Consider the following 47,206-nt stretch of genomic DNA (forward strand, 5'->3'; position numbering starts at 1 on the left):
AGGCGACCTCATGGCCGCCTCATAGACTTGATTACAGATTCTGCGTTACGAACGAGAGCATCTGGTCAGCGGTGGAGATCACCTTGGAGTTCATCTCGTAAGCGCGCTGAGTGGTGATCATGTTGACCATCTCTTCAACAGTGCTGACGTTGGAGGTTTCCAGGGTGTTCTGCAGGGTGGTACCGAAACCGGCCAGACCCGGGGTGCCGACTTGCGGCGCGCCGGAAGCGGCGGTTTCCAGGAACAGATTGTTGCCCACGGCTTGTAGACCGGCCGGGTTGATGAAGTCGGCGGTTTGCAGATTGCCGATCACCTGAGACGCGGCGTTGCCAGCGACAGTGATGGACACCGTGCCGTCACGGCCGACGGTGAAGGTCTGGGCATCGTTCGGAATGACGATGGCCGGTTCCAGAGCGAAACCGCTGGCGTTGACGATCTGGCCGTTGGAATCGAGGTGGAAAGTACCGTCACGGGTGTAGGACGTGGTGCCGTCCGGCTGCAGAATCTGGAAGAAACCGCGACCGTCGATGGCCATGTCCAGCGGTTGCTCGGTAGTTTGCAGGCTACCGGCGGTGAAGTTTTTCTGGGTGCCGACGATGCGCACACCGGTACCCAGTTGCAGACCCGACGGCAGTTCGCTGTCCTGGGTCGACTGAGCGCCTGGCTGACGCTTGATCTGGTAGAGCAAGTCCTGGAACTCGGCGCGATCACGTTTGAAACCCGTGGTCGAGACGTTTGCCAGGTTGTTGGAAATGGTGGTCAGGTTGGTGTCCTGGGCGGACAGACCGGTTTTGGCAACCCATAGAGCCGGAAGCATTCGATTCTCCTCGTGCGCCTGTTTTTCGGCGCGACGTTCTGATAATTAGCTGATCTGCAAGACCCGAGCCATGGCCTGGTCGTCGTCTTTGGCGGTGTTCATCATCTTGACGTGCAACTCGAACTGCTTGGCCAAGGCCAGCACCGAGGTCATCTCTTCCACGGCATTGACGTTGCTCGACTCGAGGAAACCCGACACCAGCTTGACGTTGGCATCAGCCTGCGCCGGCTGGCCATCCTTGGTGTAGATCGAGCCGTCGAGGCCCTTGTTCATGTTCTTGATGTCCGGGTTGACCAGTTTGATCCGGTCGACTTCCGCCATGACGCGCGGGCCTTCGCCCATCGCACGAATACTGATGGTGCCGTCTTCACCGACCTCGATCTGCTGCTCGGGCGGCACGGCGATCGGACCGCCGTTGCCGATCACCGGCATGCCGTTGCCGGCACGCAGAACGCCGAGGGCATCAACGTTGAGGCTGCCGGTGCGCACGTAGCTTTCGCCACCGTTAGGGTTCTGCACGGCAATGAAACCGTTGCCGGTGACGGCGACGTCGAGGTCACGACCGGTCTGCACCAGCGAGCCCGGGGTGAAGTCGGTGGCGGGCCGTTCGCTCATGGCAAACGCACGCGCCGGAAAGCTGTCACCGAACACCGGCATCGAACGCGCCTGCTCCAGGTCGCGCTGAAAACCGTTGGTGGAGATGTTCGCCAGGTTGTTGGCATGCGCCTTTTGCGCCAGCGCATTCTGGCTGGCGCCGGTCATTGCCACATAAAGGTACTTGTCCACACTCTTTCCTCTGCATGCCGGACGTTTGCCGCCCACCGCTGTACTGCTGAGCCATAAGCAATTTGCAGACCAACTTTTTTCTGGCGCACAAAGGCCCGGTAAACAAAGGACTTGAGGGATGGCGAAGGGAAATTGGAAATGTATCGAAGTCGAAAAACCGGCGGTGTTATGCCGCTTGGCGGCAATCCCTCGAATGATCGTTCCCACGCTCCGCGTGGGAATACCTCAATGGACGCTCTGCGTCCGCTTTGGGACGCGGAGCGTCCCGGGCTGCATTCCCACGCAGAGCGTGGGAACGATCACGTGCTGCCCGACTCTTTGCCGACTTCATATTCACGCAGCTTGTTGGCAATGGTGGTGTGCGAAACCCCAAGCCGCTTACCCAGCTGCCGACTGCTCGGATGTTCGGAATACAACCGTTCCAGCACCGCTTTTTCGAATCGCCCGACAATCTCGTCCAGCCCCCCCTCCAGCGAAAAATCGCCAAGCGGCTGACGCACGCCGTAATCCGGCAGACGAATATGCTCGGCCTTCACCGTGCCGCCATCACACAGCGAAACCGCCTGGAACAACACGTTCTCCAGTTGCCGCACATTGCCCGGCCAATGGTAATGACTGAGCCGATCCATCGCCGCCGGCGCCAGTTTCGGCAGCGAACAGCCGATCTGCCGACTCGCCTGATCAAGGAAATGCTCGACCAGCGGCGTTAGTCCGTCGAGGCATTCACGCAGCGGCGGGATGTGCAGGGACAGCACGTTCAAGCGGTGGTACAAATCCTGGCGAAACTCGCCGCGTGCGCACAGTTCGGACAAGTCGACCTGCGTCGCACAGATGACCCGCACATCCAGATAAACCTCTTCATCACTGCCGACCCGGCGAAAGCAACCGTCCTGCAAAAAGCGCAGCAACTTCACTTGAAGACGCGGGCTCATCTCACCGACACCGTCAAGAAACAGCGTGCCGCCCGCCGTCAATTCCAGCAGCCCGAGCTTGCCTTCGGCGCGCGCACCTTCGAACGCGCCCGGGCCGTAACCGAACAACTCGGTCTCGGCCATCGACTCCGGCAAACCTGCGCAGTTGAGCGCCATCAGCGGCGACTGCCCGCGCGGACTGGCGAGGTGACAGGCGCGTGCGAGCAATTCCTTACCGGTGCCGGTTTCGCCCTCGATCAATAGCGGCGCATCCAGCGGAGCCATACGCCGCGCTTCACGCACCACAGCCGCCATCACTTTCGAACTCTGGAAGATGCTGTCGAAGCCCCGCAGCTCCTGCTTGCGCACGTTGTAGATGCGCTCGCCCACTCTGTCGGCGCGATGCAAGGTCAACACTGCGCCGGCCATGGCTTCACTGTCGTCGTGCTCCGATTGCAGCGGCGCAATATCGGCGAGAAAGATGTCGCCCTTGACCTTGACCCGCATGCCGTTGATTCGCGATTTGTTGGCGCGCACCAGTTCCGGCAAGTCGAAATCTTCGGCGTAGCGCGACAGCGGAATCCCCGGCACTTCATCGACACGCACGCCGAGCAACTGCGCCGCCGCACGGTTGGCCGCCACGATCGAGCCACCCATATCGATCGACAGCACTGGAAACTCCAGCGCGCCGAGCAAGGCGTTCAACTCCATGTGCCGTCGTTCGCTGGGCATCAGCCCTACCCGCTTGACGCCGAACACCCCGGCGATCGCCTCGAACTTCGGCCGCAGCGCCTGGAACTGGATGTTGATCAGGTTCGGGCAGTGCAGGTAGATCGCATTGCCGTGCTCGCCACCGACCTCGCCGCGCGCGACGTTGATGCCGTAGGCGACCAGCAGGTTGAGAATGTCGCGCAGGATGCCGATGCGGTTCTGGCAGTGGACTTTGATGCGCATATAAATCGCCTGAATAAACGATGAGAAACCTGTAGGAGTGAGCCTGCTCGCGATGGCTTTGGGTCAGTTGATATTGATGCTGACTGATACACCGCTATCGCGAGCAGGCTCACTCCTACAGGGGGACCGCGCCAGACTTTTCTGTGGCGGCACGCAGATAGTTGTCAAGATTATGTGACAGCCAACCGCCTTTTCAAACCCATGAATCACTGCATACGCGAGATATCCGCCAAACCGTAACGAAAACTTTACGAATTAAAAAGAAATTTCCTACGCGCAGGCCATTCAACCTGCTGCACATCAACCCGCTCTCAGGTAATTCTGAGTCCATCGCTGGACATAACAAGAACGAATTCCCCTAGCAGGAGAGCAGTATGAAGCAGACGCGATACGTGGCCCGCGAGCCCGATGCGCAAGGTTTTATCGACTACCCCGCCGAAGAACACGCGGTGTGGAACACGCTGATCACTCGCCAGTTGAAAGTGATTGAAGGGCGTGCCTGCCAGGAGTACCTGGACGGTATCGAAAAACTCGGTCTGCCCCACGACCGCATTCCGCAACTGGGCGAGATCAACAAAGTGCTCGGCGAGACCACCGGTTGGCAGGTTGCCCGCGTTCCGGCACTGATCCCCTTCCAGACCTTTTTCGAACTGCTGGCCAGCAAGCAATTTCCGGTGGCGACGTTCATTCGCACCCGCGAAGAGCTCGACTACCTGCAAGAGCCGGATATTTTCCACGAGATCTTTGGTCACTGCCCGCTGCTGACCAACCCGTGGTTCGCCGAATTCACCCACACCTACGGCAAGCTCGGCCTGCAAGCGACCAAAGAAGAACGCGTGTACCTGGCGCGCCTGTACTGGATGACCATCGAGTTCGGTCTGGTCGACACCCCGCAAGGCAAACGCATCTACGGTGGCGGCATCCTGTCTTCACCGAAAGAAACCGTTTACTCGCTGTCGGACGAACCCGAGCATCAGGCCTTCGATCCGCTCGAAGCTATGCGTACGCCGTATCGCATCGACATCCTGCAACCGCTGTACTTTGTCCTGCCGAACCTCAAGCGTCTGTTCGACGTGGCCCATGAAGACATCATGGCCATGGTTCGCCAAGGCATGCAGCTGGGTCTGCACGCACCGAAATTTCCGCCGAAACCGAAAGCCGCGTGAACCGCGACTTTTGCTGACAATTGAGCCTGTCAGTTGCCGTCACTTTGGTTTAGCGTGACGGCATTGACGGCTCAAACGCTTAATAAAAAAAACACACTCGATTTCAGGAATACGCCATGTCCACTTTGAACCAAGCCCACTGCGAAGCCTGCCGCGCCGATGCGCCACAAGTCAGCGACGAAGAACTGCCGATTCTGATCAAGCAGATCCCTGACTGGAACATCGAAGTACGCGACAGCATCATGCAACTGGAGAAGGTCTTCCTGTTCAAGAACTTCAAGCACGCGCTGGCGTTCACCAACGCAGTCGGCGAGATCTCCGAGGCCGAAGGTCACCACCCGGGCCTGCTGACCGAGTGGGGCAAAGTCACCGTGACCTGGTGGAGCCACTCGATCAAAGGCCTGCACCGCAACGACTTCATCATGGCCGCGCGCACTGACGAAGTGGCCAAGACTGCAGAAGGACGCAAGTAATGCATTTCGACGCCATCGGCCGGGTACCCGGCGACCCGATCCTCGGCTTGATGGAGGCGTATGCGCAGGACGGCAACCCGCGCAAATTCGACCTGGGCGTTGGCGTCTACAAGGACGCTCAAGGCCTGACGCCAATCCCGGAAGCGGTGAAACTCGCCGAAGCGCGCCTCGTCGAAAGCCAGGACACCAAGACTTACATCGGTGGCCACGGCAACCCGCTGTTCGGCAAAGTCATCAACGAGCTGGTGCTGGGTGCCGACTCGAAGCTGATCGCCGAACAACGTGCCGGCGCCACCCAGACCCCGGGCGGCACCGGTGCCCTGCGTCTGGCGGCTGACTTCATTGCTCAGTGCCTGCCGGGTAAAGGCGTATGGCTGAGCAACCCGACCTGGCCGATCCATGAAACGATTTTCGCTGCGGCCGGGGTCAAGGTCAGTCACTACCCGTACGTGGGTAGCGACAATCGCCTAGACGTCGAAGCCATGCTCGCCGTGCTCAATGAAGTGCCGAAAGGCGATGTGGTGCTGCTCCACGCGTGCTGCCACAACCCGACCGGTTTCGATTTGAATCATGACGACTGGCAGCGTGTACTGGACGTGGTGCGCAGCCGCAATCTGCTGCCGCTGATCGACTTTGCCTACCAGGGTTTTGGCGACGGTCTGGAGCAGGATGCTTGGTCGACTCGGTTATTCGCGGCAGAAGTGCCCGAGCTGCTGATCACCAGTTCCTGCTCGAAGAACTTCGGCCTGTACCGCGACCGCACCGGTGCGCTGATCGTCTGCGCGAAAACCGCCGACAAGCTCATCGACATCCGCAGCCAACTGGCCAACATCGCCCGTAACCTGTGGTCGACGCCGCCGGATCACGGCGCGGCAGTGGTCGCGACCATCCTCGCCGACCCGGAGCTGAAAGCGCGCTGGGCCGATGAAGTGGAAGCGATGCGCCTGCGGATTGCGCAACTGCGCAGCGGCTTGGTTGAAGCACTGGAACCGCATGGCCTGCGCGAGCGTTTTGCGCACATTGGCGTGCAGCGCGGCATGTTCTCTTACACCGGGCTGTCGCCGGAGCAAGTGAAACAATTGCGTGAGCACCACAGCGTGTACATGGTCAGCTCGGGCCGGGCTAACGTCGCCGGTATCGACGCCACCCGCCTCGCCCTGCTGGCCGAAGCCATCGCCAACGTCTGCAAGTAATCCCTCCCATGCTCGTTCCCACGCTCCGTGTGGGAATGCAGCCCGGGACGCTCCGCGTCCCAACAGCGGACGCAGAGCGTCCATTGAGGCATTCCCACGCAGAGCGTTGGAACGATCAACCCGCCGACTTTGCTCCCCTGCGGCCATCTGTCGCATTAATTTGAATTAAAAGTCTGATTGTCATTTTTCCTGCTGTATCCTGCGCAGGCTTTCAAGAAGCGCGGATCTACCAGATCTATCAACAGACTTAGCGAGGAGCGCAACCATGCACGAGATTCCTAATCTCCCCTTCCCAAGCCTGCACGTACCTGAGCAGACGACCACGCAACAAGCCGGCGCGGGGCAACCCGAGCCGAAAGAAGCCGTTGAGAGCCGCACGGCCGACAACGAAGAGTAAGACCCGTCGTACAGACCGTGTGGAAAGCGCTAACATGCGCTTTCCACACTGCCTGAAACCCGAGCCCGCCATGACCGACGAATTCTCTGAAAGCCAAGCTGCCGTACTGATCGGCGCCACCGAGAAAATGATCGAGATCTGGAACCGTCTCTCGCCCGAGAAACAAGCCGCCCTGCTCGCCCGTTTCGGCAGCGAAGAAAATGCCCTGGCGGCGCTGGTCACCACACAACTGGTTGCCCCGGCCAAATCCTGAAGCGTCCACCCGGCAAATAGTTTTACTTTTCCCGCCCCAGATCCGTCCGCGCCGGTATCATAAGCAGCCTATCTAATCTGCCGCTCCGTGGATCGTTACCCATGTCGTCCTCTATGCCAGAACCCCAGCGCCCCCTGGCGGTCACGCTGCAAGTTGTTTCCATTGTCCTCTTCACCTTTATCGGTTACCTGAACATCGGCATTCCGCTCGCGGTGTTGCCAGGTTACGTCCACAGCGATCTGGGCTTTGGCGCAGTGATCGCCGGTCTGGTGATCAGCGTGCAATATCTCGCCACCCTGCTCAGCCGTCCGTATGCCAGCAAGATCATCGACAACCAGGGCAGTAAACGCGCGGTGATGATTGGCCTCGCCGGGTGTGGTTTGAGCGGTGTGTTCATGCTGATTTCGGCGTGGACACCGAGCATGCCGATGTTCAGTTTGATCAGTCTGTTAATTGGCCGTCTGGTGCTGGGCAGCGCGGAAAGCCTTGTCGGCTCCGGCTCGATCGGCTGGGGCATTGGCCGGGTCGGCGCAGCAAACACCGCCAAGGTGATTTCCTGGAACGGCATCGCCAGTTACGGCGCACTGGCGGTTGGCGCCCCGTTCGGCGTGTGGCTGGTCGGCCAGTTGGGATTGTGGAGCATGGGCGTCAGCATCATCCTGCTGGCGATTCTTGGTCTGGCGCTGGCCTGGCCGAAAACCGCCGCGCCGATTGTCGCCGGCGAACGCCTGCCGTTCATGCATGTGCTCGGCAAAGTGTTTCCCCATGGCTGCGGTCTGGCGCTGGGTTCGATCGGCTTCGGCACCATCGCCACCTTCATCACTCTGTATTACGCCACCCAGCATTGGGACAACGCGGTGCTGTGCCTGAGCCTGTTCGGGGCCAGCTTCATCGGTGCGCGATTGCTGTTTGGCAACCTGATCAACCGCCTCGGCGGCTTTCGCGTGGCGATTGCCTGTCTGTCGGTGGAAACCCTCGGCCTGCTGCTGTTGTGGCTGGCGCCGGACGCACATTGGGCGTTGGCCGGTGCGGCGTTGAGCGGGTTTGGTTTCTCGCTGGTGTTCCCGGCGCTGGGCGTGGAAGCGGTGAACCTCGTGCCCGCCTCAAGCCGTGGCGCAGCCGTTGGCGCCTATTCGCTGTTCATCGACTTGTCGCTGGGGATCACCGGGCCATTGGCCGGGGCGATTGCGGCAGGATTCGGTTTTGCCTCGATCTTCCTGTTTGCTGCCCTCGCCTCGCTAAGCGGCTTGGCACTGAGCGTGTATCTGTACAAGCACACCGCCAAGTATCGCGAAGACTAGAAGTCCACTTTGCCGCGCCCGGCCTTGATGCTGCCGCGCTTGGTTTTCGATTCGAGCCGACGCTTCTTTGAGCCGAGGGTCGGCTTGGTCGGACGGCGTTTCTTTTCGACTTTGGTCGCGCTGAGGATCAGCTCGACCAGACGCTCCAGCGCATCGGCGCGATTGGCTTCCTGCGTGCGATATTGCTGCGCTTTGATGATCAACACACCGTCGCTGGTGATGCGGCTGTCACGCAGCGCCAGCAGCCGCTCCTTATAGAACTCGGGCAACGACGAGGCCGTTATGTCGAAGCGAAGGTGCATGGCACTGGAGACCTTGTTGACGTTCTGCCCACCGGCGCCCTGGGCGCGAATGGCCGTCAGTTCGATCTCGGCATCCGGCAGATGCACGTTGTTGGAAATCACCAGCATGGAAAAGCGTCCGTAATCAGAACGCGCAGGATACCGCGATTAGCCGCAAAGCGACCTGCGGCCTGCAGGCGCAACTTCCGGTGCACTTATGTCGAGCGTCATTTCGAGTTACCCTTGCGACCTGTAAAACTACCCGTTTAATGCAGGAAGCAGACTTATGAGCAACAAGGCAGTTATCGTTTTTAGTGGTGGCCAGGACTCTACGACCTGCCTGATCCATGCACTGACCCATTATGATGAAGTCCACTGCATCACGTTCGACTATGGTCAGCGTCATCACGCAGAAATTGAAGTGGCGCAGCAGCTGTCGAAAAAGCTCGGTGTGACCGTGCATAAAACGCTGGATGTGTCCTTGCTCAACGAGCTGGCCATCAGCAGCCTGACCCGCGATAACATTCCGGTGCCGACCGTGAACAGTTCCGGCGAGAGCCTGCCAAGCACCTTCGTTCCAGGGCGGAACATTCTGTTTCTGACCCTGGCTTCTATCTATGCCTATCAAGTCCAGGCCAAAACGGTCATTACCGGTGTCTGTGAAACCGACTTCTCGGGCTATCCCGATTGCCGGGACGAGTTCGTCAAGGCTTTGAATAAAGCCCTTGAATTGGGCATGGATTACAAGCTGCAACTGGATACGCCATTGATGTGGCTGAACAAGGCAGAAACCTGGGCCTTGGCTGATTACCACCATCAACTGGATCTGGTTCGCGAAGAAACACTGACTTGCTACAACGGCATCAAAGGCACTGGATGTTCCGATTGCGATGCCTGCAATCTTCGCGCAAAAGGCTTGAATGAGTTCCTGAACAATAAAGTGCAGGTCACTCAACGCTTGAAAGAGAAACTTGGCTTAAAGTAATACTGCAACAAGGAGCGCTCACTCAAGCATGCCGAGTGAGCGCCCTCCTCTCTTTATTGCGTCTGCGCACCCGTCAGGTACTTCTTGAACAATGATCTTGCGCCGTAGGCCGGCAAGATATTAAAGAAGGCAAAACCTACCTTGATTGCGATCTGAACGTAGATCATGCCCAGTATCGCGCTATTCTCCATCGTCCCGTAGAAAGCGATGTAGCAGAACAGAAAGCTGTCGATGATCACAGCAAACAATGTGCTTAAAAACACTCGCAAAAACAGAAACCTGGAATTTGTGAGTTCTTTGATTTTGCACAACAGGTACGAGTTTATGTTCTCGGAAACCAGAAACGATATAGAAGACGCTACCAGGACTGCGGACAACTGACTGATAACATCATTGTAAGCCCCATCGAGTTTCCAGCCCGGCAGTCCCGGAAGATGGGTAGTGATGGCCAGCAGAATGATAATCGCGGCATTACTGATGAATGCGAACAGGATCGCTTTTCGCGCGAGCCTCAGGCCAAACGTTTCGTTGAGCAAGTCGACGATCAGGAATGTCAGCGGATAGAGGAAGGTGCCCGGCGTTACGACAATATCGAAATACTCGAGGTAGATCGGTTTTGTCGCTGCAATACTGGTAAAAATGTAAAGCGTGAACAGCATCAGGTTCAGGATAATGTAGATCATCCAGGAACTCTCATGCCGGTCATTGATTTCGTAGGCAGTGAGTGCACCGCCCTGGGAGTAAAACTTCTTGTAGAGGTTTTTCACTTCGATTTTATTCAGATTATCCATAATCTCACTATTCAACACTTCACTTAGCTTTATTTTAATTATTTTGCCTGTCGCGATGACCATGATAACGGCCAGGCTTTTTCCATTTTCGAATCCCAGCAACTTGTACTTGCTGTTTTCCAGCTCAACACTGCAATCCATTAAATCGTTCCTCGATTACATCTCCGATCACGCATACACGATCCGTATCAAAGTTGCCTTCATGGCTTATAGATAACTTCGCTGTGATTTTGTCATACACCAGCTTTTCCCTGTCGCTGGTCGACGCTCCTTTCTGCACGATCAACAGATCGCCGGGTTCATTCATGCCGCTGATTTCATTTTCCAGCAAAACGCCAATCAGGTTAAAGGACGCGCCAAAATAGTAAGTCAGTGGATAAATCGTGGCCAACTCGCCAATTCTTTTGTCCAGACTTTGCAGCAGCATACTTTCCTTGATAACAGGCACCGCCGCCGGATTCATGTTCCCCTGTGGCGAAATACTGCTTTCGATGATTTCCTTTTCTTCAAAATCAATCGTCTCTATTTCTTCGTAAGACACCCCGAAGAAATCAGAGATCTTGCGCACAGTGGACTGCTGTACGTTGACCACCTTGCCTTCAAGGATGTTGTAGATGGTCGTTCGGGTCAAACCACTGGAGTTGCACAAGGACAGCTGCGTCTCCCCGCGACTCTTTATCAGGTATTTGATGTTGTTCTTCAGATTCTCCGATCTTTCTCTTCTGTGCATCACATGCTTATCATCCATTTTTAACTGCAATCAATGTCACGTCCCGAATGATCATTCCGGACATACACAAGTGAGGTAGGAAATTGCAGTTATATCCCTGTCAGTGCCGCGCAGGATCATAGCATTCTCCCTCCCTGGGTTCGGTATAAAAAGTCAGCTTTCACAGGCTGCTTCCGCCAACGTGCGGGGTCATTTCAGCCTCCTCACTGACTCGTCAGTTCCTGTCGACTTCCACCCAAGGCCTGAAAATCGTCCCCGGGCAATGGTTGTTTTACACCCGACGCGACCACAAAAAGAATCATTTTCTTTGAATAATGTTCATTTTTTTGATTAATTCTGTGGCGTTCCTCACTGAAAAATCTATGATGCGTCAATCCGGCGTCGCATTCTCAAGAGTGAAAGAACGAAAAACCGGGAGGCCTGTACAGGGTTTAGTTTTGCGCGCACAGCGGTCAAAACACGGATTCGCCTGTACAGATCTGGCAAGCAAGGACATGCGCAAATCACGCAAAACCAGGGAAGGAATCAAGCAATGGCAGTCATTACTGAACCGCTCAAGAACCAGGCTGACTTGCTGCGACGCGGCCTGGCAGATCTCCGCGCAGAAGACGCCGAACTGGCGGCAATTCTCGACGCTGAAGTCACGCGTCAACAGCACACGCTTTCACTGGTCTCCTCCTCCTGCGCAGTCCAGCCGCGAACCTTGGCGGCCTCCGCTTCCGTGCTGGTCAACGTGACCGCTGAAGGCATGTCCGGAAAGCGCCACAGCGCAGGGTGCGAGAACGTCGAGCGGGTCGAATCGCTGGCCATCCGCCGGGCGCGGCAACTGTTCGGCGCGCAATACGCCAACGTGCAGCCACACTCAGCGTCGAACGCTGTTTATCAGGTGCTCACGGCGTTGCTTGAGCCTGGCGATACCTTGCTGGGCATGGCGGTGGAACACGGCGGTCATCTCACGCATGGCAGCCTCGCCGCGTTTTCCGGCGCCTACTACAAGGCGATCCAGTACGGCACGACAGCAGACGGTCTGATCGATTACGACAAAGTGCGCCTGCTCGCACTCGCCCATCGCCCACGCGTCATCCTCTGCGGCGCCAGCGCCTATTCGCGCGAAGTGGACTTCAAGCGCTTTCGCGAAATTGCCGATGAAGCCGGGGCCATCCTGCTCGCCGACATTTCGCATATCGCCGGGCTGGTCGCCACCGGACGACACCCGAGTCCGATCGACGCCGCCCACGTCACCGTCACCTGCACGCACAAGCAACTCGCCGGGCCTCGTGGTGGGGTGATTCTCAGCGGTGCTGATGCGAACACCAAGATTCCTGGCTTGCGGACCACCTTCAGTCGCCTGCTTGATCAAGCCGTTTACCCGCGAATGCAGGGCGCGCCTGCTGCCAACATGATCGCTGCGAAGGCTGCCGCGCTGGGTTATGCAATGTCCGCAGCATTCGATGCCTGCATGGCGCAGATCCGCAGCACGGCGGATGAAATGGCCAAAGCGTTTCAGGCCAAGGATTATGAAGTGGTCGGCGGCTGCAGTGAAAACCACACGGTGCTGGTTCGCTTGCGGGGTGGCATCACGGGCGCTATCGCGGAGGCGGCGCTGGGGCACTGCGGGATCATCGTCAGCAAACATCGCGTACCCGACGATCCTCGTTCGGCATTTGTCACCAGCGGGCTGCGTATCGGCACGGGCGCGCTGGCGCAACGCCGGGTCGATGTCCACGGCAGCCGCCAGATCGTCGATTTGATCGTGCGGATTCTGAACACGGTGGCGCCGCTCGGCGAACAGGATTACACCCTGGAACCCCTACTCCTCGCGCAGTTTCGTTCAGAGGTCGAAACCCTGTGCAGGGACTATCCTTTCGCCGACTATCAATAGCGCTTCAACATTTGCATCCATAAAAAACCCGGCGCTCAGGCCGGGTTTTGTGTTTCTGCGTCAGCGTTTACTTGGCAGCACCTGCCGCGTGCACGGCCTGCTGCGCACCGCGCTTGTTCTTGATCACGTAGCAGACCCACATGAACACGACCCACAGCGGAATCGCATACACCGAGATCTGAATGCCCGGGATCAGCAGCATCACGCCGAGGATGAACGCGACGAACGCCAGGCAGATGTAGTTGCCGTACGGATACCACAGCGCCTTGAACAGCGGCGTCTGCTGGGTCTTGTTCATGTGCTGGCGGAACTTGAAGTGCGAGAAGCTGATCATCGCCCAGTTGATCACCAGCGTTGCAACCACCAGCGACATCAGCAGTTCCAGCGCGTGCTGCGGAATAAAGTAGTTGAGCAACACAGCGACCAGCGTCACCGCCGCCGAAGCCAGAATCGAACGCACCGGCACGCCGCGCTTGTCGATCTTCGCCAGACCTTTCGGCGCATCGCCCTGCTCGGCCATGCCCAGTAGCATGCGGCTGTTGCAGTAGGTGCCGCTGTTGTACACCGACAACGCTGCGGTCAACACCACAAAGTTGAGGATGTGCGCGGCGGTGTTGCTGCCGAGCATCGAGAACACTTGCACGAACGGGCTGCCGCTGTACGAATCGCCGGACGCGTTGAGGGTTTCCAGCAGGCTGTCCCATGGGGTCAGCGACAGCAGGATCACCAGTGCACCGATGTAGAAAATCAGGATCCGGTAGATCACCTGGTTGATCGCTTTCGGGATCACGGTTTTCGGCTTGTCGGCTTCAGCGGCGGTGAAACCGAGCATTTCCAGACCGCCGAAGGAGAACATGATGATCGCCATGGCCATCACCAGACCGCTCACCCCGTTCGGGAAGAACCCGCCGTGTGACCACAGGTTGGTTACCGACGCTTGCGGGCCGCCGTTGCCGCTGACCAGCAGGTAGCTGCCGAGCGCAATCATGCCGACGATCGCCACAACCTTGATGATCGCGAACCAGAACTCGGCTTCACCGAAGACTTTGACGTTGGCCAGGTTGATCGCGTTGATCAGCACGAAGAAGGCTGCCGCAGAGACCCAGGTCGGGATGTCCGGGGCCCAGTAGTGGATGTATTTGCCGACCGCAGTCAGCTCCGACATGCCCACCAGAATGTACAGAATCCAGCAGTTCCAGCCCGACAGGAAACCGGCAAAGCCGCCCCAGTACTTGTGCGCGAAATGGCTGAAGGAACCGGCCACCGGCTCTTCGACGATCATTTCGCCGAGCTGGCGCATGATCATGAAGGCGATGAAGCCGCAGATGGCGTAGCCGAGGATCATCGACGGGCCGGCGGATTTCAGTACCCCGGCCGAGCCGAGGAACAATCCGGTACCGATCGCGCCACCGAGGGCGATCAGTTGAATATGGCGATTTTTCAGGCCGCGTTTCAGCTCGCCTGATTGCGAGGGTTGTCCACTCATGAAAAAGGTCTCACGCAAGGTTTGATGATGTTCAGTAGACGTTGCTGCCAGGTTGCGATTTCAAGCAGCCCCGATCAAACCCCAGCGCAGGCACCAGGAGTTCAGCTTATTTACAACGGTCATGCGTCACCTGTTTGTTTTTATCTGTGACGAAATCGAACCCGAAACGCTTGTGGCGCCACGGAGTGAACAAGGCGGATAGCCTTGAGATTTTTGCGATTACGCAGAGGGTCACAGTTAAAACGCGGCGCATTGTACACCGCTAACCCCCTGCTGCCAGACCCCGCTGGATCAGCGTGATGGTTGCCGGGATTGCGTGTGTCCGCCTCGAGACACTCGAGCGGCTGCAAAAATTGAGTCAGGCCTTTGCAGGCCATCGGCGTGGACGAGGAAAAAACCGTCCCACGGAGAGAGGTGGAGATCAGTCGCGGCGTTCATTGCGCCTCCTTCTTGTTATGCACCTGCACGACAGGCATGGGGCGCATCTCACCCTGCAAACGGCGCTGAAACAAGCGTGCCAGAGCCTTGCCCGACCCGCGGCGGAGCAGGCTGCGGCAGCTTTTCCTTACAGCGGTCATGAAGGGTTGGTTTCACTAGGTTTGATCGGGTTTTCCGTAAACATTTCTTTACGATGCGTAACGTAGAATTTCCATTTCAGAAAATTCTGTCGGACGTCTGCAAATTGACGGTCGCTAGCTTGCTAATGAAAACCACGACTTAGTTTTTTGTTTTCAAATAAGAAAAACCCAGTAAAAAAACAGAATAAAAAGTCTATTTAAAAATTAAATGAATAATTTTTTGCATTACAAAAAACCCTGAACTAGGTTCTTCACGTCTTGCCGGCCACCTCGACCGGCCAGTCACAACCGTGAAAGTCATCTAGGAGATCGACCATGCAAGCACTGGAAAAAGACTTGGATACCGAACTGCAACTGGACGAATGGTTTGAAGCACCGACCCACGAGGCAGCAGTAGAAATGATGCAAGCCGACGCGGTAGTTCCGTTCGGCACGGCGATGTGGCCTCTGTAAGACATCCCCGGGCAGGCACGATCCGGCCGGTCGTGCCTGCCGCTTTCTTCACGGTCAGTCAGGGAGGACTCATGGATAAGCCCCGCGCGATCTCGCATTTCCTTTACTACCTCGAACACCACCCCGCCCTTGCCGGCCTCGACTCGGCGAAGGTATTGCTCGGCCACACAGCTGATTACCAAGCGCTGACCGGCGCGATCGCCGAACAGGCTGGCGATCATCCTCGTTTCCAGTTCAGCGCCCGACGTCTGGACCTGGAAAGCACTGCAGCGCTGACCTCGGCAATCACCGACAGCGATCTGTACATTTTCTTCTACGACTCTTCCACCCTGCCCAACCCGCGCCCCGACGGCCCGGAATTCGTCCGCGCGCTGCAAGGCGTGATGGCAGAAAACTGGAAGAAGTCGCTGCTGTTCAAGGATTACGGCGAGTATTTCTACGACACCTTCAGCGTCACCCCGCAACGCATCGCCGGGCTGAACAGTCACCTGATTCAGCGTATGTCCCAAGCGACCACGCTGAGTTTCAAGGACGACGACGGTTCATGGTTTGAAACGCCGCTGAGCAGCATCAAGAAGTGGACCGACATCAACGGCATCGGCAACTTCGACCTCGCCCCCGGCGAAATCGCCACACACAGTGAAGCCATCAACGGTCATGTGAAGTTCAAAGGCACGTTCCTCAGCACCATCCCGTTCGCGCGCAAGTACGGCGTGCTGGAGTCGCCGCTGGAGCTGTGGATCGAGAATTCGACGATCAGCCGCATCGCCACCGAGGTGCCGGGGCTGGAGCATGATTTCAACAAGTACCTGGATGCCAATCCGTCGAACCGGCGGATTGAGGAGTTGGGGATTGGCACCAATGAAGGCGTGAAGGATTTGTATGCGCGTAATGCCGGGTTTGAGGAACGGCATTGTGGGTTGCACCTTGGGTTGGGCGGTGGCGCCAAGGGTAGTCATCATCTGGATCTGATCTTTTCTGGCGGGGTGTTGGCGCTGGATGACAAGCCGGTGTTTGACGGGCGCTTTGTATTCTGACTTTAAGCTTTGTGTTGATGCCAGCGACGTCATCGCGAGCAGGCTCACTCCTACAGAGGAACGCATTTCAAATTGTAGGAGTGAGCCTGCTCGCGATAGCAATCTCTCAACCACTACAACTCTTTCGCCAGACGAAAAAAAACGCCAACCCTGAGGTTGGCGTTTCTGCTTTGGCTTGACGCTTGCCGCTAGAAGCTCACAGCTGCCTTATTCCGGTTTCTTGCGACCAAACCCCGGACGCTGACCGGAACCTGCCGGTGCGCCACGACGCTTGCCCGATGGCTTGTCGCCATCTACCAGCTTGATCCCCGGACGCTTCGGCGCAGGTTTGGCCGGACGCTTGTTGGTGGTGTCCGCTGGACGATCCGCCACTGGCGTACCACGACCGGCAGGAGCACCGCGCTCGCCACGTTCAGTACGACCGTTGGCCGGACGCGGAGTGCGCTCGCCGTCACGGGCGACTGGCTTGCGACCTGGACGCTCACCTTCGATCTGCGGCTCACGGCTTGGGCGTGGGCCGGTCGGCGCGCCAGCGGCTGGACGCAGCGTACGTACGCGCTCGGTCTTGGCCATCGGACGCGACGATTTACGCTGCATGCGCTCAAGCTTGTCTTTGCTCTTGGCGTTCAGTTGCGGCATCGCTACCGGCGTCAGGCCGACTTCAGCACTGAGGATGTCGACTTCGTACTGGCTCATTTCGCGCCAGCGGCCCATTGGCAGGTCGGAGTTGAGGAACACCGGGCCGAAACGCACGCGCTTCAGACGGCTGACCACCAGACCTTGGGATTCCCACAGACGACGAACCTCACGGTTACGGCCTTCCATCACCACGCAGTGGTACCAGTGGTTGAACCCTTCGCCGCCCGGTGCCTGTTTGATGTCGGTGAACTTGGCCGGGCCGTCTTCCAGCACCACGCCAGCCTTCAAACGCTCGATCATCTCGTCGTCGACTTCACCGCGTACACGCACGGCGTACTCACGGTCCATCTCGTAGGACGGGTGCATCAGGCGGTTGGCCAGCTCACCGTCGGTGGTGAACATCAGCAGACCGGTGGTGTTGATGTCGAGACGACCGATGTTGATCCAGCGCCCCTCTTTCGGACGCGGCAGCTTGTCGAACACGGTCGGACGGCCTTCCGGGTCGTCACGGGTGCAGATCTCGCCATCGGGCTTGTTGTACATGATCACGCGGCGCACCGATTCGGCCGCCTCTTCGCGCTTGATCACCTTGCCATCAATGGTGATCGCGTCGTGCATGTCGACGCGCAGACCGAGGGTGGCGTCTTTGCCATTGACCTTGATCCGGCCCTGGCTGATCCAGGATTCCACGTCACGGCGCGAGCCGACGCCGATACGGGCGAGGACTTTCTGCAGCTTTTCGCCTGCTGGGCCGATTTCCTGGTCGTCTTTCTGAATGATGTCGCTCATCTGGGCACCTCCCGGTGTGGTCTGTTCAGGCGGCGCCTGAAGCATTGAAATCTGGGTACTCAGCCGAAGGGATCGGCGAAGGGTCGCGAATCATACGCGGATGTGCGCCGTCGCGCATCAGAGACTAGCTGATCGATCGACAGTTATTTGTTTTTCCGCCGACCGGCGTTGCCGAGTTTGATCAGGCGCAGCGCGGCTTCGGCCAGTACGGTGCGCTTGTCGTCCTTGTCGAGTTTCTTCCAGGCTTTGATTTCGCGCTTGCTGCGGCCGCAGCCGAGGCAGATGTCGTCGCTGAACTTGCAGAGGCTGATGCACGGGTCTTTGGTGGAACTCATCGCAGTCTCCAGAAACACACAAATCCCTGTAGGAGTGAGCCTGCTCGCGATAGCGGTGTGTCAGTCGACATCTTCTTGGCAGCTACACCGCTATCGCGAGCAGGCTCACTCCTACAGGGGATCGCGGTGGTTTTGAGGGCGGCTCAGCCTTCGAATTCGCGGCGTTCGGCTTCGATGGCTTCGGCCAGGGCGCGGGCCTCGGCTTCTTCTTCGCTTAGCTCCGGTTCGGGTTCTGGCGCCGGTTGTTCGAGGGCGGCGACGGCGGCCAACAGCTTCTCGCGGGCTTCGGCGACGCCAAGAATGTCCTCTTCCGGTTCGGCTTCTGGCTCAGCTTCAAGTTCAACTTCAATGATTGGCTCGGCGATCTGCGGCGCAGGCTCAGTCTCGATTTCTGCTTCAGGCGTCGGCACCTCACCATCCACCGCATCCCGCAGCAAATCATCAAAGTCGGTCTTGATCCCCTCCTCCATGCTGTCCAGTTCCAGCAGCAAGGTATGGAAACTGGTCTCTTCCTTCTCTTCCTCCGGCTCGGCGCTGGCATCGGCCAGTTCCTGCAAGCCCTGCGGGACCGGCGCGTCGTCGAAATCGAGCACCGGGTCGGTTTCCATTTCGCGCAATTCAGCCAGCGGCGGCAGGTCTTCGAGGTTCTTCAGGTTGAAGTGATCGAGAAACATCTTGGTGGTGGCAAACATCGCCGGTTTGCCCGGCACGTCGCGGTAGCCAACGACGCGAATCCACTCACGCTCCAGCAAGGTTTTGACGATGTTGCTGTTCACCGCCACACCGCGCACGTCTTCAATCTCGCCCCGAGTAATCGGCTGGCGATAGGCGATCAGCGCGATGGTTTCCAGCAAGGCACGGGAATAACGCTGCGGTCGCTCTTCCCACAAGCGACCGACCCACGGCGAAAACTTCTCGCGGATCTGCAAGCGGTAGCCGGACGAAACTTCTTTGAGCTCGAACGCGCGGCCCTCGCAGGACTTGCCCAGCAGGGTCAGGGCTTTCTTGAAGACCGCAGGCTCGGGCCGCTCGCCTTCTTCGAACAGTTCAAACAGGCGCTCAAGGGATTGCGGCTTTCCCGAGGCCAACAGAAAGGCTTCAAGCAGGGGCGCCAGCTCGCGGGGTTCAGTCAGGTTCATGTTTCGACTCGTTATTCGGCTCGGGCTCGCACGTGGATCGCGGCGAACGGCTCATTCTGCACCAGCTCGACCAAGGATTCCTTGACCAGTTCAAGGATCGCCATAAAGGTCACCACCACACCCAGTCGCCCTTCTTCGGCGGTGAACAGCTCGACGAACGGCACAAAACCGCCGCCCTTGAGCCGTTCCAGCACGTCGCTCATGCGCTCGCGGGTGGACAGCGCCTCACGGCTGACCTGGTGGCTTTCAAACATATCGCCACGGCGCAGTACTTCGGCCATGCACATCAAAATCTCTTCCAGCGCGACATCCGGCAACAGCTTGCGCGCGCGGGCTTCCGGGGCGTCGAGCTTGGGCACGATCACGTCGCGGCCAACCCGGCTCAAGCCGTCGATGCCTTCGGCGGCAGCCTTGAAGCGCTCGTATTCCTGCAAGCGGCGGATCAGTTCGGCGCGCGGGTCGTCTTCTTCGTCTTCGACGGTTTCAGCGCGCGGCAGGAGCATGCGCGACTTGATCTCGGCGAGCATCGCGGCCATCACCAGATACTCGGCGGCCAGCTCCAGACGCACCGACTGCATCAACTCGACATAGCCCATGTACTGACGGGTGATTTCCGCCACCGGGATGTCGAGGATGTTGATGTTCTGTTTGCGGATCAGGTACAGCAGCAGGTCGAGCGGGCCTTCAAACGCTTCAAGAAAGACTTCCAGCGCATCCGGCGGGATGTACAGGTCGAGCGGCATTTCCATGACCGCCTGGCCATAGACCATGGCAAACGGCAGCTCTTGCTGAGCGCCGGCCTGGGGATCGACAACGGTTTCCACTGCGGACATTCAGGCCTCGACCATGAACGGCGTCGGATCGCCGCAACCGACGCGGACCACTTCCGGGTCGTCGCCGGTCAAGTCGATCACGGTGGAGGCCTTGATGCCGCCGAAGCCGCCGTCGACGATCAAGTCCACCTGATGTTCGAGCAACTGACGCATCTCGTAAGGATCGCTGAGCGGGTCTTCATCGCCGGGCATGATCAGGGTCACGCTCATCAGCGGCTCGCCAAGTTCGGCCAGCAGCGCCAGCGCGATCGGATGGCTCGGCACGCGCAGGCCGATGGTGCGCTTCTTCGGATGCAGCAAAAGACGCGGCACTTCGCGGGTGGCGTTGAGAATAAAAGTGTACGGCCCCGGCAGATGCGCCTTGAGAATACGGAAGGTGCCGGTGTCGATCTTGGCGTAATTGCCCAGTTGCGACAGGTCGCTGCAGATCAGGGCGAAGTTGTGCTTTTCATCAAGCTGACGCAGGCGACGCACGCGCTCGATCGCGGTTTTGTCACCGATCTGGCAACCGATCGCGTAGGAAGAGTCCGTGGGATAAATCACCACCCCGCCCTTGCGGATGATCTCGACCGCCTGTTTTATCAGGCGCGCTTGCGGGTTTTCCGGATGTATCTGGAAAAATTGACTCACATTCTCTACCTGTTCAGACGGCGGCAATATCTGTGTCATGTTTGAACCGACACCACAGGGGTGGAAGGTCCTCGGGAACCGGCCGGTACTGGCCGATCTCGGACCAGCCGCCAGGGCCATGGAAGTCACTGCCGGCGCTGACCAGCAGACCGAACTCACGGGCAAGGATTGCCAGGCTGCCGACCTGTTCCGCAGGCTGATGGCCATTGACCACCTCGATTGCATGCCCGCCTGCTTGAATATAGTCGGCAATCAGCTTTCGGCGCTTGCTACGGGTGAAATCGTAGTGCCACGGATGCGCCAGGCTGACCCAGGCATTGGCGGCGCGCAGCGTACCGACGGTGTCTTCCAGCGTCGGCCAGTGCAACTTGACGTCACCCAGCTTGCCGGCGCCGAGCCATTTGCGGAATGCCTCGGCGCGATCCTTTACAAACCCTTCACGCACCATCCAGTCGGCGAAATGCGGACGGGCCGGCGCATTGCCGCTGTCGCCCAGTTCCTGCTGGATTTTCCGCGCGCCGTCGAGGGCGCCGGGCATGCCTTTGAGGGCGAGCTTGCGGCTTATTTCTTCCGACCGCAGCCAGCGGCCATCGTGCAATTTGGCAATCGCCTCGACCAACGGTGCCGCATTGACGTCGAAACCGTAGCCCAACACATGAATGGTCGCGCCGCCCCAGGTACAGGACAGTTCGACGCCGTTGACCAGTTGCATGCCCAATTCGGTCGCGGCCGTGCGCGCTTCGGCGAGGCCCTCGAGGGTGTCGTGGTCGGTCAACGCCAGGACTCGCACGCCGTTCTCGAACGCACGCGCAACCAGAACCGCAGGCGCCAGGGCGCCATCGGAGGCCGTGCTATGGCAGTGCAAATCAACATTCACGGGGAGTTGTAACCTCAAATCAGCTGGCGCTATCGCGCGCCCATATGTTTGTTATTATGCCGCCACATCCAGCTTCTGGCTCTCACTGTGAAACAATTCATCGATTTCATCCCGCTTCTGCTGTTCTTCATCGTTTACAAACTTGATCCACGGGTCGTCGACATCGCTGGCCATGAAGTCACTGTAGGCGGTATTTACAGCGCCACGGCGATGCTGATCATCAGTTCCCTGGTGGTGTACGGCGCGTTGTTCATCAAACAGCGCAAGCTGGAAAAGAGCCAATGGCTGACCCTGATCGCCTGCCTGGTGTTCGGCAGCCTGACGCTGGCCTTCCACAGCGAGACCTTCCTGAAATGGAAAGCGCCGGTGGTCAACTGGCTGTTCGCCGTCGCCTTCATCGGCAGTCACTTCATCGGTGACCGTCTGCTGATCAAACGCATCATGGGCCACGCGCTGACCCTTCCGGATCCGGTCTGGACCCGCCTGAACATCGCCTGGATCGCCTTTTTCCTGTTCTGCGGCGCTGCCAACCTGTTCGTCGCCTTCACCTTCCAGAGTTACTGGGTGGATTTCAAGGTGTTCGGCAGCCTGGGCATGACCCTGGTATTCCTGGTCGCACAGGGCATTTACCTGTCGCGCCATCTGCACGATGCCGATACCACAACAACACCAAAAACCGAGGACTGACATGCTCTACGCCATCATTGCCACCGACGTCGCCAACTCGCTGGAAGCACGCCTGGCCGCGCGTCCTGCGCATCTGGAACGCCTGCAAGCGCTCAAGGGCGAAGGCCGCATCGTATTGGCCGGTCCGCACCCGGCCGTCGACAGCAATGATCCGGGCGCAGCGGGTTTCACCGGCAGCCTGATCGTCGCCGAATTCGATTCGCTGAGCGCTGCGCAAGCGTGGGCCGATGCCGATCCGTACATTGCCGCCGGCGTCTACGCCAATGTGCTCGTCAAGCCGTTCAAGCAAGTCCTGCCGTAACGCTATCCCCACGCGATGAACCTTCTCGGTTCATCGCGTTCTCAATCGCTCATTATTCTCGTTTGCCTGCCGACAACCTGCCCAATATCCATTTGGAAACAGGTGTCGCGATGCGCAAGGGTCCGTTGTGTCTGATGTTGGTCACGTTGTCGATCATGGCGCCCGCCCATGGTGAGGAAACCACCGAAGGCGGCAGCTCCACGCCATTGTCGTTAAGCGCCGGCAGCCAGATCACCGAGTTGCAGCAGCGCCTCAAGGCCAGCGAGCAGCAGCGGGAAGAACTGAGCAAACAACTGCAAAATGCCGACAACACCCGCGAAAGCGCCCAGCTTGCCCGGTTGCGCCAGGAGAACCAGCGTCTCAAGCTGCAACTCAAGGAAGCCCAGGCCAGCCCGCTGCCGCGTCTGTTGACCGATCAGCAGCAGTGGTTCGTCACGGGCGCCGGAGTAGCGCTATTGGCGCTGCTCTGCGGTATCTTTGCCAGTGGAGCAAGCCGAAAACGTCGGCAATGGCTAAATTGAGTGAGTCATGAGCGAGCTGTTACTGATTGATGATGACCAGGAGTTGTGCGAACTCCTGAGTAGCTGGCTGAGCCAGGAAGGCTTCCACGTACGTGCCTGCCATGATGGCCAGAGCGCCCGCAAGGCCTTGGCCGAAACGGCCCCGGCGGCAGTGGTGCTGGACGTGATGCTGCCCGATGGCAGTGGTCTGGAACTGCTCAAGCAACTGCGCAACGACCACGCCGACCTGCCGGTGCTGATGCTCTCGGCCCGTGGCGAGCCGCTGGATCGCATCCTCGGCCTGGAACTGGGTGCCGACGATTACCTGGCCAAACCGTGCGACCCACGGGAACTGACCGCTCGCCTGCGCGCCGTATTGCGTCGCAGCCATCCGGCGGCCGTCTCGACGCAGCTTGAACTGGGCGACCTCAGTTTCAGCCCGGTGCGCGGCGTGGTCAGCATCGACGAGAAAGAACTGACCCTCACCGTTTCCGAAAGCCGCCTGCTCGAAGCGCTGCTCAAACAGCCGGGCGAACCGCTGGACAAACAGGAACTGGCGCAGCTCGCCCTCGGTCGCAAGCTGACCCTGTACGACCGTAGCCTCGACATGCACGTCAGCAACCTGCGCAAAAAGATCGGCCCACACCCCGACGGCCGTCCACGGATCGTCGCCCTGCGTAGCCGCGGTTACTTCTACAGCCTCTGAACCTTCCACCTGTAGGAGTGTTTGTCAGGTCAGCGCTCGAGCGTCTTTACCGAAGCTTTACGCAGTGCTGACCGCCGCTGACCTTGATCTCCGTAATCTGAACTCATCCGGAACGTACCGGGAACGAGACAAGGAGATACACCATGCGCAAGACTCTTATCGCTCTGATGTTCGCTGCCGCTCTGCCAACCGTCGCCATGGCCATGCCGCAAGACGGCGGCCCGATGGGTGGCCCGCTTGACGGCCCACGCCACGGCGGTCAGATGCACGGCATGCACGGCAAAGGTCCGTACAGCCAACTCGACCTGTCCCGCGAACAGCGCGAGCAGATCCGCAAGATCATGGGCGAGCAGATGCACGAGCGTAAGCAAGTGGTCGACAAGTACCTGGAAAAACTCTCGCCGGCTGACCAGAAAGCCATGAAGGACGAGATGGCGGCCAACCACAAGAAAGCCGAGACCGATGTCCGCGCCGTGTTGAAACCGGATCAACAGAAGAAATTCGACGAGATCCAGAAGAAACAGGCCGAGCGTCGCGCCGAATGGGCCGAGTTCAAGGCGTGGAAGGCGCAAAAGGCGCAATAATGCAATAACCCCGGACCCGACGGCTAAACACCGTCGGGTCTTTTTCCACCGATCCAATGTAGGAGTGAGCCTGCTCGCGATAGCGGTGTGTCAGTCAACGGTTACTTGTCTGACTCACCGCTATCGCGAGCAGGCTCACTCCTACAGGATTTGTGTTTGATTGAGGATTTTCTGTGCGTTCATTGTTCTGGCGTATTCTCGCGAGCTTCTGGCTGGCCATCGCTCTGGTGGCCGGGTTGTCCATTCTGCTCGGGCATATGCTCAACCAGGACGCGTGGATCCTCAGCCGTCATCCGGGCCTCAACACCCTCGCCGGCGAATGGACACAAACTTACGAAGCCCAGGGCGAAGAAGCCGCCCAGGGCATTCTCGAACAGCGCAAACGCCAATATCACATCGACGTTCAGGTGCTCAACGAATCCGGCGACCCGGTGGTGCGTGGCACCTTCCCGCGCCGCGCCGCCGCATTTGAGGCACGGCAAAACAATGATGATCGTCGCCTGCCATGGCGGCGCCTGACCGACGAATTCACCAGCGAAAAAACCGGTGACACCTACCTGTTCATCTACCGCATCCCGCACCCGGAACTCGACTCCTGGCACCGCGAAAGTCTGCTTTGGCCACTGAGCGCTCTGGGCATCGCGCTGGTGGTGCTGACCCTGTTCAGTTTGCTGGTGACCTTCTCCATCACCCGCCCGCTCAGCCGTTTGCGCGGCGCGGTGCATGATCTGGGGCAGACCACCTATCAGCAAAACAGCCTGGCGAAACTGGCCAACCGTCGCGATGAGTTCGGCGTACTGGCCAATGACTTCAATCGCATGGGCGCGCGTTTGCAGAGTCTGATCGGCAGTCAGCGGCAGCTGTTGCGCGACGTTTCTCACGAATTGCGCTCACCGCTGGCACGGTTGCGCATTGCCTTGGCACTGGCAGAGCGGGCCAACCCCGAAGAACGCGAGAAACTCTGGCCACGGCTGACCCGTGAATGTGATCGGCTGGAAGCGCTAATCAGTGAAATTCTGGTGCTGGCACGGGTTGATGCCGACAACGCCAGTGCGGAAGACGTGGATTTGAATGCCCTGCTCGGCACGCTGCAGAAGGATGCGAAACTTGCATCGCCCGAGCAGATGGTGCGTCTTGATGCCGAACCGCAACTGAATCTGAAGGGCTGGCCGACCATGATCGAGCGCGCCATCGATAATCTGCTGCGCAATGCCCAGCGCTTCAATCCGGAGGGTCAGGCGATTGAAATGCAGGCTTCGCGTCAGGGTGAAAAAATCATCGTCAGCGTGCGTGATCATGGGCCGGGGGTGCAGGCCGAACATTTGAGTCAGTTGGGCGAGCCGTTTTATCGCGCGCCGGGGCAGACGGCGGCAGGGCATGGTCTGGGCCTGGCGATTGCGCGGCGAGCGGCGGAGCGGCATGGTGGGAGTTTGATGCTGGCCAATCATCCGCAGGGCGGGTTTATTGCGAGCCTGGAATTGCCGCTTGTACCTGGAGCTGTGGTGCAACTTTAAGAGCCTAAAAGCTACCCTCACCCCAGCCCTCTCCCGGAGGGAGAGGGGGCCGACCGAGGTGTCTTGCGTCATACATCGACCTGAAGAACCGAGTCGATTATGGACTGAAGATACTTGAACCGTCGTCGACTCTGGGCTCGAAATGCATCGGAACCGTTATCGACTCTGGATTCAGCCGAGCACTTTCAGGTCGGCGTACTTCTACAGCATCCCCCAATCAGTCCCCTCTCCCTCTGGGAGAGGGTTAGGGTGAGGGGCTTTTGATCTTCAGGCTTTACCAGGCCAGACACTAACGAACTCGCTCAGGTCGACCTTTTCAGCTACGCGAGGCTCCTTCTGCGGCGTGCCAAGGTAAAGAAACGCAATCACCTCTTCACCCTCCCCCAGCCCCAAACCTTTGGCCACGTGCTGCGAATAAGCCAGATCCCCCGTACGCCACACCGCACCAATCCCCTGCGCATACGCTGCCAGCAAAATCCCGTGCGCCGCACACCCCGCCGCCAGCAACTGCTCGGCCTTAGGATATTTAACGTGTTCCTGCAATTTGGCGATCACCACAACCACCAGCGGCGCCCGCAGCGGGCCGTTGCGGGCCTTGTCGATCATCGCTTCGGTGACTTCGCCTTCCTGCAGCTGTGCAGCCTCGGCCAGCAACTCGCCCATCTGCTCACGCGCCGCGCCTTCGACAGTCAGAAAGCGATACGGCTGCAAATGTCCGTGATCCGGCGCGCGCAACGCTGCGCCAAACAGGGCTTCGCGCTGCTCGGCAGTGGGGGCCGGTTCGACCAGTCGTGGAACGGAAACACGGTTGAGCAACGCGTCGAGAGCCTGCATCGGCCACCTCCTGAGAAAAATGTGCGGCTATTCTAGCTTCATCTGCCAACAGGATGCCGGTTTACATGCCCTGCCCCACGGGTAGAATGGCGCCCTTCCCACATCAGCCCGAGCGGACTTCATGGCGTTGCCGACCTTACGGATCATTGGTTTCATCATCGGCATCTTCCTGATCACCCTGGCCGTGGCCATGGTCGTGCCCATGGCCACGCTGGTGATTTTCGAGCGCACCAGCGACCTGCCGTCGTTCCTCTGGGCGAGCATGATCACCTTCGTCGCCGGCCTTGCGCTGGTGATTCCCGGTCGACCGGAACACATTCACCTGCGCCCACGTGACATGTATCTGCTGACGGTCAGCAGTTGGCTGGTGGTGTGCATTTTCGCTGCGCTGCCGTTTCTGCTGACTCAGCACATCAGCTACACCGACTCGTTCTTCGAAAGCATGTCGGGCATTACCGCCACCGGCTCGACCGTGCTCAATCATCTCGACGACATGTCCCCGGGCATCCTGATGTGGCGCTCGTTGCTGCACTGGATCGGCGGCATCGGCTTTATCGGCATGGCGGTAGCGATTCTGCCGCTGCTGCGCATCGGTGGCATGCGCCTGTTCCAGACCGAATCCTCAGACCGCTCGGAAAAGGTCATGCCGCGTTCGCACATGGTGGCGCGGCTGATCGTGGCGGCTTACGTCGGCATTACCATTCTTGGCAGCCTGGCGTTCTGGTGGGCCGGGATGAGCCCGTTCGACGCGATCAACCACGCGATGTCGGCGATTTCCACCGGTGGTTTCTCGACCTCCGACCAGTCGCTGGCCAAGTGGACGCAACCGGCGGTGCACTGGGTCGCGGTGGTCATCATGATTCTCGGCAGCCTGCCGTTCACCCTGTACGTGGCGACGTTGCGCGGCAACCGCAAGGCGCTGATCAAAGATCAGCAGGTGCAGGGTTTGCTCGGCATGTTGCTGGTGACCTGGCTGGTGCTCGGCACCTGGTACTGGTGGACGACCAACCTGCATTGGCTCGATGCGCTGCGCCACGTGGCACTGAACGTGACCTCGGTGGTCACCACCACTGGTTTTGCCCTCGGCGACTACAGCCTGTGGGGCAACTTCTCGCTGATGCTGTTTTTCTATCTGGGCTTCGTCGGAGGCTGTTCCGGGTCGACGGCGGGCGGGATCAAGATTTTCCGGTTCCAGGTCGCCTACATCCTGCTCAAGGCCAACCTTAATCAGTTGATTCACCCGCGCGCGGTGATCAAACAGAAGTACAACGGCCATCGCCTCGACGAAGAGATCGTCCGTTCGATTTTGACGTTTTCGTTCTTCTTCGCCATCACCATCTGCGTGATTGCCCTGCTCCTGTCGCTGCTCGGCGTCGACTGGATGACCGCACTGACCGGCGCCGCCAGCACCGTGTCCGGCGTCGGCCCGGGCCTTGGCGAAACCATTGGCCCGGCCGGCAACTTCGCCACCTTGCCGGACGCGGCCAAGTGGATCCTGTCGTTCGGCATGCTGCTCGGCCGACTGGAGATCATTACGGTGTTTGTGCTGTGTATTCCGGCCTTTTGGCGTCACTGACCGCGCTCGGCGCCTGCAACAACCGCGTCCGGTAATCGCCGGGCGTGGTGTCGAACCAGCGGCGGAACGCGCGAAAGAAGTTGCTCGGATCGGCGAAGCCCAACAGATAAGCGATTTCCAGCAAGGTCATGCGCGGTTGCGCCAGATACTGCTCGGCCAGTTCGCGGCGCGTGTCATCGAGCAACTGTTGAAAACTGGTGCCCTCCTCCTGCAAGCGCCGCTGCAAGGTACGCTGCGATAAATGTAGAGTCTGCGCCACGGTATCGCGCTTCGGTTCGCCTTGTGGCAGCAACCGGCACAGCACCTGTCGCGCCTTGTGGGTCACGCGACTTTCGGAAAACCGCGCCAGGTATTCCCCGGCAAACCGGTCATGCAACAGCGCCATCGCCTCGTTGGCCGTAGGCAACGGGGCTTCCATGTCGGCCCGCTCGAAAATCAGCGCATCGTAAGGTGCGTTGAACATCAGCGGTGCATGAAAGGCTTGTTTGTAGGGTTCCAGATCGTCGGGTTCGGCGCCCTGCACCAGCACTTTGACCGGATGCAGCGTGCGCCCGGTCAACCAGCCGCACAGGCCCAGCGCACAGGCCAGCGAGGCTTCGGCGCTTTGCCGGGTCGGCGGCAGATGGTCGCCGTGCACGGTCAGAATCAGCGCATAACCTTCTTCCAGCAAACGGAAGCTCAGGTCGGCACTTTCGGCGATAATCCGCTGATAACGCACCAGCCGCTGAAAGCCTTCGGCCAGGGTATTGCTCGACATCAGCGCATAACCGGCGACATGAAACGACGCCGGTCGCACCACTTTGCCCATGTTCAGGCCGATAGCCGGATTACCGGACAGTTCGACTGCCCGCTGCCACAGCCGGGTCATGGAATCTTGCGGGAAGCGCGCATCCGGATCATCCAGAGCCGTGTAATCGAGCCCCAGTTGCTTGAACAGAACCCGGCAATCCAGGCCGTCCATCTCCAATGCTTTGACAATCCCCATCGCCCAGCTTGCAGAAGTCGTTCGTTCGCTCATGGCGTTTTTCTTTTACATGAGGGGCCGCATGTTACGGCCTGATTTGCGAAGGATACTAAAGTGGCGCCGATTGTCACTGGCCCACGCCAATGATCACTCTAGACTCAAATAAGCTACCCGCAGCACAACTCGTCGCCAGAACAATAACCACAGAGAACGCGGTCGTGGAAAACATCAAGCATTTCAGCAGCTTCGCTGAGTTCTATCCGTATTACCTCAGCGAACACAACAACAGCACCTGCCGGCGCCTGCACTTCATCGGCACGACACTGGTGATTTTCATTCTGGCGATGACCATCGCCAAGGGCGCCTGGCTGCTGCTATTGGCGGTGCCGCTGGCCGGTTACAGCTTTGCCTGGGTCGGGCACTTCTTCTTTGAAAAGAACCGCCCGGCGACTTTCCAGCATCCGCTGTACAGCCTGCTCGGCGACTTCGTCATGTACCGCGACATGATCCTAGGTCGCGTGGCGTTCTGAATGAGGGTCAGCCAATGAATGCCAATGCCCGCTTCACCCATATGAAGGACGGTACGCAGGAAGACTGGGCGATCATCGCCGCTGACTTCAGTGCCTACGCCAAACAGTTGCCCTCGCGGATCATGACTCACCTGAAATTGCTCGAAGGCGATTTCGGCGGCTTTCCGGTGGATCGCCTGACCCACTCGCTGCAAACCGCCACCCGCGCCTTTCGTGACGGGCGCGACGAGGAATACGTGGTGTGCGCGTTGCTGCATGACATTGGTGACACCCTGGGTTCGTACAACCATCCGGACATTGCTGCGGCGATTCTCAAGCCGTTCGTCAGTGCCGAGAATCTGTGGATGGTCGAGAAGCACGGGGTGTTTCAGGGGTATTACTTCTTTCATCATCTGGGCATGGATCGGCATCTGCGCGAGCAGTTCGCCGACCATCCGCAGTATCAAGCGACCGCCGAGTTTTGTGCCAAATACGATGCGGCGGCGTTTGATCCTGACTATGACACGCTGCCGTTGAGCTTCTTTGAGCCGATGATGGAACGGTTGTTTGCGCAGCCGAAGAACTCGATTTACAAAGCGGCGATGGAGGAACACTCGCCAGCGTAATCATCCTCGGGAACCGCTGCGCGGTTCATCGCGAGCAGGCTCACTCCTACAGTTGAAATGCGTACCCCCTGTAGGAGTGAGCCTGCTCGCGATGAGGCCCTCTCAATCACCAGAGCGTTATGCGAGTTCGGCGACTTTGGCCGCTTTCAGCTCCGCCTCGCGCGCCTGCGCATCCGCCAGCCGATACAACTCGATCGTGCCGTCCCAATGCTCGATCAACGCCGTGCACGACTCCACCCAATCACCGCAATTGAGGTAATCCACTTCTCCCACCTTGCGGATCTCGGCATGGTGAATGTGCCCGCAGACCACGCCATGCAACTCGCGCTTCACACATTCATGGGCGATGGCTTCTTCAAAGTCACTGATGAAACTCACCGCGGTTTTCACCTTGTGTTTCAGGTACGCCGACAACGACCAATAGCCGTAGCCATACCGCGCCCGCCAGTGGTTGAGCCAGCGATTGAGGGTCAGGGTGAATTCATAGGCGGAGTCGCCAAGGAAGGCCAACCAGCGGTGATAGCGGGTGATGACATCGAACTGATCGCCGTGAATCACCAGCAGATGCCGACCGTCTGCGGTGACATGCACCGCCTCGTCGACCAGTTGGATATTGCCCAGAATCAACTTCGAATAACGCCGCAGGAATTCATCGTGGTTGCCGGTGACGTAAATCACCTCGGTGCCGCGCTTGCTCATGGTTAACAAACGACGGATCACGTTGGTGTGCGCTTGCGGCCAGTACATGCCGCCGCGCAGTTTCCAGCCGTCAATGATGTCGCCGACCAGATAAATCCTGTCGGCATGGTAGCCCTTGAGAAATTGCGACAAGTGCTCGGCCTGGCAATCGCGCGTGCCCAGGTGCACGTCGGAGATCCACAGGGTTCGCACCCGTTGTTTGCGACTGGGTCTGGCGAGCTCGGCGCTGGTCATGGGCAACCCTCTGCGATGTTTTCGCCACTCTGCGCTTGTCCGGTTAATCGACCATGACAAGCGTGAGTCAGTCGTGTGACAACGCATCCGGCGTGCGTCGGTGTAGACTGGCGATCACTTCGGAGACAACCTGCCATGCGACCGATCCTCACCCTGCGTCAGTACACCCACGATTTGATCGTGCATAGCCACGAGCACGCGCAATTGGTGTTCGGGTTGTCCGGTGCGCTGGATTTCGAGGTCGAGGGTTGCGGCAGTCAGGTGCGTCAGCAGAGTTTTGTGGTGATCCCTTCTGGCGCGCATCATGCCTGCGGCAGCCCCGACGGCAGCCGCTGTCTGGTGCTGGATATTCCTGACGGGCAATGGCTGGTCGACTCGCTGGGCGATCATGCCGACGCCAGCCGCCGCTTGCTTGATCAGCCCGCGCGCCTGTCGCTGGATTCCGGGCAGAGTCAGTTGGTCAGTTGGCTGGCGAACAGCCCGGTCAGCGATCCGTTGATCGCGCAACAAGGCGCGGTGTTGCTCCTGGCCAGTCTCAATCACGCGCTACCTGGCGAACTGGTCGCGCGTCGCCTGCCCTACGCCGCGCTGGATGCGCACATCGAGCAAAACGCCGCTTATCCGCTGCAAGTCGCCGATCTGGCGCGGGTTGCCGGGCTCTCAAGCGCGCGCCTGCATGTACGGTTCATGGCCGAATGCGGGCAGACGCCGATGGATTACATCCGCAGTCGGCGCCTGCATCTCGCGGTGCAACTGCTGCGCGACACAGCCCTGCCGATCGGCGAAGTTGCCAGTCGCGTCGGCTACAGCTCGCAGAGTGCCTTCTCGGCTGCCGTCCTACGTGAGTTCGGTGCATCACCCGGCCAGCTTCGGCGCGATTCCTACGACAAAAGACGATAGTCTGCCGACAGACTTGTAGGCCGAGACGCGGTTCAATGGACTAATTGATCGTTCCCGCGCTCCGCGTGGGAATGTAGCCCGTGACGCTCCGCGTCACTGGACGCAGAGCGTCCCTAGAGGCATTCCCACGCAGAGCATGGGGACGATCATCACAAGAAACCGTGTCTGGATTAAGGAATGCAATGACTCCGCGTACCGCCCTTGGCGCTCTGCATATAGGCGCTTTGATGTTTGGCCTGACCGGTGTGTTCGGCAAACTCGCTGCCGCGTCCCCCGCTGTGATCGTCTTCGGTCGCGCAGCTTTCGCCGTGCTCGCCCTGGCATTTTTCGCCCGTTTTGCCAGTCAGCACGGCTGGCAGAAACTTCAGGCCGTGGATTGGCGGCGCCTGGCCCTCAGCGGCGTGTTGCTGGCCGGGCACTGGGTGAGTTTCTTCCTGTCGGTGAAGATCGCCGGTGTCGCCATCGCAACATTGGGCTTCGCCAGTTTCCCGGCCTTCACGGTGATTCTCGAAGGGCTGATTTTCCGCGAACGCATCCGTGCCAATGAAGTTGTGCTGGTGGTGTTGGTCAGCATCGGCCTGATTCTGGTGACCCCGGCCTTCGATCTGGGCAGCGGCGCGACCATCGGTTTGCTCTGGTCGGTGCTTTCGGGGCTGCTGTTTTCGCTGCTGTCACTGACCAACCGCGCCAGCTCCGGGCGCATCCCGGCGGTGCAGGCGGCGTTGTGTCAAAACGTCGTGGTGGCGCTGTGTCTGCTGCCGGTTGCGGCGCCGCAACTGAGCGAAGTGCGAGCACTGGACTGGCTCTGGATCGGCTTGCTCGGGGTGTTCTGCACCGGCGTCGCTCATAGCCTGTTCGTCGCCAGTCTGGCGGTGATCAAAGCACGCACGGCGGCGGTGGTGTTTGCCATGGAGCCGGTTTACGGCATTACCATCGCCTGGCTGCTGTTCAACGAAAACCCGACGCTACGGATGTTGATGGGCGGCGCACTGATCATCATCGCCATCGTCGTTTCCGCGCGGATGTCCGGCAGCGCCAACAAGAAAACCGTCGCCGCCGAGGCCGCGTCTCACTGAGTGCGGTCGTTGTGGCCGAGGTCGCGCTCAGGGTCGATCTGATCACGAACCCGCTGTTTCAGCACCTTGGCCTCGGGAAACCCACCGTCGGCCTTGCGTTCCCAGATCTGCACGCCGGCGCAGGTGATGTGAAATACCCCGCCGGTGCCTGGCACCAACGAGACTTTGCCGAGGTCATCGCCGAAGGTACTGAGCAGCTCCTGCGCCAGCCACGCGGCGCGCAGCAGCCACTGGCACTGAGTGCAATAGGTGATGACAACTTCTGCTTTTGCGACAGTCATGTTTGCTGAAACTCCTGAGACAGAGGGCGCCGCTATAATAGCCGGCTTTAACGCTTGCCCCGAGACTCACAATGCGCCGTCTGTTGTTCTGCCTGCTGCTTGGTTTCCTTCCTCTGCTTGTCCATGCCAGTGAGGCGCCGCGACCGAAAGTCGGTCTGGTGCTGTCCGGCGGCGCCGCGCGCGGATTGGCGCACATCGGTGTGCTCAAGGCGCTCGAAGAGCAAGGCATCAAGATCGATGCGATCGCCGGCACCAGCATGGGCGCAGTGATCGGCGGTCTGTACGCCTCGGGCTACAAGATTGATGAACTGGAAAAACTCGCGCTGAACATCGACTGGCAAGCCGCGCTGTCCGACGCCCCACCGCGCGAAGACGTGCCGTTTCGGCGCAAGCAGGATGACCGCGACTTTCTGGTCAAACAGAAGCTGAGCTTTCGCGACGACGGCAGCCTCGGCCTGCCACTGGGCGTGATTCAGGGCCAGAACCTAGCGCTGCTGCTGGAAAGCCTGTTGGCGCACACCAGCGACACCCGCGACTTCGACAAACTGCCAATCCCGTTCCGCGCCGTAGCCACCGACATTTCCAATGGCGAAAAAGTGGTGTTCCGCAAAGGCCACTTGCCGCAGGTGATCCGCGCGAGCATGTCGATCCCGGCGGTGTTCGCCCCGGTCGAACTCAATGGCCGGCTACTGGTCGACGGCGGCATGACCGACAACATTCCCCTCGATGTCGCGCGGGAAATGGGCGTGGACGTGGCCATCGTCGTCGATATCGGCACCCCGCTGCGCAATCGCAAACAACTGACCACCGTGGTCGACGTGCTGAACCAGTCGATCACCCTGATGACCCGCAGTAACTCCGAAGAACAACTGGCCGCGCTGAAATCCTCCGATGTGCTGATTCAGCCCGCACTGGCGGCGTTCGGTGTCACCGATTTCGGCAAGGCTCAGGAGATGATCGACGCCGGTTACCGCGCGACCCGGATCCTCGATGCGCGCCTTGCTCAGCTCAAGCCCGACGAATCTCAGGATGCCGAACTCAATGCCGCGCGCTCGCCGGGGCAGCGCACGCCGATCATTACCGCGATCCGCGTCGAGAACGACTCGAAAGTCGACGACGACGTCATTCGTTACTACATCCGCCAGCACATCGGCGAACCGCTGGATCTGGGCCGACTGCACTCGGACATGGGCACCTTGTATGGCCTCGACTACTTCGAGCAGGTGCAATACCGCGTGGTGCACAAGGGCCAGGATCACACCCTGGTGATCAGCGCTCGGGGCAAGCGCAGCGGCACCGATTACCTGCGGGTCGGCCTCAATCTGTCCGACGACATGCGCGGCGACAGCGCCTTCAACCTCGGTGCCAGCTATCGCATCAACGGCATCAACCGCCTCGGCGCGGAATGGCTGACCCGTGCGCAGATTGGCGATAAACAAGAGCTGTACACCGAGTTCTATCAACCGCTCGACGTCGGCTCGCGTTACTTCGTCGCGCCGTACGCCTCGTTCGAGGCGCAGAACGTTGAAGCGGTGCTCGACAACGATCCGATCGCGCAGTACCGCGTCGAGCGCTACGGTTTCGGCCTCAACTTCGGCCGCCAGATCGGCAACAACGGCGAGGTGCGTTTCGGTGTCGGTGAGGCGTGGGGCAAGGCCGATGTACGCATTGGCGATCAGGATCTGCCGAGTGAAAACTTCAACGAAGGTTTCTATGCGCTGAAGTATTCGTACGACTCACTGGATAACGTGTACTTCCCTCACGAAGGCAAGGACGTCAGCCTGACGCTGACGCAGTTTGAACCGGGCCTGGGGTCGGACACGCGTTATCGGCAGTGGGACTTTAAAATCGACAAAGCCATGAGCCGTGGCCCGGATACGCTGATTCTCGGTGGGCGCTACGGGCGCACGCTGGACGACGCCAATGTGGTGACATCGAGTTTCCTGCTCGGCGGTGCGCGACAGTTGTCGGGTTTCCGTGAGGACGCGATTTCCGGGCAGAACATCAGCCTGATGCGCGCGGTGTATTACCGCCGTCTGACGCCGCGCTCTTATCTGCCGCTGGACTTCCCGCTGTATGCCGGCGCCTCGCTGGAGCGTGGGCGGGCGTGGAACAACGACAATGAGTTCGACAGTGGCTACATCAACGCCGCCAGCGTGTTTATCGGTTTCGACACGCCGCTGGGGCCTTTGAATTTCAGTTATGGGTTGAATGATGCGAATGAGCAGGCGGTTTATCTGAATCTGGGGCAGACCTTCTGATCAGGTCGCCTGACGAATCGCTATCGCGAGCAGGCTCACTCCTACATTGGAATGCGTTCCCCTGTAGAAGTGAGCCTGCTCGCGATAGCGGCATAAAATACACCGCAAAACCATCGGCTTCAGCGAATCCCCGCCAGCAACGTCCGCGCTGTTTGCTTCAACGGCTCATCCCCTTCCTTGAGCAACTCATTGAGCAACGCAATCGCACTGTCGATGTCACCGTCATCGATGCACGTCTGCGCCAGTTCGAGCTTGCCGGAATTGTCGTCGTGGACCGGCTCCGGTTCCTGCAAGTCCAGCGGTTGCAACGTCAGTGACAGCTCGGGATCAGCAAACTCATTGAGAAAATCTTCATCCAGCGGCTCGGTGTCCGGTTCGGGGATCCACTCAAGCTCAGCGTCTGCGCTGGTCGCCTCCGGCAACTCGAAATCCTGAGGCAGTACTCGCAAGCCGGAACCCAGCGCCGAGGTATCAGCCGATGGTTCGGTTGAGGCCGGGCGACTGTCCTCCAGATCCCAACTGGAATCCATCGACAGCTCGCCCAGATTCAACTCGAAATCATCTTCCGGCAGCTGTGGTGCAACGACAATGGGGGCCGCCGCAATGACCGGCGGCGCGCCGGCCAACAGCGCGGCACTTGCCAGTTTCGGATGTCGAGCGCGCACATCCTGCAACGTCTGGACAGCCACGCCCAGCTCACGCAAATGACTTTCCTGTTGTTCAAACGCGGCGCTGTCACCCTGGCGCCCCAGTACTTCAAGCAACTGCAAACCGATATCGGTGCGCTCCGGCTCTTTGTGCAAGGCATCGCGCAGCAGCCCGGCAGCTTCGCCGAGTCGGCCATAGGCCAGATAGATCCCTACTGCTTCCAGCACATCACCCGCCGCCGGTTCTTCACGATGTTGGGCAGAGACTGAAGCGCTGACTGATCCTGCGTTTTCGGCTTCAGGCAAATCCGGCTCACTGCCCTGCGGCAACAGCGGCTGCGGTTCGTCAGCCGGTGTCTGTTGTAGCCGTCGACGGTGTACAAACAACCCGGCCAGTGCCCCCAGCAACAGCAACAAGCCACCGAGCAATGGCCAGTTCAAACCGTCCTCGCCGGACGCGAACGGCGTCACAACAGGGGGCGAAGCCGGTACGGGTGTCACTACAGTCGGTGGCGGCGCTTGCTGAAGTTCGACCAGGCGCGTTTGCAGGTCAGCGATCTGCTTCTTGCCGTCGGCAATCTGCACATCCTGTGTCTGCAGTTTTGCATTGAGTTCGTCGACAGTCTTCTGCAGTTGCTGGCCCAGCAACACACTGGCGGCCAATTGCTCGGCCAGCGCATCGTTGGCGGGCGGGGTGGCAGGCGTTGGCAGCGTATCGCGCTTGCCCTGAGCTGCCTGCGGCGCAGCCACGGCAGGCTCGACAGTAGGAAAACCGGAGGATTGCGCAAGTGGATCCGGCTCATCGGTGGCCGGCACGATACCCGGCGAACCCGGTGGATCGATCAACAGCGTGTACTCGCGCAGCAAACGGCCATTGGGCTGATTGAGCTGCACGAGGAAATTCAGGAAGGGTTCGTTGACCGGTTTACTGGAGGTCACCCGGATCATCTGGCGATTGCCATGCAGGATCGGAATGAACTTGAGGTCGTTGAGGAAGAACACTCGCTCGACCCCGGCCTCGGCGAACTCATCCGCCGTGGCCAGACGCACCGCCAGATCGTTTTGCGTCAGCCCGCCGACATCGACCAACGCGATGTCAGCCTTGAGTGGCTGATTAAGGCCTGAATGAACAGTGATGTCACCCAGCCCCAAGGCCATCGACCAGGCCGAATAGCTGAAAACACCGACGACCAGCAGCCATTTGGCGCCACCGCGCAGTACCACGTGCCGACTTGCGAGCATGAGCATCCCTTAAATAAGCAAAACCGACTTCTATGCGTTCGCACATCCGGTACGAACACGATATTGCCCAGTAGTTCTTATAGTCGGCTCAGCGCGATCTCTCAAAGATACGGCACGGGGATGTGCCTCAAGATTTTTCCAGGTTGCCCAGAATGTGCCCGTGAACTCGCATGCACACCTTCAAATCCGCCTCGTCGACGCCTTCGAACAACTCGTGACGCAGCTGTGTGGCAATGGTTTCGATTTGCTCGATCAGCGGCAGCGCCGGTGCGCAGAGAACGATTTTTTTCGCCCGGCGGTCTTCCATCACGGACTGGCGTTGCACCAGCCCCTGGCTTTCCAGACTATCGAGCAAGCGTGCAAGGGTCGGCCCTTCGACGCCAACGCTCTGCGCCAGCTCTCGTTGGGTCGGCGCTTCTTCAAAACGCGCCAGATGCAGCAGCACCAGCCAGCGCGCCTGGGACAGACCCAGCCCGGCCAGTCGGCGATCCAGTTCGGCACGCCAGCCACGGGACATCTGGGCCAGTTGCATGCCAAAGCGGTGTTGATCGGTTAACGGCATAAAACACTCACGGTTAGACTGAAAATAAAGAAAATCTAATTATTAGCCAGCTAAGCATGAGCTGCAGTTATAGGCAAGTGGCGGTCTGTACTGAATCGTTACATCTTGAGGTCCCTCACCCTAGCCCTCTCCCAGAGGGAGAGGGGACTGAATGGGGGATGCTTTAGATATTCAGCGACTTGGGAGTGCTCTGCTGAATCCAGAATTGGCAGGCCCTCACCCTAGCCCTCTCCCGGAGGGAGAGGGGACTGAATGGGGGATGCTTTAGATATTCAGCGACCTGGGAGTGCTTTGCTGAATCCAGAATGGGACGGCCCTCACCCTAGCCCTCTCCCAGAGGGAGAGGGGACTGAATTGGGGGATATTCGGGAATTACGCCGACGTGGCAGATCGGCGCTGAATCCATAATCGACTCGGTCATTCAGGTCGATGTATGGCGCAAGACACCTCGGTCGGCCCCCTCTCCCTCTGGGAGAGGGCTGGGGTGAGGGTAGGCCGCCAATTACATCTCGAATTCCGACTGCAACGCAGCCCGCACGCAATACAGCACGCCCTCCGGCACACGCCCGGCAAACAGCTCCGCAACCTCGGCGACCGACGGCAACTCGCCCTCGCCATCAAGAAACGCGTCCTGCACTTCGCCCATCAACTCTTCAGGCAAATCCAGCGCCTGCTCGAGCGACAACTGCTGCTTGCCGATCGCCTCGGCGAGCATGGTGTAGACGTTCTTCTCCGAGCACTGCAGCTGACCGGCGATCTGCAGCGGCGTCATGCCGGCGCGAGCCAAGGTGATCAGTTCGTGGCGCACGTCGGCCACCACTTTCGGCGCCTCGACCTCGCCGCCGAGCACTTCGAGGAAGGCATCGCCATAGCGTTCCAGCTTGCGCGCGCCAACACCGCTGACCCGGGCCATTTCCGCCAGCGAGGTCGGCTGGCTGCGGAGCATTTCCAGCAACGTCGAATCGGGAAAGATGACGTACGGCGGCACACCATGTTCTTCGGCCAGTTTGCGTCGCAGCGCGCGCAGGGCTTCCCACTGTTCGCGCTCTTCGCCGCGCACCAGTTGGCTGGCCGGGCTTTTGCTGGCGGTTTTGGCGGTGACCTGCGGTTTGAGATCGCGGCGCAACTCCAGCGTGACTTCGCCCTTGAGCAACGGCCGGCAACTGTCATTCAGACGCAGGCCGCCATAACCCTCGTGATCGACATCCGCCAGACCGCGCGCAACCAATTGCCGGAACAACGAGCGCCATTCGCTCTCGCTCAACGCCTTGCCGACGCCCCACACCGACAGGTGCTGATGGCCGAAACTGCGGATTTTTTCGTTGTCCTTGCCCAACAGCACGTCGACCAGATGACCGACGCCATAACGCTGACCGGTACGGAAAATCGCCGACAAGGCCTGACGTGCAGGTTCGGTGGCGTCCCAGGTCTGCACACCGTCGACACAGTTGTCGCAATGGCCACACGGCTCGGGCATGTCTTCATCGAAGTACGCGAGCAGGGTCTGACGACGGCAACGGGTTTCTTCGCACAGCGACAGCATCGCGTCGAGCTTGTGTTGCTCCAGACGCTTGTGCCGCTCGTCACCTTCGGAGTTCTGCAGCATCTGCTTGAGCATCACCACGTCTTGCAGACCGTAGGCCATCCACGCATCCGCCGGCAGACCGTCACGGCCGCCGCGCCCGGTTTCCTGGTAATACGCCTCAAGGGATTTCGGCAGATCGAGGTGGGCGACGAAGCGCACGTTGGGCTTGTCGATGCCCATGCCGAACGCCACGGTGGCGACCATGATCAAGCCTTCCTCGTTGAGGAAGCGCTTCTGGTTGAAGGCACGCAGATCGTTGGGCAGGCCGGCGTGGTACGGCAGCGCCGGGAAGCCCTGTTCACTGAGAAACGCTGCGACTTCCTCGACTTTCTTGCGCGACAGGCAATAAACGATGCCCGCGTCGCTGCGCCGCTCGGCGAGGAACGCCAGCAACTGCTTGCGCGGCTGCTCCTTGGGCACGATGCGGTAAAAGATGTTCGGGCGGTCGAAGCTCGACAGGAAGCGCTCGGCATTCTGCAGATGCAGACGGGTGACGATTTCTTCGCGGGTACGCTTGTCGGCGGTGGCGGTCAGGGCGATGCGCGGCACGTCGGGAAACATCTCGGCCAACTGGCCCAGTTGCAGGTATTCCGGACGGAAGTCGTGGCCCCACTGCGACACGCAGTGGGCTTCGTCGATGGCGAACAACGCAATATTCAGGCCTTGCAGGAACGACAGCATGCGCGGCTGCACCAGGCGCTCCGGCGCCAGATACAACATCTTCACTTCACCGCGCTTGATCCGCGCCGCGAGATCGCGCTGCTGTTCGGCGCTCAGTGTGGAGTTCAGCGCGGCGGCGGCCACACCGAGTTCTTCGAGGGTGGCGACCTGATCGTCCATCAGCGCGATCAGCGGCGACACCACCACCGCCAGGCCATCGCGCAGCAAAGCCGGCACCTGAAAGCACAGCGACTTGCCGCCACCGGTAGGCATCAGCACCAGCGCATCACCACCACTGGCCACGCGCTCAATGATTGCACCCTGACGGCCACGGAAACTGTCGTAGCCGAAGATGTCCTTGAGGACGCGTTGAGCCTGTTCGAGCATAAAAACTCCAAAAATCTACCGAAACATCCCTGCACAGGCTGGTTCAGGACAGCCACGGCTGCTTAAACAAAACGTAAGAGCGCATTACGTGACACGCGCAATGCGGGCAGGGATCGCAAAACGCGGCAGTATACCCGAGGCCTCCCCTGCACAGGGCGACACCCGTCGATACAATCGCTGATACCTGTGTAGGAGCTGCCGAAGGCTGCGATCTTTTGATCTTGTCTTTATTAAAAGCAAATCAAAAGATCGCAGCCTTCGGCAGCTCCTACAGGGTGTATGCAGGGTATGGCAGGTCAAATCTGCCATGCGGCTGGCTTGAGCGCGCAAGAAGGCCTAGAATTCCCGCATTGTTTATTCCCCAAGGTAGCCCCGTAATGTCCTTCGCTGAGCAACTGACCCGCCTGCAAGTTTTCCTCGACGCCGACGAGCTGCATGACGAGGCGCTGGATTACGTGGCCGCTCACGGCTACCTCACCGCGCTGTCGATCTGCGCAGAAGACGTACCGGAGCGTGAGTGGATCGACGCCCTGTTCGCCGAAGAGCCGCATTACAGCAGCGACGCCCAGCGCGAAGAGATCGAAGCGACCCTGATCGGCCTCAAGGCGCACATCGCCCGTCAACTGGCCTCGGATGAAGAATTCGAGCTGCCATGCGAACTGGATCTGGGCGAAGAGCCGGATGATTCCGAACTGCGCGGCTGGTGCATCGGTTTCATGGAAGGCGTGTTCCTGCGTGAAGCGGCCTGGTTCGAAACCGCCGAAGAAGAAGTCAGCGAAATGCTCCTGCCGATCATGGTCGGTTCGGGCCTGTTCGACGAACAGCCGGAATTCGAAGACATCGCCAAAGACGCCAACCTGATGGACGACATGATCGTGCAGATCCCGGAAGCCCTGACCGCGCTGTACCTGCTGTGCCAGGCGCCTGATGAAAAACCGGCGATCCTCAAGCCACGTCACCACTAAGATCCGGCCTATGGACAATCCCATAGGCAACCGCCCCCTGATGTTGCGCTACATCCTGCTGGCCATCGGCTGGCTCAGCGTGGCATTGGGGGTGATCGGGATTTTCCTGCCTGTTTTGCCCACCACTCCTTTTCTCCTGCTCGCGGCGGCGTGTTTCGCCCGCAGCTCTCCGCGCTTCTATCACTGGCTGGTCGAACACCCACGACTGGGGCCATGGATTCGTGACTACCTCGATGGCAACGGCATTCCGCTCAAGGGCAAGATCTACGCGATCGGGCTGATGTGGGCCAGCATTCTGTTCTCGTGCTATCTGGTGCCGCTACCGTGGGCGCGGGGCTTCATGCTGACCAGTGCGGTGCTGGTGACGGTCTATATCGCGCGCCAGAAAACGCTGCGCAAATCCTGAGCGGGCGGCGAACGAGGCTACCGATCGTCGGAAAACAGCCTTGACCTGTCAGATCTGACAGGTGCGCAAATCCCCCATCCAGCGTTGAATCACTCCACCGCCATGCGCCCTGGAGTCCCCCATGTCCATCACCCGACAGCCCGACAACACCCCCCTGATCTTCAAGGAACTCGACATCCCCGGCCGCACCGGGCCAGTGTCCGAGACGCCCAAGGTCTGGGGCATCAACCTGGCCGCCGCGCGAGACAACTTTCCACGTCAGGGCCTGTTGTGCCGCGCCGGGCCGTGGAGCCCGATGGGCGTGGGCGACAAGCTGGTGATTTATTGGGGCGCCGGCCAGCAGGTGCTGCAGGAGACCATCGACCGCAGTGAAGTCGGTACCCAACTGCAGATGTTTGTGCCCGCGTCACGCATTGACGAGGGTCAGTTTGCGGTGTCCTACGCGGTCACCCGCCTGAACCAGACGCCCGAGCGGCCTTCGGAAGTGATGAACGTGCGGGTCAAACTCACCCGCCCCGGTGGCGATGACGATAATGACGAGCCCGGCCACTCCAAACTGGTCATGAGCATCCCCCGGGAAATCCTCGACGGCGGCATCGATCAGGACAACGTCGCCGCTGGCGTGCCGATCACCATCGGCACCGCTGGCGCGGCGCCTTATCCAAATGCCGCCGTCGGCGACGTGATTCAGGTGACCTGGGGCGGCGTGTTTGTCCTCAGTGATCCGCTGACCGACGAACAGGCAACGGGGCAGACACCGATCATCGTGCACATCGACAAAGACACCATCAAGGAGGGCGGCGATTCCGGCGACGCCGGTCTGGCCGTGGCCTTCGAAGTTTACGATGTGGTCGATAACCGCTCCGAAGACTGGAGTGCCGAACAACGCGTAGTGGTGGCGCTCGACACGACCCTGTTGGGCGCACCGCTGCTCAAGGAGGCGCTGAACAACAAACTGGACGTCGACAAACTCGGCGAGGCCGACGGCACGGCGCAGGTTGTGGCCATGAACCGCCCCCCTCCAGCCCCAAAAGACTTCGAGGTCGGCGACACCCTTTTTGTACGGATCAAAGGCACCCCGAAAGAAGGGGCACCGATCAATCTTGAGTTACCGGCAAAAGTCCTCCTCAGCGTGCCCAGCATCCCCGAAATTCCTGTGCCCAACGCCGTGCTGCGCCAACTGGCCCAGACCCAGATTGCCCTGTCCTATCGCCTGAAAAAGCACGACGCTTCCGACGACCTGCGCGCCAGGACCCAGTTCATCAGCGCCATCGGCGAGGTGCAGCGGCTTAAAGCCCCGGTGGCACTGGACGCCGTGTCAGGCGCGCTCGACCCGACGCTGAGCCAGGTGCGCATCGAAATCCCCTTCGACACCTCCTTCGCCGCCGGCCAGTCGATCAGGCTGTTCTGGCTCGGCACCCGCCCGGAACTGACCCCGTACCTGCCCGACCTGCCGCTGCGCCCGATCACCAACGGCGACATCGAGGCCAAAGAGCCGCTGCGCATCAACGTCCCCGGTGCGGCGCACCTGACGCCCATCAACGGCGGCAAACTGGAGCTGTACTACCAACTGCTGATCGAAGACTCGCTGCTCGGCACGATGAACCGGGTCAACGCCACCCACGCCATCCGCGAATCGATCCACGCCGAGATCCTGCAAGTCGGCGAGGCCCGCCTGGAACTGCCGGAGCCGCAAGTGGCCGGCGTGGTCGACGGCGTGCTGCCGGCCGACACCGACGGCACCACCCTGACCGTGATTTATCTGAACACGGTCAAGGGCGATGAGGTCTTCAGACAGTGGGTCGGCTCGAAAACCGGCACCGACAGCGACTCGATCAAACTGAACGAATTCAGCGCCGGCAAAGAGGTGCCGTTCACCATCAAGGCCGCGCTGATCAAGGGCAATGAAGGCGGCACGGTCACGGCGTCGTATTACATCAAACGCGCGGCGGGGGGTGAACCCAGCTATGCCAATCCGCTGGAATTCAGTGTCGGGGGGGCGCTGGAAAACCCCTTGCCGCTCCCGCAGATGCCGCAAGCCACCGGCACCGGCGCCGCTGTGACCCTGGCACCGCTCAATGCCCAAACCGGTGGCCGGGTAATCGTGGCCTACACCGGCATGAGCGACAAACACAGCATTCAACTGACCATGACCGGTACCCCCGGCGCCGGCTCTCCGACCATCGCGCCCAAGCCGGGGGTCGCCAGTGGCAGCGTTGAATTTCTGATTCCAACAGAAGCGATTGCCGCCAACATCGGCAACACGGCGAAAACCTTCACGCTTCAATACGAAGTGACGCAGGGAACCCACAAATTCCCATCGCTAGCGCTCACGGTGACGGTTACACCGCTGCCCGCTGCTGAGCTGGAAAAGCTCAGCATCGTCCAGGCGGTGGGCGATGAACTGGATGTCACCCAACTCTCGGCGGGCGCGACATTCCGTGCCGGGGTCTGGGCGTTCATGAAAACTGGTCACCCCGTGTGGCTGGTGCTCAAGGGCAAGAATGCTCAAGGAAATGAGCATGATCGCGTGGTGTGGAAAGTACCGGGCTCCGCGGTCTATCAGGCCTGGATCGACACCGGAAAATATGAGCAGGTCATCCCCTACAGTTATTTGAAGGATCTGGGGCACGACACAGATCTGGAGTTGCATTACAAACTGGCACTGACCTTGAGTCAGGTCGAAGCGGACGCGATTGTCGGGCCGGTGAAGGCCTACAAGATCAAGGCTGTGGAAGATGTGAAACCGGAGATCACCTCGGTGAAAGACTCCAAAGGCGCAGAAATTGTGCACGACGGTGGTACGGTCGATCCCGTTGTAACCTTGACCGGTACCGCCGCGCCCAATCAGCAGGTCGAGGTATTCGAAGGCGCCGCGTCAAGGGGCAAGCACCCGGTCGACGGCACTGGCATCTGGACATATACCGCCACGCTGACCGCCATTGGGACTCGTACATTCAAGGCCAGAGCGAACTATGGTACCGGCCAGGATTCAGTCGGCAGAATCCTCACGTATTCGAATGCAGTGATCCCTGCCATCACCTCGGTGAAGGACTCGCAAGGAGTGGAAATACCCAAAAACACCGTGACCCTCGATACCAGCATCAAGTTGACCGGCACCGGGACGCCACGCCTGAACGTAGAGATTTTCGATGGGGTGGCGTCGAAAGGCATAGCGCAGGTGAATGCCACTACCGGCAAATGGGAACTGGAAGTGAAAGACCTGAGCCTTACAGTGCACAACTTCAAGGCCAGGGCCTTGTATGGTTCCGGGGCCGAGTCGGCGGTCTGGACGCTGACCGTGACGGCGGCCACCGCGCCTACGCTGACCTCCGTGAAGGGCTCGCCGAGCGGTGTCGAAATCCCCGACGGCACAACCACTAGAGAAACCGCCGTAACGCTGTCCGGGGTCGCGGCTAAAGGTCAGCAGATCGAAGTGTTCGATGGTACAACCTCGAAAGATAAAGCGACGGCCCATGCGACGACAGGCGTCTGGACGTTGCTGGTTTCAGGCCTGGACGTGGCCGCGTACAGTTTCACTGCCAAGGCGTTGTATGGTTCCGGGGATTCTTCGAAGCCATACAAAATCAACGTAATTACTTATGCCCTTGAAGACTTTGAAAAGTGTGCAGAGGGCCTCATCGCTCAAAACACCCCGTTCTCAACACCACTTATTACACTAACTTGGACCGGACCAAACACCGGCATTACGGGACGCCTTCTTTATTTTGGCGACCCCCTATTCTCTAAAAGAGTATATTTTGCATCGGGTGATAGCGTTATGCTAAGACCAATTATAATCCAAGTAACACTCAACAAACCTTGCTCAAGGCTATATATAGATCTAGGCTTTAACAACCATCACAATGGGAACGGACAGATTGATATTTACAACACTCAAGGTGCTCGCCTGGGCCAACGCAACATCAGTACGGACCTGGATTTTACCAGTATAAATATAAAACAATTTATAATAAGCGCGAACTTTTACGGAAGCATTTTCATTGACGATATATTAATGGATTATTAAAAACTGCGATAAACGGGACGAATACTACGCCCCTCACAAATATGCTCTAGCCTCTGCGCGCATTCTGGGAGACAGAGTCTTTTCCAGTGCAATCTCAACTCCGCCGCCCATACCAAAATAGTCCACATAGTTCACGTCCAAGCCGCCACAATCGAAGAAAAGGGGACGCATTTTATTTACCAGCCCCGACAATGAAAGCCGCCCCCTGTAAAAAGGGAGCGCGGTTTTTCGCCCAGTTCGCAGTAATCGTTGAATAGTGTTTAAGGCTATGTCCGCAAGGCTACCTATTCTTGCGTAATTGCCTACAGCTACGCCAGAATCCGCCGGCTTGTGCGCCTTGGGATCGGGTTCTATTGTGGTGCGGTCGCTGACGAATCAGTGATCGGATTTGACCGTCCGCCCAACATCAAGGCGCATCAGCGCTCTGCACGTGTTCAGGCTTTGTCTGGAATCATGTCGCGGCGGCTGTGCGTGGGACACCTTCGGGTGTGCCGGAGTCCTTGATGTCCGGTCGGTCAACCCGCGTACAGCTGCCACCCTGTTTGTTTGACCGCGAACGGTGGCAGCTCCATTCATCAAGGAGCTTCACCATGATCAAACCAACACCCAACCCACCCGAAACCGACCCCACCTCCCCCTACGAATCCCTCGATTCAAAAAAACTCCACGAAGCCGCCGACCGCGCCCTCGATCACTACCTCTGCCCACCCGGCTCCACCCCACCGCCACGCAAAACCCGCCGGATGTACGCCGT

45 protein-coding genes are annotated in these 47,206 nt (G+C 59.4%); 25 read left to right on the forward strand and 20 right to left on the reverse strand.

Going from position 1 to position 47,206, the window contains the following annotated elements; genetic code table 11:
- Positions 1 to 31: 31 nt before the first annotated feature.
- The 3 genes from flgG to CKW17_RS26425 all read right to left on the reverse strand — a co-directional run bounded on the left by flgG (position 32) and on the right by CKW17_RS26425 (position 3,468).
- Positions 32 to 817, reverse strand: a complete 786-nt coding sequence (flgG, locus tag CKW17_RS26415; protein ID WP_007920118.1) for a flagellar basal-body rod protein FlgG — start codon at positions 815 to 817, stop codon at positions 32 to 34.
- Between the two features lie 45 nt (positions 818 to 862).
- On the reverse strand, positions 863 to 1,603 hold the full coding sequence (locus CKW17_RS26420) for a flagellar basal body rod protein FlgF (protein WP_038363771.1): 741 nt from the start codon (positions 1,601 to 1,603) through the stop codon (positions 863 to 865).
- A 299-nt stretch (positions 1,604 to 1,902) separates the two neighbouring features.
- Positions 1,903 to 3,468, reverse strand: a complete 1,566-nt coding sequence (locus tag CKW17_RS26425; protein WP_095050155.1) for a sigma-54-dependent transcriptional regulator — start codon at positions 3,466 to 3,468, stop codon at positions 1,903 to 1,905.
- A 374-nt stretch (positions 3,469 to 3,842) separates the two neighbouring features.
- On the opposite strand from CKW17_RS26425, the gene phhA reads away from it, so the two are divergent.
- From phhA to CKW17_RS26450, 6 genes are all read left to right on the forward strand, one after another.
- The gene (gene phhA, locus CKW17_RS26430; protein ID WP_095122745.1) at positions 3,843 to 4,634 is read left to right on the forward strand and encodes a phenylalanine 4-monooxygenase; all 792 of its coding nucleotides are present in this window, start codon (positions 3,843 to 3,845) and stop codon (positions 4,632 to 4,634) included.
- 116 nt (positions 4,635 to 4,750) lie between these two features.
- Positions 4,751 to 5,107, forward strand: coding sequence for a 4a-hydroxytetrahydrobiopterin dehydratase (locus CKW17_RS26435; RefSeq protein WP_003222798.1), 357 nt, complete (start codon positions 4,751 to 4,753; stop codon positions 5,105 to 5,107).
- Entirely contained in the window at positions 5,107 to 6,300 is a 1,194-nt protein-coding gene (locus CKW17_RS26440; protein ID WP_095122747.1) for an amino acid aminotransferase, read from the forward strand. Before CKW17_RS26435 ends, CKW17_RS26440 begins: the two co-directional genes overlap by 1 nt.
- Before the next feature lie 265 nt (positions 6,301 to 6,565).
- Complete coding sequence (locus CKW17_RS30635; protein ID WP_256586328.1) at positions 6,566 to 6,697, forward strand: hypothetical protein; 132 nt, start codon at positions 6,566 to 6,568, stop codon at positions 6,695 to 6,697.
- Positions 6,698 to 6,767: 70 nt separating this feature from the next.
- Positions 6,768 to 6,950 carry a hypothetical protein gene (locus CKW17_RS26445; protein WP_025113527.1) on the forward strand — a complete coding sequence of 61 codons (183 nt, stop codon included), beginning with the start codon at positions 6,768 to 6,770 and terminating at the stop codon, positions 6,948 to 6,950.
- 113 nt (positions 6,951 to 7,063) lie between these two features.
- Positions 7,064 to 8,251: an MFS transporter gene (locus tag CKW17_RS26450; protein WP_176470124.1), complete on the forward strand. Its 1,188-nt coding sequence runs from the start codon at positions 7,064 to 7,066 to the stop codon at positions 8,249 to 8,251.
- On the opposite strand, the gene arfB is transcribed toward CKW17_RS26450, so the two are convergent.
- Positions 8,248 to 8,661: an alternative ribosome rescue aminoacyl-tRNA hydrolase ArfB gene (gene arfB / locus CKW17_RS26455; RefSeq protein WP_095122751.1), complete on the reverse strand. Its 414-nt coding sequence runs from the start codon at positions 8,659 to 8,661 to the stop codon at positions 8,248 to 8,250. The two genes, CKW17_RS26450 and arfB, sit on opposite strands and share 4 nt — an antisense overlap.
- 157 nt (positions 8,662 to 8,818) lie before the next feature.
- Between arfB and queC the strand changes: the two genes are divergently transcribed.
- Positions 8,819 to 9,517, forward strand: coding sequence for a 7-cyano-7-deazaguanine synthase QueC (gene queC / locus CKW17_RS26460; protein ID WP_095122753.1), 699 nt, complete (start codon positions 8,819 to 8,821; stop codon positions 9,515 to 9,517).
- A 53-nt stretch (positions 9,518 to 9,570) separates the two neighbouring features.
- Here queC and CKW17_RS26465 read toward each other — a convergent pair whose 3' ends face one another.
- Together CKW17_RS26465 and CKW17_RS26470 are read right to left on the reverse strand one after the other, a co-directional pair.
- Positions 9,571 to 10,449 (reverse strand): queuosine precursor transporter, encoded by an 879-nt coding sequence (locus CKW17_RS26465; protein WP_007919658.1) that lies wholly within the window; start codon positions 10,447 to 10,449, stop codon positions 9,571 to 9,573.
- On the reverse strand, positions 10,433 to 11,038 hold the full coding sequence (locus CKW17_RS26470) for a helix-turn-helix transcriptional regulator (RefSeq protein WP_095122793.1): 606 nt from the start codon (positions 11,036 to 11,038) through the stop codon (positions 10,433 to 10,435). Before CKW17_RS26470 ends, CKW17_RS26465 begins: the two co-directional genes overlap by 17 nt.
- Positions 11,039 to 11,570: 532 nt before the next feature.
- On the opposite strand from CKW17_RS26470, the gene glyA reads away from it, so the two are divergent.
- Positions 11,571 to 12,920 carry a serine hydroxymethyltransferase gene (glyA, locus tag CKW17_RS26475; protein ID WP_095122755.1) on the forward strand — a complete coding sequence of 450 codons (1,350 nt, stop codon included), beginning with the start codon at positions 11,571 to 11,573 and terminating at the stop codon, positions 12,918 to 12,920.
- 67 nt (positions 12,921 to 12,987) lie between these two features.
- Here the strand turns inward: glyA and CKW17_RS26480 are convergent, their stop codons facing one another.
- A complete protein-coding gene (locus tag CKW17_RS26480) occupies positions 12,988 to 14,406 on the reverse strand; it encodes an amino acid permease (protein ID WP_095122757.1) in 1,419 nt (472 codons plus the stop codon).
- A gap of 893 nt (positions 14,407 to 15,299) precedes the next feature.
- Here CKW17_RS26480 and CKW17_RS30440 point away from each other — a divergent pair.
- Positions 15,300 to 15,437 carry a hypothetical protein gene (locus CKW17_RS30440; protein ID WP_003222780.1) on the forward strand — a complete coding sequence of 46 codons (138 nt, stop codon included), beginning with the start codon at positions 15,300 to 15,302 and terminating at the stop codon, positions 15,435 to 15,437.
- A gap of 71 nt (positions 15,438 to 15,508) precedes the next feature.
- A complete protein-coding gene (locus CKW17_RS26485; RefSeq protein ID WP_095122759.1) occupies positions 15,509 to 16,474 on the forward strand; it encodes a leucyl aminopeptidase in 966 nt (321 codons plus the stop codon).
- A 207-nt stretch (positions 16,475 to 16,681) separates the two neighbouring features.
- Here the strand turns inward: CKW17_RS26485 and rluB are convergent, their stop codons facing one another.
- From rluB to CKW17_RS26515, 6 genes are all read right to left on the reverse strand, one after another.
- Positions 16,682 to 17,902, reverse strand: coding sequence for a 23S rRNA pseudouridine(2605) synthase RluB (gene rluB / locus CKW17_RS26490; protein WP_095122761.1), 1,221 nt, complete (start codon positions 17,900 to 17,902; stop codon positions 16,682 to 16,684).
- A gap of 143 nt (positions 17,903 to 18,045) precedes the next feature.
- Positions 18,046 to 18,237, reverse strand: a complete 192-nt coding sequence (locus tag CKW17_RS26495; RefSeq protein WP_095122762.1) for a DUF1289 domain-containing protein — start codon at positions 18,235 to 18,237, stop codon at positions 18,046 to 18,048.
- A gap of 143 nt (positions 18,238 to 18,380) precedes the next feature.
- Positions 18,381 to 19,376, reverse strand: a complete 996-nt coding sequence (gene scpB, locus CKW17_RS26500; protein WP_095122764.1) for an SMC-Scp complex subunit ScpB — start codon at positions 19,374 to 19,376, stop codon at positions 18,381 to 18,383.
- Positions 19,377 to 19,387: 11 nt separating this feature from the next.
- Positions 19,388 to 20,086 carry a ScpA family protein gene (locus CKW17_RS26505; RefSeq protein WP_172828192.1) on the reverse strand — a complete coding sequence of 233 codons (699 nt, stop codon included), beginning with the start codon at positions 20,084 to 20,086 and terminating at the stop codon, positions 19,388 to 19,390.
- A 123-nt stretch (positions 20,087 to 20,209) separates the two neighbouring features.
- A complete protein-coding gene (locus CKW17_RS26510; protein WP_034153313.1) occupies positions 20,210 to 20,839 on the reverse strand; it encodes an L-threonylcarbamoyladenylate synthase in 630 nt (209 codons plus the stop codon).
- Between the two features lie 13 nt (positions 20,840 to 20,852).
- Entirely contained in the window at positions 20,853 to 21,716 is an 864-nt protein-coding gene (locus CKW17_RS26515; RefSeq protein ID WP_095122766.1) for a PHP domain-containing protein, read from the reverse strand.
- Positions 21,717 to 21,803: 87 nt separating this feature from the next.
- Between CKW17_RS26515 and CKW17_RS26520 the strand changes: the two genes are divergently transcribed.
- From CKW17_RS26520 to CKW17_RS26545, 6 genes are all read left to right on the forward strand, one after another.
- Entirely contained in the window at positions 21,804 to 22,403 is a 600-nt protein-coding gene (locus CKW17_RS26520) for a septation protein A (RefSeq protein WP_007919675.1), read from the forward strand.
- Position 22,404: 1 nt separating this feature from the next.
- Positions 22,405 to 22,704, forward strand: coding sequence for a YciI family protein (locus tag CKW17_RS26525; protein WP_008021382.1), 300 nt, complete (start codon positions 22,405 to 22,407; stop codon positions 22,702 to 22,704).
- Between the two features lie 110 nt (positions 22,705 to 22,814).
- Positions 22,815 to 23,225, forward strand: a complete 411-nt coding sequence (locus CKW17_RS26530; RefSeq protein ID WP_038363742.1) for a translation initiation factor 2 — start codon at positions 22,815 to 22,817, stop codon at positions 23,223 to 23,225.
- Positions 23,226 to 23,232: 7 nt separating this feature from the next.
- Positions 23,233 to 23,910 (forward strand): response regulator transcription factor, encoded by a 678-nt coding sequence (locus CKW17_RS26535; protein ID WP_016987937.1) that lies wholly within the window; start codon positions 23,233 to 23,235, stop codon positions 23,908 to 23,910.
- Positions 23,911 to 24,053: 143 nt separating this feature from the next.
- Positions 24,054 to 24,494, forward strand: a complete 441-nt coding sequence (locus CKW17_RS26540; RefSeq protein ID WP_095122768.1) for a Spy/CpxP family protein refolding chaperone — start codon at positions 24,054 to 24,056, stop codon at positions 24,492 to 24,494.
- A gap of 173 nt (positions 24,495 to 24,667) precedes the next feature.
- A complete protein-coding gene (locus CKW17_RS26545) occupies positions 24,668 to 26,008 on the forward strand; it encodes a cell wall metabolism sensor histidine kinase WalK (RefSeq protein WP_095122770.1) in 1,341 nt (446 codons plus the stop codon).
- 267 nt (positions 26,009 to 26,275) lie between these two features.
- Here CKW17_RS26545 and CKW17_RS26550 read toward each other — a convergent pair whose 3' ends face one another.
- Positions 26,276 to 26,842: a nitroreductase family protein gene (locus CKW17_RS26550; RefSeq protein WP_095122772.1), complete on the reverse strand. Its 567-nt coding sequence runs from the start codon at positions 26,840 to 26,842 to the stop codon at positions 26,276 to 26,278.
- 121 nt (positions 26,843 to 26,963) lie between these two features.
- On the opposite strand from CKW17_RS26550, the gene CKW17_RS26555 reads away from it, so the two are divergent.
- Positions 26,964 to 28,418 carry a TrkH family potassium uptake protein gene (locus CKW17_RS26555; protein WP_016984216.1) on the forward strand — a complete coding sequence of 485 codons (1,455 nt, stop codon included), beginning with the start codon at positions 26,964 to 26,966 and terminating at the stop codon, positions 28,416 to 28,418.
- On the opposite strand, the gene CKW17_RS26560 is transcribed toward CKW17_RS26555, so the two are convergent.
- On the reverse strand, positions 28,375 to 29,436 hold the full coding sequence (locus CKW17_RS26560) for an AraC family transcriptional regulator (RefSeq protein ID WP_218274252.1): 1,062 nt from the start codon (positions 29,434 to 29,436) through the stop codon (positions 28,375 to 28,377). The genes CKW17_RS26555 and CKW17_RS26560 overlap by 44 nt on opposite strands.
- 164 nt (positions 29,437 to 29,600) lie before the next feature.
- Here CKW17_RS26560 and CKW17_RS26565 point away from each other — a divergent pair, with 164 nt between their 5' ends.
- On the forward strand, positions 29,601 to 29,912 hold the full coding sequence (locus CKW17_RS26565) for a DUF962 domain-containing protein (protein WP_095122776.1): 312 nt from the start codon (positions 29,601 to 29,603) through the stop codon (positions 29,910 to 29,912).
- A 14-nt stretch (positions 29,913 to 29,926) separates the two neighbouring features.
- The gene (locus CKW17_RS26570; protein ID WP_095122778.1) at positions 29,927 to 30,517 is read left to right on the forward strand and encodes an HD domain-containing protein; all 591 of its coding nucleotides are present in this window, start codon (positions 29,927 to 29,929) and stop codon (positions 30,515 to 30,517) included.
- 117 nt (positions 30,518 to 30,634) lie between these two features.
- Here CKW17_RS26570 and CKW17_RS26575 read toward each other — a convergent pair whose 3' ends face one another.
- Positions 30,635 to 31,450 (reverse strand): UDP-2,3-diacylglucosamine diphosphatase, encoded by an 816-nt coding sequence (locus tag CKW17_RS26575; protein WP_095122780.1) that lies wholly within the window; start codon positions 31,448 to 31,450, stop codon positions 30,635 to 30,637.
- Positions 31,451 to 31,585: 135 nt separating this feature from the next.
- Between CKW17_RS26575 and CKW17_RS26580 the strand changes: the two genes are divergently transcribed.
- The gene (locus CKW17_RS26580) at positions 31,586 to 32,350 is read left to right on the forward strand and encodes an AraC family transcriptional regulator (RefSeq protein WP_095122782.1); all 765 of its coding nucleotides are present in this window, start codon (positions 31,586 to 31,588) and stop codon (positions 32,348 to 32,350) included.
- A 182-nt stretch (positions 32,351 to 32,532) separates the two neighbouring features.
- Complete coding sequence (locus CKW17_RS26585) at positions 32,533 to 33,426, forward strand: DMT family transporter (RefSeq protein WP_095122784.1); 894 nt, start codon at positions 32,533 to 32,535, stop codon at positions 33,424 to 33,426.
- Here CKW17_RS26585 and CKW17_RS26590 read toward each other — a convergent pair.
- On the reverse strand, positions 33,420 to 33,707 hold the full coding sequence (locus CKW17_RS26590; RefSeq protein ID WP_038363724.1) for a SelT/SelW/SelH family protein: 288 nt from the start codon (positions 33,705 to 33,707) through the stop codon (positions 33,420 to 33,422). The genes CKW17_RS26585 and CKW17_RS26590 overlap by 7 nt on opposite strands.
- Before the next feature lie 71 nt (positions 33,708 to 33,778).
- On the opposite strand from CKW17_RS26590, the gene CKW17_RS26595 reads away from it, so the two are divergent.
- Positions 33,779 to 35,968, forward strand: a complete 2,190-nt coding sequence (locus tag CKW17_RS26595) for a patatin-like phospholipase family protein (RefSeq protein ID WP_095122785.1) — start codon at positions 33,779 to 33,781, stop codon at positions 35,966 to 35,968.
- A 119-nt stretch (positions 35,969 to 36,087) separates the two neighbouring features.
- On the opposite strand, the gene CKW17_RS26600 is transcribed toward CKW17_RS26595, so the two are convergent.
- The 3 genes from CKW17_RS26600 to recQ all read right to left on the reverse strand — a co-directional run bounded on the left by CKW17_RS26600 (position 36,088) and on the right by recQ (position 41,051).
- Positions 36,088 to 37,857: a FimV/HubP family polar landmark protein gene (locus CKW17_RS26600; RefSeq protein WP_095122787.1), complete on the reverse strand. Its 1,770-nt coding sequence runs from the start codon at positions 37,855 to 37,857 to the stop codon at positions 36,088 to 36,090.
- A 127-nt stretch (positions 37,858 to 37,984) separates the two neighbouring features.
- A complete protein-coding gene (locus CKW17_RS26605; protein WP_016984207.1) occupies positions 37,985 to 38,419 on the reverse strand; it encodes a MarR family transcriptional regulator in 435 nt (144 codons plus the stop codon).
- Between the two features lie 502 nt (positions 38,420 to 38,921).
- Entirely contained in the window at positions 38,922 to 41,051 is a 2,130-nt protein-coding gene (gene recQ, locus CKW17_RS26610; RefSeq protein WP_095122789.1) for a DNA helicase RecQ, read from the reverse strand.
- A 377-nt stretch (positions 41,052 to 41,428) separates the two neighbouring features.
- Between recQ and CKW17_RS26615 the strand changes: the two genes are divergently transcribed.
- From CKW17_RS26615 to CKW17_RS30445, 3 genes are all read left to right on the forward strand, one after another.
- A complete protein-coding gene (locus CKW17_RS26615) occupies positions 41,429 to 42,016 on the forward strand; it encodes a YecA family protein (protein WP_007919726.1) in 588 nt (195 codons plus the stop codon).
- A 10-nt stretch (positions 42,017 to 42,026) separates the two neighbouring features.
- Positions 42,027 to 42,422 (forward strand): YbaN family protein, encoded by a 396-nt coding sequence (locus CKW17_RS26620; RefSeq protein WP_095122791.1) that lies wholly within the window; start codon positions 42,027 to 42,029, stop codon positions 42,420 to 42,422.
- A 121-nt stretch (positions 42,423 to 42,543) separates the two neighbouring features.
- Positions 42,544 to 46,452, forward strand: coding sequence for a hypothetical protein (locus CKW17_RS30445; RefSeq protein WP_176470122.1), 3,909 nt, complete (start codon positions 42,544 to 42,546; stop codon positions 46,450 to 46,452).
- Positions 46,453 to 47,206 lie beyond the last annotated feature (754 nt).

Source organism: Pseudomonas sp. Irchel s3f10 (assembly GCF_900187515.1).
GTDB lineage: Bacteria > Pseudomonadota > Gammaproteobacteria > Pseudomonadales > Pseudomonadaceae > Aquipseudomonas > Aquipseudomonas tensinigenes.

Excerpts from the sequence above, each read along its gene's own strand:
- flgG (WP_007920118.1), bottom strand. The coding sequence starts at position 817 with ATGCTTCCGGCTCTATGGGTTGCCAAAACCGGTCTGTCCGCCCAGGAC.
- CKW17_RS26425 (WP_095050155.1), bottom strand. The coding sequence starts at position 3,468 with ATGCGCATCAAAGTCCACTGCCAGAACCGCATCGGCATCCTGCGCGAC.
- phhA (WP_095122745.1), top strand. The coding sequence starts at position 3,843 with ATGAAGCAGACGCGATACGTGGCCCGCGAGCCCGATGCGCAAGGTTTT.
- CKW17_RS26435 (WP_003222798.1), top strand. The coding sequence starts at position 4,751 with ATGTCCACTTTGAACCAAGCCCACTGCGAAGCCTGCCGCGCCGATGCG.
- CKW17_RS26440 (WP_095122747.1), top strand. The coding sequence starts at position 5,107 with ATGCATTTCGACGCCATCGGCCGGGTACCCGGCGACCCGATCCTCGGC.
- CKW17_RS30635 (WP_256586328.1), top strand. The coding sequence starts at position 6,566 with ATGCACGAGATTCCTAATCTCCCCTTCCCAAGCCTGCACGTACCTGAG.
- CKW17_RS26445 (WP_025113527.1), top strand. The coding sequence starts at position 6,768 with ATGACCGACGAATTCTCTGAAAGCCAAGCTGCCGTACTGATCGGCGCC.
- CKW17_RS26450 (WP_176470124.1), top strand. The coding sequence starts at position 7,064 with ATGCCAGAACCCCAGCGCCCCCTGGCGGTCACGCTGCAAGTTGTTTCC.
- arfB (WP_095122751.1), bottom strand. The coding sequence starts at position 8,661 with ATGCTGGTGATTTCCAACAACGTGCATCTGCCGGATGCCGAGATCGAA.
- queC (WP_095122753.1), top strand. The coding sequence starts at position 8,819 with ATGAGCAACAAGGCAGTTATCGTTTTTAGTGGTGGCCAGGACTCTACG.
- CKW17_RS26465 (WP_007919658.1), bottom strand. The coding sequence starts at position 10,449 with ATGGATTGCAGTGTTGAGCTGGAAAACAGCAAGTACAAGTTGCTGGGA.
- CKW17_RS26470 (WP_095122793.1), bottom strand. The coding sequence starts at position 11,038 with ATGCACAGAAGAGAAAGATCGGAGAATCTGAAGAACAACATCAAATAC.
- glyA (WP_095122755.1), top strand. The coding sequence starts at position 11,571 with ATGGCAGTCATTACTGAACCGCTCAAGAACCAGGCTGACTTGCTGCGA.
- CKW17_RS26480 (WP_095122757.1), bottom strand. The coding sequence starts at position 14,406 with ATGAGTGGACAACCCTCGCAATCAGGCGAGCTGAAACGCGGCCTGAAA.
- CKW17_RS30440 (WP_003222780.1), top strand. The coding sequence starts at position 15,300 with ATGCAAGCACTGGAAAAAGACTTGGATACCGAACTGCAACTGGACGAA.
- CKW17_RS26485 (WP_095122759.1), top strand. The coding sequence starts at position 15,509 with ATGGATAAGCCCCGCGCGATCTCGCATTTCCTTTACTACCTCGAACAC.
- rluB (WP_095122761.1), bottom strand. The coding sequence starts at position 17,902 with ATGAGCGACATCATTCAGAAAGACGACCAGGAAATCGGCCCAGCAGGC.
- CKW17_RS26495 (WP_095122762.1), bottom strand. The coding sequence starts at position 18,237 with ATGAGTTCCACCAAAGACCCGTGCATCAGCCTCTGCAAGTTCAGCGAC.
- scpB (WP_095122764.1), bottom strand. The coding sequence starts at position 19,376 with ATGAACCTGACTGAACCCCGCGAGCTGGCGCCCCTGCTTGAAGCCTTT.
- CKW17_RS26525 (WP_008021382.1), top strand. The coding sequence starts at position 22,405 with ATGCTCTACGCCATCATTGCCACCGACGTCGCCAACTCGCTGGAAGCA.
- CKW17_RS26530 (WP_038363742.1), top strand. The coding sequence starts at position 22,815 with ATGCGCAAGGGTCCGTTGTGTCTGATGTTGGTCACGTTGTCGATCATG.
- CKW17_RS26535 (WP_016987937.1), top strand. The coding sequence starts at position 23,233 with ATGAGCGAGCTGTTACTGATTGATGATGACCAGGAGTTGTGCGAACTC.
- CKW17_RS26540 (WP_095122768.1), top strand. The coding sequence starts at position 24,054 with ATGCGCAAGACTCTTATCGCTCTGATGTTCGCTGCCGCTCTGCCAACC.
- CKW17_RS26550 (WP_095122772.1), bottom strand. The coding sequence starts at position 26,842 with ATGCAGGCTCTCGACGCGTTGCTCAACCGTGTTTCCGTTCCACGACTG.
- CKW17_RS26555 (WP_016984216.1), top strand. The coding sequence starts at position 26,964 with ATGGCGTTGCCGACCTTACGGATCATTGGTTTCATCATCGGCATCTTC.
- CKW17_RS26560 (WP_218274252.1), bottom strand. The coding sequence starts at position 29,436 with ATGAGCGAACGAACGACTTCTGCAAGCTGGGCGATGGGGATTGTCAAA.
- CKW17_RS26570 (WP_095122778.1), top strand. The coding sequence starts at position 29,927 with ATGAATGCCAATGCCCGCTTCACCCATATGAAGGACGGTACGCAGGAA.
- CKW17_RS26575 (WP_095122780.1), bottom strand. The coding sequence starts at position 31,450 with ATGACCAGCGCCGAGCTCGCCAGACCCAGTCGCAAACAACGGGTGCGA.
- CKW17_RS26580 (WP_095122782.1), top strand. The coding sequence starts at position 31,586 with ATGCGACCGATCCTCACCCTGCGTCAGTACACCCACGATTTGATCGTG.
- CKW17_RS26585 (WP_095122784.1), top strand. The coding sequence starts at position 32,533 with ATGACTCCGCGTACCGCCCTTGGCGCTCTGCATATAGGCGCTTTGATG.
- CKW17_RS26590 (WP_038363724.1), bottom strand. The coding sequence starts at position 33,707 with ATGACTGTCGCAAAAGCAGAAGTTGTCATCACCTATTGCACTCAGTGC.
- CKW17_RS26595 (WP_095122785.1), top strand. The coding sequence starts at position 33,779 with ATGCGCCGTCTGTTGTTCTGCCTGCTGCTTGGTTTCCTTCCTCTGCTT.
- CKW17_RS26600 (WP_095122787.1), bottom strand. The coding sequence starts at position 37,857 with ATGCTCGCAAGTCGGCACGTGGTACTGCGCGGTGGCGCCAAATGGCTG.
- CKW17_RS26605 (WP_016984207.1), bottom strand. The coding sequence starts at position 38,419 with ATGCCGTTAACCGATCAACACCGCTTTGGCATGCAACTGGCCCAGATG.
- recQ (WP_095122789.1), bottom strand. The coding sequence starts at position 41,051 with ATGCTCGAACAGGCTCAACGCGTCCTCAAGGACATCTTCGGCTACGAC.
- CKW17_RS26615 (WP_007919726.1), top strand. The coding sequence starts at position 41,429 with ATGTCCTTCGCTGAGCAACTGACCCGCCTGCAAGTTTTCCTCGACGCC.
- CKW17_RS26620 (WP_095122791.1), top strand. The coding sequence starts at position 42,027 with ATGGACAATCCCATAGGCAACCGCCCCCTGATGTTGCGCTACATCCTG.
- CKW17_RS30445 (WP_176470122.1), top strand. The coding sequence starts at position 42,544 with ATGTCCATCACCCGACAGCCCGACAACACCCCCCTGATCTTCAAGGAA.